The following is a 55,961-nucleotide window of genomic DNA, read 5'->3' on the forward strand; positions in this document are numbered from 1 at the left end:
TTTATGAATATAAACAGCCCTTCGATGAACCCAAGGGCTGTTTGGAGATCCTTTCGTATCGTTCCATCAGAACACTTACGTTTCTTTGCTATAGCACGTAGCGAGATACCAATAACAAAGTGAGCAATAATCAGCTCATATTCTTCCGGCTTATATTTCTTCAGGCGTGCAACACAGCCATCAATCATTATCCCTTCATCGTCATCACATTGCAGGCGCGATTTCTTACCGTGCGGCAGTAGACCTTTAAAACCAGCAGCGATTGGTTGCCAGTCAACTCCACTGCTATCAGCTGCAGCCCAGGCTCCCCAGCGGTCCATTACCTCGTACATGTCACGCATTTTCCTCTCCAATTTTTTCGATAATTATCATTCCGGTTTCGCCCCATAGTTTTGATGTCCGGGCGTCCCAAATGTGGGAATCATCCTCAAACAAGGCGTCCAGCAGAGATTTTTTTAAGTTGTCCAGATCGGGCTTTTGCTGATGGGGTTGGCCGTCCATCGCTGCGCGCTTCTTCTTGCTCCAGCTCGTCGGCATCGGCAAAACGAAAGTGATATGGGCACCGCTCTCCGGTACCTTAATTCCATGAAGGCGAGCTTCATCGCAAAACATGCGATAGCGCATCACCGGCGGCCGCTGTTTCCATTTATCGCGGCGAGTCATGCGGGGTTTTCCGACTGGGGTGATGATGTATTTAGGCATAGAACACCCCCAGCTCTAACTGGACCTGCTCCAGCAGCTGCAACTCGGTACCGAAGTTTTCCTCCCATTGCTTACGGCCAGCATGAATCGCCACACCATAACCGCCGTTGCGATGGTGCATATGGCATAGGGGAATTGATTTTCGATGGTCAGCGCGCTGGCTTGCGCCCTGCCCGGTTCGGATGTGGTGGATTTCCGCAGGCGTTTCGCCCAAGTTCTGATTTCTGCACACGATGCAGCTCAGTGCGGCCACACGCGAAAGATGGAGGCTGTCTGCTTTCTTCATGCCGGACCACCAGCATAAGCAGAAACACCGCACATAGACGGGCGGTGAGAGTTGTTTAGGGTAATGCTCTGCGCCATTTTGATTCCTCATGTTGGCGCAGTAATCAGTGGGTGTTCAGCCCGTTTGATTATTATAAATCAACACTTACGGCTTGAGAACCTTAAGAGCTTCTGGAAGGGAGTTTAAGATTATTATCCGATCTTCATCATCCAGAACCTGGGCTGAAAGCCCTCCTTCTTTCTGGCGAATCAGTGTGCGCAATGCCTTGCTGGTCACCAAGTAATCTGTTATTTCACCATCAGTAAGGCATAAAACAAGTATTCCGTCTTTGGTTAGACCGGCAGCAAATTCGTTCAATTTCATGGGCACATCCCTAAAAATGGATTTCCCCTTGCGGGGGCGGTCCTTTTCTCCCTGTGAACTGATTTCATTGAGGTTTCGCTAACCAGATGTCTAATAGGTTAGAAAGATCAATTAACTGTAATTGGCCTGTCTAACCGATCTGCTTTCAATACACAGGAATCAGATCAGAGTTTTTAAATCACAGGCCGCCTGTCAGTATCGGTCACATGATTTAGGAGGTGCGTTACCACGCCCATTACGGTCGCATCGTCCAGCGCTTCGCCCTCGATAGCCTCTCCATCCTGAGTGATCAGTGCCTTCCCCTGGACGTTTGCGAAGTCCAGACTGCCGCAGAACGAAATCAGGACGGTATCACCCACTTCCGGCTTTCTGGCGACGTTTATGATCGCGTACCCGGCTGATGTTTCGATGGTTCGGCAGTTGCCGTCATAGCCGCAAAGGCTGGTGATAGTGAGCGTCTGTTTTGCGTAGTCTGCTGCTGGTGATGGAAAACCCATGATAACCACCCCTGTCAATTAACTGTATATTTATACAGTAACGCCATACAGAAAAATGATCAATGGATTAAGAGCACGAAATGTTAAAGGATATTTGGCATTAGGCATAAAAAAACCCGCCGAAGCGGGTTTAAGAGTTAGTGCTTAGTGCGCACTGGAAAGGACCAGCATTTGTAACCATAGGCATGAGCATCAAGAATCTTACGTTCAGAATCAGGAGTCCCTGCCTTTGCACGAGCTTTACGGAAACGGCATTTTACCCAGCGAAAACCGGCTGGTAACGGTTTGGTAGCGATGTCTTTTAAAGCCATACATAAACCTCGCCTCAGGGGAGCACCTCCCTAAAACTTGATTAAAATATGGGGATCCGCTACTGTACTGTTGTATACGCAGTACTGATTGCGGGTGCTCCAACATCCCCAATCCGGGCCCTTCCTCTCCAAAGGATGGGCCCAAATTTTTTTTATGAACGCACATACGCTTTTAATACCGAAAGAATACGCTCAGCATCTTCCGCAGTGAGATCAGTTGGTAAGCCTTGGACAGTAATCATCGTTCCTGTCTCCGGGCGAACTACAATCGGCAAATTGAAGGCTTGCACCTTCTCTCTCTTGCCCAGTTTAATCTTCTCCGCATTCTGATCCGCAGTATCAAATCCGTCTTGGCTTCCGTCAGTATCTGACTGGTTTACAATAGTACCCACTCGCACATACTCCTCGAACTTGTTTACGGCGCTTTTAAATCGGCTTTGATAGCTTTGAATGGAAGATTCACCAGGCTTCGTGGACTGGGTTGCAATATACTTCGCGATCAAGTCTTCAACGTCTAGATCTCGTACATCATCATCACTGTGAATTTTGATAACAGAGAGCAATAACAACGCTGAATTCTTCAGGTTACGTGCAGTTGCTTCATTGATGAGTCCCAATGAAGGCAGTTCGTACAGGAAATCGAAGAAAGCTTGAGTTGAATAATTGTTAGCCATGGCTGAATCTCTGATTACTTCAATACTGTTAGTTTAGAATCAAAGGATTCATCGATCAATTCTTTTTTCATCGATCGATGAATCCAATTGACAAGCCCCCTAGTCACAACCACAAAAAAGATCAATCAAATTTTGTCACAAACCACAACATAATCACGATAAATCAATAGAATCAATCACTTACACAGATCATAGATGTAGGGAAAGATTTTAGCATCATTGTTTTAATCTGTATTAAACAACAGTGATAAATGTATCGTCATTCTAGCTCTATCAGGAGTTATCCAGTCAGGGATTGTTGCTTGTTCATATCGACCTGGATAATCATCCATTGGGTTCGCGCTTTCATTGAATTAAGAATGATGTGTGCCCTTTCTGCGGTGAAAGCCTTACTTAAGGTTGCATAGCCACTCTATGCTGGGAAAAGCGGCTAAGGTCAAAGTCGATAATTGCACGTTGGTCACGGAAAATACCGCAGCGACCATAGCGGATAAGCTCTCCACGTTGCACGGCGATCCGGATGTACTTCTCTGCCGTGGTTCGGTGCAAGTTAAATATCGCGACGACGTCCTTAGTCGTGATATGGCCCTGCTCTTTCACCAGTTCGATAATCCGGTTAATCATCACCGTGCGCTCTTCATGAGTTTTTGGTCGTGGCATCGTTGATTCCTCCCATAAGCTCTTTCCATTTTTCCTGAAGCAACTGCCGGGCCGCTGCCTCACCATCAGGCGGGAACGAAAATCCCGCTCGGATGTCAGGGCAACCGTTCGAACAGCGGACCTCTGCTGAACCCCAGTTCATTCCCCGGCTGCGAACCCTCAGTGAAGGGGTCATGCCGCATTGAGGACATTTCGGTAAATTATTCATTCCCCAGCCCCTCCAGCAGATGCTTATGGCGGCGCAGCTCCCGAACAGCCCCCTGCAGACGCTGCAGGTTTGACAGCTTCGCTTTTGTTCGGCGGATTTCACCAGAGATATAACGGGATGACGTAATAATCAGGTCATCCGGACGGGAAGCAAATGCCGGGATGGTCTCAATAATTTCTGCAGTTGTTTTTTCTGGCTGCGCAGCTTCAACTGTAGCGCCTGCGGCCTCACCGGCTCCAGGCAGAGACCATGTCACGCCCTTCCCCTTCCCATTTTTGATAACCACGCCCTGGCGCTCAAAAGACAGCATTACTGAGACCATGCCGCGGGCATTACGATTTACAGCTGCAGCCAGCGCCGCGGTGGTCATAGCTCCGCTCTTTCCAAGCAACTGGCGGATAGCCACAGTATCAACCGGTGCTGGTTCATCACCTTTCAGGCGCGGAGCCTGATGTGCTGGCACCGCTGCCTGCGGTTTGGTCGGCTGCTTGGCCTGCTCTTTCACGGTACCGAGAGACCATGCCCCATCATAGAAATCACATAAACCCTGTTCTTTCTGCTCGCGCAGCATGTTCAGCGCTTCAACGGGCTCGATTTCCAGACGGGCAGCAACCTCGCGATATGTCGCTTTTTTCATGGCTTTCAGTGCATCAAGTACGGTTTCCATAAATATTCTCCTGATAAAATTCAGTTAGATCAGACCCTGAAGCCCGCTTTTGCCGCGGCCTCAATGTCGTTTTTGTAATATTCATCGTCAAAGGAACTGCGCATCACTCCGCTGTGAGCGACAGGTGCCAGTTTCAGTACCAAGTCATCCCATTTTTCACGCAACTTCGCCGGGCTTAGCACGTTTCGGCACCAGAACGGGTCGCTATGGACTCGCTTGAACATGTCGCAAATCTGGCGGTGTGTGCGCCCGTCGATAGTGCGCATCAACCGGATCTCGTTTGCCCATGCGTTCCAGTTTGGTTCTCTGGGGCGAGAAACTTCACCATCGGTTTCGGCTGCTTGTTCATACAGAGTTCGGATTTTGGAAAATATCCAGCTTGCGCATTGATGATCTTCTGGTGTGCCCCATTTTTTCGCGGCCGGTCTTTTTTTGGCTGAATCTTCGCCGTCTGGAAATTCGCCAGAATTTTCGGACGAAGAGATCTGTTTTAATGATGGATCTGTAGTTACTGACGGATCGTGTCCAGATTCTGAACCCTGAGAACCCTGTTTATTCGCGTTTTCTGAACGTTCGGGATTTGAACGTTCAGAACCTGAATGTTCAGAATCTGAATCATCAGGGTTGGCTAACCCCTTGTTTAATTGATGTCCAGATTTTGAACGTTCAGAATCTGAACTCTGAAAATATGCTGCCGCCTTGCGTAATTTTTCAGCATTCAGCGTGTATAAATTAGTGCCGCTGCGCTGGCCGTTTCGACGTTCGGTACGGGTTAACCATCCGTCTGCCTCAAGCTGGGTTATCGCAGTTATCACAGTACTTCGCCCGGCCCCAAGCTGGCGGGAAATGGTGGCAACAGACGGCCAGCACACACCCTCATCCGAGCTAAAATCGGCCAGGCGAGCCATAACCAGCAGTTTTATGCCCTTGACACCTTGTGCGGCACAACCGTCCCACACCCAGGAAGATAATTTCACGCTCACGACTTCACCTCAGTGAACTTAATTTCAAACTCTCGGCGCCCTGTTTCACTGACGCCGGTGTGCCCCTCCCGGCGATATGACACGCGGAGCTGGGATGCACGTAAAACAGTCACCATGCGCCCGCGTTCGTCGAGGTATCGCTTCCCTGGAATGATTTCACCGCGGCGATCCACTGGCTCCTGAGCGGGTCGGTTATTCATCGCGTTTTTCATGCGCTCTGCCAGTGCGCTCGCTAATTCCTGAGAAGTACGCATAGTTGCCTCCAGAACGTTATGCAGCCCGATGGCTGTTCATGATTTGAACCTTTACGCCCACCAGCTGCGCCAGCGCGTCTATCGCTTCCAGGGTTTCTCGCCTGATTACCGGTTGCGGTTTGCCGGTAAAGACCGCGTTGGTGGCTTCGATACACTCTTTGTTAACCCTGGCAGCCCGGTAGAGCATGCAGTCTTTCTGCTCCAGTTCGTTATCAATGGCGGTGCGGATGGCATAACTCAGGGCTTCCGCCTGTTTCAGGTAGTTAGGCGTATCGTTGCGGAATGCACGCTGGATAATCTGCTTGTTGTTGTGCAGTCGGCGCGCGTACTCGTCTGAGTCCGTCACGTTATCCAGTGGCTGAAGCAGACCGCCAAAGTGATGCGGGGTTATCAGCTGTGTAACCGTCTTCCAGCCCTTTTCCTGTGCCCATGACTCCAGCTCACATGCCAGTTTTTTGATTTCCATCAGTCAGTATCCTCCTGAGCTGTTGTGTTATTTTTTGGCTTGTAATCAGGCCAAATTTCAGCCCAATCGCTTGGCCGCATGTCAGAACGAGAAACCTTTCCATCGGTAAAGGTTTCGATAACGATGCATCGACTTGGCGAAATAGCAGCTCGCCCCGTTGCAAGTTGGGAGAGGTAAGATTTCGATATCCCAAGATGTTGCTCCAGCGCCTTGCGGATCTTTGGCCCACCGGCTTTCAAAAAGTCATTGAGTTGCATAATTGCTCCTATGTGTCGAGTTGTAAGTTTATAAACCACTAAACATTAATGTCAAGTTTTTGCTTGTTTAGAAATTACTAATCAAAATGACTGCATGGACACAAAAGAAATCAGGCGTAAGCGCCTAGCGGCATGGTTTTCCAGCAGAACCCTGCCGGAGAAAGAGAAGAGCTACCTTTCACAGCTGATCAACGGCAAAGCGTCGTTCGGCGAGAGAGCTGCGCGCCGTATTGAACGAGATTACGGCATGGCTCCTGGTTATCTTGATGAAGAACCTATGGGTGAAGATATAAGATCCCCTCGCCCATTTGACGCGCGCCATGAAGAATTACTAGACCTTTTCGACAGCCTTGCTGAATGGGAAAAAGAGCAGCACATGGTAAACCTCAGGGCCCAAGTTAACTCCATAGACAATGAGCTCAAGGCAAGGCTGAAAGGCAAGAGCAAACAAGAAATCCTTCAGATGCTCAAAGACCTCGAAATAGACTAACTCCCCTATAAAGACCGCCTGTTGCGGTCTTTTTTTTCTGCAAATTCAACCACATCTAATTTTTCACACCTTTTTGTTTACTATTGACTTTACATTTTGGTTTATTTGTTTATAAACTTAGACTAACAAAACACGCAGTAATTAGTAAACGTTCCGCCTACCCGGCGATAAGGGTAAACAAAGCGAACAGGTAGGATGTCCACGAAGTAGCCGCCCGGGGCATATGAAGACCGGGATGATTCGCCAGTATGAGTTGAGGAAAGTAACTGGATAAGAATGTGGAAGAACTTTTTGAAAAGATTGCACGCCTGGAGATGGCAGCCAAGCGAGGGTTGCAGATCAACGAAGAGAATAAGCCTCATTCAACACAAGGCCAGGTCATCTCCGTCGAATACTGCAATACGACGTTAAAGCACTGTGCTCTTTTTCATCGATGGATTAACGAGTGCCTCGGATCATGAGAATAGATTGCTGTTCAGACAAGCCGTAACCCTGAACAAATACCTCAATCTCTTCTTCTTCGGTCTCGTTCATGAAAGTTTCGCCACCGAGGCTATGGAAATCACCGGATATGACGTGCCCCTTCTCGATGTCATACCCACCGAGCAGCTCAGCGACTGTGAATTCTCCGATTTGGTCACGGATAACGATGTAACCAATGCGGTGCTCATGATGTACGACGACTCCGCGCATGCAAGTTTCCTTCTGGCTGTGTGAGAGCAACCAGAATACCACCGAGCCTGAAGTGGTGAAAAGACAGGCGCACAATTGGAAGCGCATTCCACCCTTTCACTAATGGGGATTGGTTTGTTAGCTGGCGGAGTGTGCTTCCAGTTGTGGGCAATCGAAATTGTAGATGGCTGTTAATAACCTTAATAGGGGATTCATTATGACAGACTTTAATCGTCAACCATCACGACAACAGGCAGTCCGCCTTAACTGGTTTGAAATAAAACTTCGAAAACTTTGTTATTTGCTTGCTCAAAAAGCCAACCCTGAACTCTGAAGGTTAATAGCGTCGATAAAACGCAATAACCTGACTGTCATTTAATTATACACTATTAAAAACCATGCCTTAAACGGCAGGGATTTTCACACCTTAAATTAAGGATCATAAAATGAAAGCAACTATTACCACCGTAGAATTGAGCCTGGCAATCGTAAATAAAAATCTTGCCACCTTTAATGTTAACGGTGTTATTTCAGGCGTGGTTCATTTGCCATCCTCTGGCCCTGTTACCGTTGTGATTGATGGTGGCTACGTACTCGGAGAGTTCGGTTGCCCTGCCTGCGCTGTTAAACACATTAGTTTGCTGTCTGTGAAATTCGCAGAAGCGCAGAACTCCTGTGGCATGTCCTATTACGACCATAAGCGCCAACAACTTAATTGATATGGATGAGATCAATTGTCATTGCGCTGTTTGCTGTCACGACTATAAAAAATCGGAAATGCACGAAAGGAAAACAGAAATATATCTCTTTAAGCGCACGATTTATTTATGTGAGCAATGCAATGAAAAAAGAGAAAAACGTGACGCTTTAAGAAAGGTAAAACGCGGCATCCGCAAGCCATTTCATTAAACATCTTTTTTCAAATATTAAGCGAGGTCATTATGTCTGTTGAGTTAAAAGTATTTGGTGGTGCTTATTTCCCAAAAGATAAAGCATTAAAAAAACACCCAGATTTAAAACCGCTTGCAACCGCAGTTAATGCGGCAACAAAAGCCATCGCTGAAGCCGTAATTTTCGGCAAGCTGGCGGCTGAGCACCCTGAACATATTGATGATTATTTTAAAGTGAAAATCTGGGAGCACCGTGATGGTTTGCCGTGCCCTGAGCTTGATGTTTTCTCACCTGAATTTTTCGATACCGTGGCAATCTGGAATGTTAACGCTGGCGAACCAGCTGCGGCGCCACAGCCTGAATCTGAAGAAAAGACGGAATGGGACGACAACAAGGCACAGGAAGAAATTAAAATCGTTGCGCAGCTCGACCAGGCATCCCGAGCAGCTTGTCTAGCACTGTTCGGCCCGGTCCCTGGAATCACTTCAGCGCAGTACGGCCAGATCGTAGATCTGAAGAATGATGATGAACCCAGCTTTGCCCGCGAGCTGGCCGAAGCACTATCCAAAGAAACACGATCGCTGGCCCTGGCACCGGAACGGCAGGAGCAATTACTCGCCTGGGTACGTGAGAACACAAAAGAATCTGCACAGTGGCCGGACATTAAAAAGCAGATCACTAAATGGATCGATACGCCGATTGATAAGCGACCTCAGCCTATTATCACTAACACCGAAGAAAACCGCACGGACACTGACTCCACTCTGGGCGGAGGAAACAAGACAGACCGCAGCCCAGATCTGGCACACAACCTGTCTACGCTCAAGATAGAGGTTGCTGTTGCGATTCTGGGCATGTACGACGAGATCGACATTTACGGCATCCCGAATAGATTATTTATTCCGGCGAAAGCCATGGCGGAAGCAGAACAGGACCCCCGCTTTACTGCATGGTGGAAAAAACTGCGTGGCACCCCCGGTATTCTGGATTATTCCCGGGCAGCCATCATCGCCTTAATTAAATCGGCTCCGGAAAAACTCTGGATAGATCCTGTCGCGCTGCGCCAGTACATCAATCGCGAGTTGGTTGAATTTAACCACGCGCACCCAGATCAGAAAACGGTTGATGCAGCTTGCCGCCCAAAATCCCGCGCCACCCCTGAGGGAAACGAAAATGATGAAGCCAAATCGCCTGTACCTGGCGAAACTCAGCCACCAGCAGTTTGCCCTGCCAAAGCTGCGCAGCTCGACAAAGAACTCAATGAGGCATTCGCTCAGAGCTCCGCGCCAGTACAGCAGCCCATCGACCAGCCGAAGGTGGAGAACCTTGGCGGAGGCGTCTTCTCTGTCGATGCACTGATAAATGTCTCCCCCTCAAATGAAGTCGAAAAACAGGAAGTACCACCAGCGCCAGGCGAACGCGAAATTTCAATTCTGCATGCACTCAATGACCTGATTTCTGGCCGCACCGACATCTTGGGGAAAGAAGAGGCAGAGGGAGTGGTTGCATGCACCGGCCAGCTCGTTTCCGATGTTATCCCGCTACTGATGGAAGATATCACCGCCACAGAATTTTGCTTGTCCCCTGATTTCACCGACGAGGAGATCCACGACGTGGCCACCACCATGCTGGATAGCTGGTCTGACGATATAAGCGTTCGTCAGAAAATCGCTCTTGATGCGATCGTGGAATACCGCCGACCGGAACCACCAAAATCTGTCGTGCTCGATTCACTGGCAGTTACTGCAAAGCCAAAAGCAGAGCCCGAACCAGCACCTGAAACAAACGCTCCGCTTTCTGCTGTTACCTACCTGCAGCAGCTGATCATTGCAGCACTGCAGGGCTTATGTTCCAACCCGGCATATTGCAATCAATATGAGGAATTACCGGCTATGGCCGCCGGGCTTGCACACAGCGTTATCAACCATCAGGAAGGCTCCTGTGCGTCTGATTAACCGTAGCAAGGGAGACAGCATCGGCGGGCCCGCATGTGCCGCCGCGCTCAAATGCCATTTTGAGAAATACGGCGAGCATGGTCGAAGCGACAAACAGACTTTTTACACCATCAAGATCCAAGGGAGAAAAATTACGGTCGAGGTTGTTAACAGGCCACGCAGCTATATGGCCACGGCAATGACCAGGGCCAGACCTTTGCAATGCCTCCCCGGGCTTGGTCGGTGATTTTTGACAATCAATATACTATCTGCCGCTGCGGTATCGTGGCGGCGTCATGGAGTTAAGCATGGCGCAAATCATTTTCGATGAAGAGTGGATGGTGGCGGGAAAGCTAACTGAAAAAACGGGGCTTGATGACAGGCAAATAAAAGCTTATCGCCTCGGATGCTGGATTGAAGGGGTTCATTTTAAGCGAGTACCCGCAGTACCCGGTGGAGAAAGCAAACGCGCTTTGGTCTGGTACAACTTTCCGCTGATTAATAGATTTATCCAGGAAGCATGATGAACTTTCCAACCGGCGTTGAACTTCACAACGGAAAAATCAGGATCACATTTACATATCGCGGCATTCGCTGCCGCGAAGTTCTGCGTGGCTGGGTGATTAACAGCAGTAACATCAAGAAGGCGGGAAACCTCCGCGCAGTCATCGTAAGTGAGATCCAATTCGGCCAGTTCGATTACGCGGCGCGCTTCCCTGAATCAAAGGCTCTTAAAAAATTCTCATCAACTAAACGAATCGGCACGTTCAACGATCTATGTGAATTTTTTATAGATACTAAGGCTCTGGAGGTCTCAGAGGCTACATTGCATTCCATTGTCTCTGTGGTTAATACCCTTAAGCGTGTCGTGGGCGAAAACACTCGCCTGGTTGATATTCAGCACGCTGATGTTCTGAATTACCGCAAAGAGCTGCTGACCGGGGAGGTTGTGAATCCTTCGATGCCCAATCGGAGCAAAAAAGGTCGCGCGCCTTCAACAGTCAATAAACAGATGGCTGTTTTCTCAGAAATGCTGAAGCTTGCGAACAGAAGCCAGTTTATATTACACGCTCCTTATGAGGGAGTATCGAGGCTCAAGCTATCAAAGGCAGATCCTGATCCGCTTTTACTTCATGAGTATCATGCGTTAATTGCTCTCCTCCCTCGTAAGTGGGTTTTAATCATTATTGTGTCTGTCCATACAGGAATGAGACCGGGTGAGGTATGTGCTCTGGCATGGGAGGATATTGACCTGAAGAAAGGCGAAATTCACGTATCCAGAAGCCTGACGAATAAAGGGTTGTTTGTGCCGCCCAAAACTGATGCCGGGATAAGAACGATCACCCTACTGAAACCAGCCCTTGATGCGTTGAAAGAGCAGTATGAAATCACCGGCAATAGTCCCAGGCAGCAAATCATCTTCCATCATAGGGAGCTTGGCAAAACCGAAACGCAAAATCTACGTTTCGTTTTTTCTCCTGAGAGGTGTACGTCGGGCAAGAACCGGTATTTTTCCAAAAACTCGATTTCGTATGGGTGGAAACGGGGCACTAAACTTTCCGGTATACGTGAAAGAAATCCATACCAGTCGCGACACACCTACGCCTGCTGGACGCTTATGGCCGGTGCTAACCCTTCCTTTATCGCCAGCCAGATGGGTCATGAAGATGCACGTATGGTGTACGAGGTTTACTCGAAGTGGATTGGAGATATGAACCAGGATCAGGTCAATATGCTAAATAATCAGATGCCGACTGCAATGCCCCCAAGACGCCCCCAAGGCATTGGTAGCATTAAAAAAGTCATTTAATTTCATGATGCTGGTTTTAAACTACATAATCAGCGTTAAACTATTCATACTATTTATTCCGGGAGAAAAGATGATGCGCGTACTGGTTGTTGAGGATAACGCATTGCTACGCCACCACCTGAAGGTTCAGCTTCAGGAGATGGGACATCAGGTGGACGATGCTGAAGATGCAAAAGAAGCCGATTATTATCTCAATGAACACCTGCCGGACATCGCCATTGTCGATTTAGGCCTGCCTGATGAAGACGGCCTGTCGTTAATTCGTCGCTGGCGCAGCCATGACGTTTCCCTGCCGGTTCTGGTTCTCACCGCCCGCGAAGGCTGGCAGGACAAAGTTGAAGTGCTCAGCGCCGGTGCCGATGATTACGTCACCAAACCGTTCCATATTGAAGAAGTGGCGGCGCGCATGCAGGCGCTGTTACGCCGCAACAGCGGGCTGGCTTCACAGGTTATCTCCATTCCACCTTTCCAGGTGGATCTCTCCCGGCGCGAGCTCTCAATTAACGATGAAGTGATCAAGCTCACCGCGTTCGAATACACCATTATGGAAACGCTGATCCGTAACAGCGGCAAGGTAGTGAGCAAAGACTCCTTAATGCTCCAGCTCTACCCTGACGCTGAGCTGCGCGAGAGTCACACCATTGACGTGCTGATGGGCCGTTTGCGTAAGAAAATCCAGGCGCAGTATCCGCAGGACGTGATTACGACCGTCCGCGGCCAGGGCTACCTGTTCGAATTACGCTAAATGAGACGGATTTTGCGCCACATTCTGCCCCTCTCGCTGCGGGTTCGTTTTTTACTGGCAACGGCCGCGGTGGTGCTGGTGCTGTCGCTCTCCTACGGTCTGGTCGCCCTGGTGGGCTACAGCGTCAGCTTTGATAAAACGACCTTTCGACTATTACGCGGCGAAAGTAACCTGTTTTATACCCTGGCCAAATGGGAAGACAACCACATCACCGTTGATATGCCGGAGAATCTGGATCAACAGAGCCCCACTTTAGCCCTGATTTACAACGAAAAGGGAAAGTTGCTTTGGTCACAGCGCGATATCCCGTGGCTGGCGAAAAGCATTCGTCCGGAGTGGCTTAAAACCAACGGGTTTCATGAGATAGAAGCCGATCTCAACACCACCAGCACGCTGATCCGCGAAGATCGCTCGATGCAGCAAAAGCTCAATGAAATCCGTGCTGACGATGCCGAGACGGAAATGACGCACTCGGTGGCGATCAATATCTACCCGGCGACCATGAACATGCCGCAGTTGACCATTGTGGTGATCGACACCATTCCGGTTGAGCTAAAACGTTCCTATAAGGTCTGGGGCTGGTTCGTTTATGTTCTGGCCGCAAACCTGCTGCTGGTGATCCCGCTGCTTTGGTTGGCAGCCTGGTGGAGCTTGCGCCCTATTGAGTCCCTGGCGCGAGAGGTGCGCGAGCTGGAGGAACACCATCGTGAAAAGCTCAATCCGGAAACCACCCGTGAGCTGACCAGCCTGGTGCGTAACCTCAATCGCCTGCTGAAAAGCGAGCGTGAACGCTATGATAAGTACCGTACGACCCTGACCGACCTCACCCACAGCCTGAAAACGCCGCTGGCCGTGATGCAAAGCACCCTGCGTTCCATGCGCAGCTCAAGGCTGAGCGTCGACGATGCCGAGCCGGTGATGCTGGAGCAGATCAGCCGAATCTCGCAGCAAATTGGCTACTATCTGCATCGCGCCAGCATGCGTTCCGGCAGCGCGCTCCTGAGCCGCGAGCTGCACCCGGTGGCTCCGCTGCTGGACAATCTCACGTCCGCCCTCAACAAGGTTTATCAGCGTAAAGGGGTGAACATTAGCCTCGATATTTCGCCTGAGATTAGCTTTGTCGGTGAAAAAAATGACTTTATGGAAGTGATGGGCAACCTGCTGGATAACGCCTGCAAATACTGCCTGGAGTTTGTGGAAGTGTCGGCGCGCCAGACGGATAACGAGTTACACGTTATCGTTGAGGATGATGGCCCGGGGATCCCGCTCAATAAACGTGATGTGGTGTTCGATCGCGGTCAGCGAGCGGATACGCTGCGCCCCGGTCAGGGCGTGGGTCTAGCCGTCGCCCGCGAGATTGTCGACCAGTACGACGGAAAAATCGAAACCAGCGAAAGCTTGCTCGGCGGGGCCAGAATGGAAGTGATTTTTGGTCGTCAGCAGCCCACATCGGACGATAGTTAACCCGTTATGTGAAAAATGCGAGGATCTCGCAGCCGGGGGGCTGAGCTTCCGTTATAATCCGAGTCAGTAAGAGCCTGCGGAATAAAAAAATATGGATTATCACTTAACACTTAACTGGCCCGAATTTATTGAACGTTACTGGCAAAAGCGCCCGGTGGTTCTGAAACGCGGGTTCAGCAACTTTGTCGACCCTATCTCACCTGACGAGCTGGCCGGTCTGGCCATGGAAAACGAAGTCGACAGCCGCCTGGTCAGCCACCAGGACGGGAAATGGCAGGTCAGCCACGGTCCTTTCGAAAGTTACGATCATCTCGGCGAAAGCAACTGGTCACTGCTGGTGCAGGCGGTCAACCACTGGCACGAGCCGACTGCCGCGCTAATGCGCCCGTTCCGCGCCCTGCCGGACTGGCGCATGGACGATCTGATGATCTCCTTCTCCGTACCTGGCGGCGGCGTGGGTCCGCATCTGGACCAGTACGACGTGTTTATCATTCAGGGTACGGGACGCCGCCGCTGGCGCGTGGGCGAAAAAGTGCCGATGAAACAGCACTGCCCGCACCCGGATCTGCTTCAGGTTGATCCGTTCGAAGGCATTATCGACGAAGAGCTGGAGCCGGGCGATATCCTCTACATTCCGCCAGGCTTCCCTCACGAAGGTTACTCCCTCGAGAACTCGCTGAACTACTCCGTTGGATTCCGCGCGCCGAGCGGCCGCGAGATGATCAGCGGCTTTGCCGACTACGTCCTGCAGCGCGAGCTGGGCAGCTATCGCTACAGCGATCCGGACGTGCCCGCGCGCGAGCATCCGGCAGACATCATGCCGGTAGAGCTGGATAAGCTGCGCGGCATGATGCTGGATCTGATCAACGAGCCGGAGCACTTTAAACAATGGTTTGGCGAGTTTATCAGCCAGTCCCGCCACGAGCTGGACGTTGCACCGCCGGAGCCGCCGTATCAGGCAGACGAGATTTATGATGCGCTGCAGCAGGGTGACAAGCTGGTTCGTCTGGGCGGATTGCGCGTGCTGCGCATTGGTGAAGAGGTCTTCGTCAACGGTGAGAAGCTCGACTCCCCGCATCGCCCGGCGCTGGAAGCCATTGCAAGCCATCTGGTGTTGACTGCCGACACCTTTGGCGATGCGCTGGAAGATCCGTCCTTCCTCGCGATGCTGGCCGCGCTGGTCAACAGCGGGTACTGGTTCTTTGAGGACTGAGTTGCTTTAATGCCCGGTGGCGCTTCGCCACCGGGCTTTTGCTTACCGCTTCGCGGTTAACTCCGCTATCCGCACAATCACCTTCACCGCTTTTTCCATTCCTTCCAGCGTCACGAACTCATGCTTGCCGTGGTAGTTGTAGCCACCGGTAAACAGGTTCGGGCACGGCAGCCCCATAAACGACAGCTGCGAGCCGTCAGTGCCGCCGCGAATCGGTTTTAAGACCGGTTCAATATCGCAGTCGCGCATCGCCTGCTGGGCGATATCCAGAATGTGCGGATGGGCCATCACCTTGTCGCGCATATTGTAATAGCTGTCTTCAATGATCAGCTCAATATAGCAGTCAGGATGCAATCCCTTCCCAACCTTCTTGGCGATCTCCATCATTTTGCGCTTGCGCGCCTCAAAGGCTTTACGGTCAAAATCGCGGATGATGTAGTGCATCTGCGCGCTGTCCACGGTGCCTTTGATGCTGGTGAGGTGATAAAAGCCCTCATACCCCTCGGTCTGTTCAGGGCTCTCTTCCGCCGGGACTTCCGCATGAATACGCGACGCCAGCGACAGCGCGTTCACCATCACCCCTTTGGCAGAGCCTGGGTGAACGTTGTTTCCGACAATTTTTATGGTCACCGAGGCGGCGTTGAAGTTTTCATACTCCAGCTCGCCCACGCCGCCGCCGTCGACGGTGTACGCCCACTGCGCGTTAAAAGCTTCCACGTCGAAGTGCTTCGCGCCCTTACCCACCTCTTCGTCCGGGGTAAAGGCCACGCGGATGTCCCCGTGCGGGATGTTTTTACCTTTCAGGACCGCCAGCGCCGTCATGATTTCCGCGATGCCCGCCTTGTCATCCGCCCCCAGCAGCGTTTTGCCGTCGGTGGTGATCAGCGTCTGGCCGAGCAGCTGGTGCAGCACCGGGAACATCACCGGAGAGAGCACTTCGTCACCAATACCCAGCGCAATATCGCCGCCGCGGTAGTTTTCCACGATCTGCGGGTTCACGTGTTTGCCGCTAAAATCCGGAGAGGTGTCGACATGGGAGATAAAGCCAATCGCCGGAATATCACCCGGCACATTCGCCGGCAGCGTTCCCATCACAGTGCCTTTTTCGCTTAACGTAACGTTGACCAGCCCCATGGCCTCAAGCTGCTCTTTAAGCAGGTTTAACAACTTCCACTGGCCTTCGGTGCTTGGCACCTGGCGGACACCCGGCTTAGATTGGGTATCCAGCGAAACATACTGTAAAAAACGCTCAAGTAATTTATCCATGCAGTCACCCTCACTTTTTGTGACAACATTATCAGTAAGCATCAAAACGCAAATATTGCGTCAGGTCACTTTTATCCCGCAAACGAGAACTTTTTACGTTTATATCTTTATGCGTTAATAAATGTAGCTTATGAATCAGTGACAAGGATTGGCGATTACGGGGGATTGCCGTAGAATGTCCGCCCTCATTACGAGTCACCAAGGTGGTTACACACAAACCCCGCTTCAGTCTGCTGCCTGAGGCGTCTATATGGGACAGCGCAAAAATTGAATACACAATCCCGTTCTCGTTCACCGCTGGTGCAACTGGAACGAATTCGTAAAAGCTTTGATGGCAAAGACGTCATTTCAGACCTCAACCTGACCATCAATGATGGTGAGTTTCTTACGCTGCTTGGCCCCTCCGGCTGCGGCAAAACCACCGTACTGCGCCTTATCGCCGGGCTGGAAAGCGTTGATAATGGCCGCATCCATCTTGAGAACCAGGACATCACCCAAGTTCCTGCCGAAGATCGCCACGTCAATACCGTTTTTCAGAGCTACGCTCTGTTCCCGCACATGACCGTGTTTGAGAACGTGGCGTTTGGCCTGCGGATGCAAAAAACCCCGGCTAATGAGATCGAACCGCGCGTCACCGAAGCTCTGCGCATGGTACAGCTGGAAGCGTTTGCCCAGCGAAAGCCCCACCAGCTCTCCGGCGGTCAGCAGCAGCGTGTGGCCATTGCCCGCGCGGTCGTCAATAAACCACGCCTGCTTCTGCTGGATGAATCCCTCTCCGCGCTGGACTACAAGCTGCGCAAGCAGATGCAGAACGAGCTGAAGGCGCTACAGCGCAAGCTCGGTATCACGTTCGTGTTTGTCACCCACGATCAGGAAGAGGCGCTGACCATGTCTGACCGCATCGTGGTGATGCGCGACGGCAAAATCGAGCAGGACGGTACGCCGCGTGAAATTTACGAAGAGCCGAAAAACCTGTTTGTCGCCAGCTTTATTGGCGAGATCAATATCTTCAACGCCACGGTTCTTGAGCGTCTGGATGCGCAGCGCGTTCGCGCGAACGTCGAGGGACGCGACTGCATTATCACCGTGAACTTTGCCGTCGAGAAAGACCAAAAACTCAACGTCCTGCTGCGCCCGGAAGATCTCCGCGTTGATGAGATCCACGACGCGGCCGACGTCGAAGGTCTGATCGGTTACGTTCGCGAACGTAACTATAAAGGGATGACCCTCGAGTCCGTGGTTGAACTGGAGAACGGCAAAATGGTGATGGTCAGCGAATTCTTTAACGAGGACGACCCTGACTTTGACCACTCTCTTGACCAGAAAATGGTTATCAACTGGGTAGAAAGCTGGGAGGTTGTGCTGGCTGATGAAGAACACAAGTAAGTTCCAGAAGGTGGTGATTGCCACAATCGTCGGTTGGCTTGTGCTATTTGTCTTTTTACCCAACCTGATGATCGTTGCCACCAGCTTCCTGACCCGCGACGATGCAAACTTCGTTTCGCTGGTCTTTACGCTGGATAATTACGCGCGCCTGCTCGATCCGCTCTATTTTGACGTGCTGCTGCACTCGCTCAATATGGCGCTGATTGCCACCGTGGCCTGCCTGCTGCTGGGGTACCCTTTCGCATGGTTCCTGGCGGGACTGCCGCAAAAGGTGCGCCCGCTGCTGCTGTTTCTGCTGATTGTGCCGTTCTGGACCAACTCGCTGATTCGCATCTACGGGCTGAAAATCTTCCTCAGCACCAAAGGCTACCTCAATGAATTTCTGCTGTGGCTGGGGGTGATTGATACGCCGATCCGCATTATGTTCACCCCGAGCGCGGTGATCGTTGGCCTGGTCTATATCCTGCTGCCGTTTATGGTGATGCCGCTCTACTCCAGCATTGAGAAGCTGGATAAACCGCTGCTGGAAGCGGCAAAAGACCTGGGAGCTAGCAAGCTGCAGACCTTTATCCGGATTATCATTCCGCTGACCATGCCCGGCATTATCGCGGGCTGTCTGCTGGTGATGCTGCCTGCGATGGGCCTGTTCTACGTGTCGGACCTGATGGGCGGGGCGAAAAACCTGCTGATCGGTAACGTGATCAAGAGCCAGTTCCTCAACATCCGCGACTGGCCGTTCGGCTCCGCGACCAGCATTACGCTCACGGTGGTGATGGGCCTGATGCTGCTGGTCTACTGGCGCGCTTCGCGTCTGCTGAATAAAAAGGTGGAGCTCGAATGATCGGTCGACTGCTTCGCGGCGGTTTTATGACCGCCATTTACGCTTACCTTTATATCCCGATTATCATTTTGATCGTGAACTCGTTTAACAGCTCGCGCTTCGGGATTAACTGGCAGGGCTTTACCACCAGCTGGTACAGCCTGCTGATGAACAACGACAGCCTGCTGCAGGCAGCCCAGCACTCGTTGACGATGGCGATCGTCTCCGCCACCTTCGCCACGCTGATTGGCTCCCTCACCGCCGTGGCGCTGTACCGCTACCGCTTTCGCGGCAAGCCGTTCGTCAGCGGCATGCTGTTTGTGGTGATGATGTCGCCGGACATCGTGATGGCGATTTCGCTGCTGGTGCTGTTTATGCTGCTGGGCGTACAGCTTGGCTTCTGGTCGCTGCTGTTTTCCCATATCACCTTCTGCCTGCCGTTTGTGGTGGTGACCGTCTATGCCCGCCTGAAAGGGTTCGACGTGCGCATGCTGGAGGCAGCGAAAGATCTGGGTGCCAGCGAGATGACCATCCTGCGCAAAATCATCCTGCCGCTGGCGATGCCTGCCGTGGCGGCCGGGTGGCTGCTCAGCTTTACCCTGTCGATGGATGACGTCGTGGTCTCCTCATTCGTGACCGGGCCGAGCTACGAAATTCTGCCGTTGAAGATCTATTCGATGGTGAAAGTCGGCGTCTCACCGGAGGTGAACGCGCTGGCGACCATTCTGCTGGTGTTTTCGCTGGTTCTGGTGATCGCCAGCCAGGTTATTGCTCGTGATAAAACAAAACCTCAGGGGACAATGAAATGAAAAAAATGCTCGCCGCTGCGGCGCTGGTGCTTGGCATGGGTGCCGCACACGCTGATGACAGCAAAACGCTCTACTTCTACAACTGGACCGAATACGTGCCGCCGGGCCTGCTGGAGCAGTTCACCAAAGAGACGGGCATCAAGGTTATCTACTCGACCTACGAGTCGAATGAAACTATGTACGCCAAGCTGAAAACCTATAAAGACGGCGCGTACGATCTGGTCGTTCCCTCCACCTACTTTGTCGACAAAATGCGCAAAGAGGGGATGATCCAGAAGATCGACAAAACGAAGCTAACCCATTTTTCAAACCTCGATCCGGAGATGCTCAACAAGCCGTTCGACCCGAATAACGACTACTCCATTCCGTACATCTGGGGCGCAACGGCAATTGGCGTGAACAGCGAGGCCATCGATCCGAAAACGGTCACCGGCTGGGCCGATCTGTGGAAACCGGAATACAAAGGCAGCCTGCTGTTAACCGACGATGCGCGCGAAGTGTTCCAGATCGCGCTGCGTAAACTTGGCTATTCCGGTAACACCACCGATCCGAAAGAGATCGAAGCGGCCTACAACGAGCTGAAAAAGCTGATGCCTAACGTGGCGGCATTCAACTCTGATAATCCGGCAAACCCGTATATGGAAGGCGAAGTGAACCTGGGAATGGTATGGAACGGCTCTGCGTATGTTGCCCGCCAGGCCGGGACGCCGCTGGAAGTGGTCTGGCCGAAGGAAGGCGGCATCTTCTGGATGGACAGCCTCGCGATCCCGGCCAACGCGAAGAACGTGGACGGCGCGCTGAAGCTGATTAATTTCCTGCTGCGTCCGGACGTGGCGAAACAGGTTGCCGAGACGATTGGCTACCCGACGCCAAACCTGGCCGCCCGCAAGCTGCTGAAGCCTGACGTGGCTAACGATAAGTCACTCTATCCGGATGCCGAAACCATCAGCAAAGGTGAATGGCAGAACGATGTAGGCGACGCGAGCCGCCTTTACGAAGAGTATTATCAGAAGTTAAAAGCAGGTCGTTAATGCAATGCGTAACGGGCGACGCAACGTCGCCCGTTACGCTTACAGCCCCTTCAGAAGCTTATCCACAAACGCTGGCACCACCTCGCTCGCCAGGCCGTATTGCTTCTCTTCAAACTCGCTGCCCACCTGGCTCGGCTCCAGATTGAGCTCTACCGTATGCGCCCCGTGCAGTCGCGCTTCGTGAACAAACCCCGCCGCCGGGTAAACGTGTCCTGATGTGCCAATAGCGATAAACACGTCCGCCATTGACAGCGCGCTGTAGATCTCATCCATCCCCAGCGGCATTTCGCCAAACCAGACCACGTGCGGACGCAGGCGCGACGGGAACTGGCAGCAGTGGCACTTATCCTCTGGCAGCACGTCCTCTTTCCAGTCCAGCACCTGGCCGCTCCAGGCGCAGCGAACCTTGAGCAGCTCACCGTGCATGTGGATGATGTTCTTGTTACCGGCCCGCTCGTGCAGGTTATCGATATTCTGCGTCACCAGCAGAAAACGATCCCCGAGCGCCTCTTCCAGCTTCGCCAGCGCCATATGCGCCGCGTTCGGCGCAATCTCAGGCTGCTGAAGCTGCCGACGGCGAGCGTTGTAAAACGCCTGCACGAGATCCGGATCGCGGGCAAAGCCTTCCGGCGTCGCCACGTCCTCGACGCGGTGCTCTTCCCACAGCCCGTCCGCTGCACGGAAGGTTTGAATTCCTGACTCGGCGGAGATCCCCGCGCCGGTCAGCACCACCACTCTGGGTTTATCCATCGCTTCTGGCATGATTCTGTCTCTGAAAAAGATCCGCTGGCGCAAGCGCTCTCGTAAGCGGCGTTTGTTTTTGCGAAAACGGCTGAGTCGACCCTGGCGACGCGACAGCATAAAGACCTCGTAAACTAATCGGTAAGATGAAGGAATGCGGCTCCGCGCATGCCTCCTGCGTCCCCGTGTCGCGCGCGTTCAATACGCGGCACGCGGGCGACCGGCAATAAATGTCGGGGCAGACGCCCGGACAACCGTTCCGTAATCGCAGTAAAGTTTGACAGCCCTCCCCCGATCACCAGCAGATCCGGGTCGACGATGGTGAGAATATTTCCCAGACACACCGCCAGCAGATCCAGATAGCGCTCGACGTGCTCACGCGCCTGCGCATCCCCCTGCTCCCACAGGGTAATGATTTGAGGGGCCTCAAGTTTCTGATGATAGAAGTGTTCGTAAAGCCATGCAAACCCGCGTCCTGAGAGATAGTTCTCGATACAGCCGTGCTGACCACAGCCGCAGCGGGTGAGCGGGAAATCACGCCCCACCACATCCAGCGCATCCACTGGAAGGCGGATATGGCCAAACTCCCCGGTGATGTAGCTGCGCCCGGTAATCGGCTTGCCGTTGATCACTAGCCCCCCGCCGACGCCGGTACCGAGGATCAGCCCCATCACCAGCGGATATTGTCGGAATTCATCATCCCAGGCTTCAGAGAGGGCAAAGCAGTTGGCATCGTTATCTAAACGCACGTCGCGTTCAAGGAGGGCCGAGAGGTCGGCGCGGAGCGGTTTACCGCTGGCGGCCGGCACGTTGGCGGCGTACAGCGTGCCGTCATCGGTTTCCGGCATCCCAGGAATGCCGATGCCGACGCTGCCCTTTACGCCGAAGCGTTCATCCGCCTGCGCCACCAGCGCGGCAATGGCGGTTAAAAATTCATCGTAGCTTTCGCGCGGCGTGGGAACGCGGGTTTCCCACTGCAGTTTGAGATCTTTATCAAACACGCCGAGAGCAATCTTGGTGCCGCCAATATCAAATCCATAATACATAGTGCATTCCTCTTTCTGACATAGCGGCCTCAGGACCGCTACACCATGACGTAATTACTGGCCACTTAATACCCTCGCCGGATCAATTCGGCTTGCGCGACGCGCCGGATACCAGCTTGCCAGCAGACTCAGTAAAAGTGCTGTAACCAGCACGTAAAAAACGTCCAGCCAGTGCAGTTCAGACGGCAGGAAGTCAATAAAATAGATGTCACCGGACAGGAACTGATGGCCGATAAGCTTTTCAATCCCGTTGATGATCGGCGTCAGCTGCAGGGAAACCACCACGCCAATCACCACGCCGCACAGGCTGCCGAACAGCCCTGCCAGCAAACCGTACCAGACGAAGATGGCGCGAATAAGACCGTCTTTTGCCCCGAGGGTACGCAGCACGGCGATGTCGCCGCTCTTGTCCTTAACCGCCATTACCAGCGTCGAGACGATATTAAAGCACGCTACGCCAATCACCAGCACCATCGCCAGATACATGATCGCACGGATCATCTGGATATCACGGTACATATACCCGTAAGTGCCGATCCAGCTTTTGATATAGACGTAGTTATTGGTGACGCTGCCGGCATCACGCACCAGCTTGTTGGCGTTAAAGACGTCGTTCACCTTAATGGCAATGCCCTTCACGCTGTCGCCCATGTCGAGATACTGGCGCGCATCTTCCAGCGGCACCATCGCAAAGCTATGGTCAAGCTGGCCGCTCAGCTGGAGAATACCGGTGACGTGCAGGCGCACGCGCTTGGGCTGCTGTAATTTGTGGTCGGCGCTGGCGTTCGGGATCATGATTGACACCCAGTCGCCCTGCTTCACCTTCAGGGCATCGGCAACGCCTTTACCCATGATGATCTGCTGCTCGCCGGCCTTAAAGTTAGCCCACGCGCCGTTCTGGACATATTTCGGCAGCGCGCTGAGCCGCTCTTCCTGCGCCGGGTTGACCCCTTTTACCTGAATGGCGCGCAGGTTTACCCCGCTCTCCACCAGCCCGGTAAAGCTAATGTAAGGTGCAGCCGCCGCAATGCCGGGCACTTTTTCAACTTTGGCGAGCGCATCGCTCCAGTTGGTCCACGGCTGGTTAACCGGCTCGATCTCCCCGTGCGGCACCACCGCCAGAATGCGGTTATTGAGCTCGCGCTCAAAGCCGTTCATGGCGCTTAAGCCGACAATCAGGACAGCCACGCCCAGCGCAATACCGATGGTGGAGATCACGGAGATCAGCGACACCATGCCGCCGCGACGGCGGCCGCGGCTAAAGCGTAACCCGATGAGTAACGATAACGGTGACGCCATTACTCTGCCCCCATCAGGGTCAGTTCCGCATTCAGATGGCCGTCGCGCATCTCAAGCTGGCGACCCATGCGTTTTGCCAGCTGCAGGTCGTGGGTCACCACCAGAAACGCGGTACCCTGAGAAGCGTTCAGCTCGCCGAGAAGCTGGAAGATACTGTCCGCATTGCGCGCGTCCAGGTTACCGGTCGGTTCATCCGCCAGCACCAGGCGCGGATTATTGACCAGCGCGCGGGCAATCGCCACGCGCTGGCGCTCGCCGCCGGACAGCTCCGACGGGCGGTGATTGCCACGGTGGCCCAGCCCTACCGCTTTCAGCATATCGCTGGCGCGGGCGTTAATTTCTGCCGGTTTCTTTTTGCCAATCAGCAGCGGCATCGCCACGTTTTCCAGCGCCGTGAAGTCCGGCAGCAGGTGGTGGAACTGGTAGATAAAGCCCAGCTCGCGGTTACGCAACTCGGCCTTCGCCGCAGAGGACATTTTGCTCATCGGCTGGCCGGAGAAGATCACGTCGCCGTTGGTTGGCGTGTCCAGCCCGCCCAGCAGGTGCAGCAGCGTACTTTTGCCGGAGCCGGAGCTGCCGACAATCGCCATCATCTCGCCCTCGCCCACGCTAAAGCTCACATTGTGCAGCACGTCGGTCTGCACAGTGCCTTCCTGATAGCGTTTGGACAGGTTGTCGCATTGCAACAGGATCTTATTCATAACGTAAAGCCTCAGCGGGTTGAGTGGCGGCAGCGCGCCAGGAAGGATAAAGCGTAGAAAGCAGCGCAATGGCCATCGCGGCCAGCGCAATACCGACCACCTGCAGCGGCTCAATAGCCACCGGCAGCGCCGCGCCGTCAAGCAGCGCGCCGATGATCGGCATCAAGTTGTTAAGCTGGCTGGCAAGCAGTGCCCCGAGCACGGCGCCCAGCAGCGCGCCGATAATGCCGGCACTGGCCCCCTGCACCATAAAGACCGCCATGATCTGGCGCGGCGTCAGCCCCTGGGTTTGCAGGATGGCAACCTCGCCCTGCTTCTCCATCACCATCAGGCCCAGCGAGGTGATAATGTTAAACGCAGCCACGGCAACGATCAGGCTCAGCAGCAGCCCCATCATGTTTTTTTCCATGCGCACGGCCTGGAACAGCTCGCCTTTACGCTCGCGCCAGTCCTGCCATTTGGTGCCGTCCGGCAGTTTTTGCTGGCTGAGGGTATCGACCTTCAGCGGCTGATCGAGCCACAGGCGCCAGCCGGTGATATTCCCCGCCGGGTAACGCATCAGGCGTGAAGCATCCTGAATGTTCACCAGCATCTGATAGCCGTCAACTTCGCTGTTGGCGGCAAAGGTACCAATTACGTTAAACAGGCGCTGGCTCGGCAGGCGCCCCATCGGCGTAAACTGGCTGGCCGACGGCACCATCACGCGCAGCTGGTCGCCACGGTTGACGCCAAGCTGCCCGGCAAGCTGTTCACCGAGGATCACGTTGTATTTTCCGGCTTCCAGATCGGTTTGCTTCACGTTAACCAGGAACGGCGTCAGCGGGTCTTTTTGCGCCGGGTCAATTCCCAGCATCACGCCGACCGCCACGCTGCGGGCACTTTGCAGCACCACGTCGCCCGTCGTGAGCGGCGCAACGCGCGTGACGCCCTGTAGCTTCGCCGCGCTTTCCGGCAGCTGTTGCGGGTTAACGGAACCGTTGGTTGAGGAGAGAATGGCCTGCGGCATCAGCCCCAGGATATTGTTTTGCAGCTCGCGCTCGAAGCCGTTCATAACGGAAAGTACCGTCACCAGAGCCATCACGCCGAGCGTAATGCCAATAGTCGAAAGCCAGGAGACAAAGCGACCGAAGCGGTCCGCGGCGCGCCCACGCATGTAACGTAAGCCTATGAAGAGTGCGACAGGTTGATACATGAAGTCCGTCTGTTTGCTGATAGCAGACCCACGAGTATATAAGCGAATCCGTTAAGGGTAAATGACTGAAACCGTAAGCTTTGGTAATCATTTTTCCGATAAATTCAGATAAATCAGCGTGCTATTGACTGAATCCTCACCTCGCAGCCTCCACCTTTTCCGAAAAACCTCCTGATACAGACTGTTACCCGTTACATCCCGGCTTCGTTTAACAACAATTGCTCGTTCGTTTATGGCAATAAGGTAGTCGCGAACAATGAAGCAAAAAGCATTATGGATTAACCAGATAAAAGGGCTGTGTATTTGCCTTGTGGTTATCTACCATTCGGTCATCACCTTTTACCCGCATCTGAGCGGGCTGCAACACCCGCTCTCCGGGCTCCTCGCCAAATGCTGGGTCTATTTTAACCTCTATCTCGCCCCGTTCCGGATGCCGGTCTTCTTCTTTATCTCCGGCTATCTGATCCGTCGTTATATTGATGAGGTAGACTGGCGCACCAGCCTCGACAAGCGGATCTGGAGCATTGTCTGGGTTCTGGCGCTGTGGGGGATCCTGCAATGGCAGGCGCTGACCCACCTGAACGCCTGGCTGGCGCCCGATCGCGAGCTTGCCACCTCGTCGAACGCGGCCTACGCCGAGTCCCTGGCAGGATTTGTGCGGGGCATGCTCACCGCCAGCACCAGCCTGTGGTATCTGTATGCCCTGGTGGTCTACTTCACGCTGTGTAAACTGCTGAGCCGCTGGAAGCTGCCGGTACTCGGACTGCTTGCGCTGGCGAGCATCGCGATCAACTTCCTGCCGCTGCCGTGGTGGGGAATGAACAGCGTGGTACGCAACATGATCTACTACAGCCTGGGGGCGTGGTATGGCGTAGAGCTGATGGCGTGGATGAAAAGCTTCAACCTGCGCCGCACCTGGCTAGCTACTGGCGCTTTCGCGGCCGTCTCCGTCGTGCTGTGGTTTGCTAACGTTCCTCTCCTGCTTTCTCTGCTGTCGATTGTGTTGATCATGAAGCTGTTCTACAGCCTTGAGCAGCGCTATGCCGTGCATCCCAACAACCTGCTGAACGTGATTGGCTCAAACACCATTGCGATCTATACCACCCACCGCATCTTAATTGAGGCCTTCAGCCTGATCCTGATTGGCGAGATGAATGCAGCATACTGGCCGGTCTGGGCCGAGCTGTCCTTAATTCTGGTCTACCCGTTTGCCAGCCTGCTTATCTGTACCCTTGCCGGGCTCGGGATGCGTAAAATCTCCACCGCCCTGTTCGGGGACGTTTTCTTCTCTCCTCCGTCTACGCGGACCCTGTCACCTTCCACGCGTTAATGCCCTCTCCGCCCCCGTTTTGGGGGCGTTTAGCCCTGCCGTGCGGTTACGATTTGCTTATGTAAAACGATCGAGGATAATAAAGACATTGCGTATCAGTGATATGCCCCAATACTGTTGGTATATCCATAAGAGACTCTGACATAGCCATGCCTGAACACTATCGTTATTCCTTGCCCGTCAAAGCGGGCGACCAGCGCCAGCTGGGTGAACTCACGGGCGCGGCGTGCGCCACGCTGGTGGCAGAAATCGCTGAGCGGCACCCTGGCCCGGTGGTGCTGGTTGCCCCGGATATGCAAAACGCCCTGCGCCTGCACGACGAAATCCGCCAGTTCACCGATAGCCTGGTGTTCAGCCTGGCCGACTGGGAAACGCTGCCGTATGACAGCTTCTCTCCGCATCAGGAGATCATCTCCTCGCGCCTGTCGACCCTGTATCAACTCCCGACCATGCAGCGCGGCGTGCTGATTGTGCCGGTGAATACCCTGATGCAGCGCGTCTGCCCGCACAGCTATCTGCACGGTCACGCGCTGGTGATGAAAAAAGGCCAGCGCCTGTCTCGCGACACCCTGCGCGACCAGCTTGACGGTGCCGGATATCGCCATGTCGATCAGGTTATGGAACACGGGGAATATGCGACCCGCGGTGCGCTGCTCGACCTTTACCCGATGGGCAGCGACCAGCCGTATCGTCTGGATTTCTTTGATGATGAAATCGACAGCCTGCGCGTGTTCGATGCCGACACCCAGCGCACGCTGGAAGAGGTGGAATCCATCAATTTACTGCCTGCCCACGAGTTCCCGACGGACAAAACCGCCATCGAGCTGTTCCGCAGCCAGTGGCGCGACAGGTTCGACGTGAAGCGTGATGCAGAACATATCTATCAGCAGGTCAGCAAGGGTACGCTCCCGGCCGGGATCGAATACTGGCAGCCGCTGTTCTTCAGCGAGCCGCTGCCTCCCCTGTTCAGCTACTTCCCGGCGAATACCCTGATTGTGAACACCGGCGATATCGACGCCAGCGCCAGCCGCTTTGAAAGCGAAACCCGCGCGCGCTTCGAAAACCGGGGCGTTGACCCGATGCGTCCGCTCCTGCCGCCGGAATCGCTGTGGCTGCGCACCGACGAGCTCAACGCCGAGCTGAAGCGCTGGCCGCGCATGCAGCTGAAAACCGATTCGCTTGCCGATAAGGCCGCCAACACCAACCTCGCCTTCCGCACGCTGCCGGACCTGGCCGTTCAGGCGCAGCAGAAATCGCCGCTGGACAATCTGCGCAAGTTTCTGGAGTCCTTTACCGGCCCGGTGGTCTTCTCCGTTGAGAGTGAAGGCCGCCGCGAGGCGCTCGGTGAGCTGCTGGGACGCATTAAGGTGGCGCCGAAGCGCATCCTGCGCCTGAGCGAAGCGACCGGAAACGGTCGTTACCTGATGATTGGCGCCGCCGAGCACGGGTTCATTGACACGCTCAACAACCTGGCGCTGATTTGCGAAAGCGACCTGCTGGGCGAGCGCGTCGCGCGCCGCCGTCAGGACAGCCGTCGGACCATCAACCCGGACACGCTGATCCGCAACCTGGCCGAGCTGCACCCGGGCCAGCCGATTGTTCACCTGGAGCACGGCGTTGGCCGCTATCAGGGGATGACCACGCTGGAAGCGGGCGGCATTAAAGGTGAGTACCTGATGCTGACCTACGCCAATGACGCCAAACTCTATGTACCGGTCTCGTCGCTGCACCTGATTAGCCGCTATGCGGGCGGCGCGGAGGAGAACGCGCCGCTGCACAAGCTGGGCGGCGACGCCTGGGCGCGCGCGCGCCAGAAGGCCGCGGAAAAAGTGCGCGACGTGGCGGCCGAGCTGCTGGACATCTACGCCCAGCGCGCGGCCAAAGAGGGCTTCGCCTTTAAGCACGACAAAGAACAGTACCAGCTGTTCTGCGACAGCTTCCCGTTTGAAACCACGCCGGATCAGGCCCAGGCCATTAACGCCGTGCTGAGCGACATGTGCCAGCCGCTGGCGATGGACCGCTTAGTCTGCGGCGACGTCGGCTTCGGCAAAACCGAAGTGGCGATGCGAGCCGCCTTCCTGGCGGTGGAAAACAACAAGCAGGTGGCGGTGCTGGTGCCGACCACCCTGCTCGCCCAGCAGCACTTCGACAACTTCCGCGACCGCTTCGCCAACTGGCCGGTGCGCATCGAGATGCTGTCGCGTTTTCGCAGCACCAAAGAGCAGACGCAGATCCTGGAGCAGGCAAGCGAAGGCAAAATTGACATTCTGATCGGTACCCACAAGCTGCTGCAAAACGACGTGAAGTGGAAAGATCTGGGGCTGCTGATCGTCGACGAAGAGCACCGCTTCGGGGTGCGTCATAAAGAGCGCATCAAGGCGATGCGCGCGGACGTCGACATTCTGACCCTGACCGCCACGCCTATCCCGCGCACGCTGAACATGGCGATGAGCGGCATGCGCGATCTGTCGATTATCGCCACGCCGCCGGCGCGCCGTCTGGCGGTAAAAACCTTCGTCCGCGAGTACGACAATCTGGTGGTGCGCGAGGCGATCCTGCGTGAGGTGCTGCGCGGCGGCCAGGTGTATTATCTGTATAACGACGTTGAAAATATCCAGAAAGCCGCCGACAGGCTGGCGGAACTGGTACCGGAAGCGCGTGTTGCCATCGGCCACGGACAGATGCGCGAGCGCGAGCTGGAGCGGGTGATGAACGACTTCCACCACCAGCGCTTTAACGTGCTGGTGTGTACCACCATCATCGAAACCGGGATCGACATTCCGACCGCGAACACGATTATCATCGAACGTGCGGATCACTTTGGCCTGGCCCAGCTTCACCAGCTGCGCGGCCGCGTCGGGCGTTCGCACCATCAGGCCTACGCCTGGCTGCTGACGCCGCATCCGAAAGCGATGACCACCGACGCGCAAAAGCGCCTGGAAGCCATCGCCTCGCTGGAAGACCTTGGCGCAGGCTTCGCGCTGGCCACGCACGATCTGGAGATCCGCGGTGCGGGTGAGCTGCTGGGTGAGGACCAGAGCGGCTCCATGGAGACCATCGGCTTCTCGCTCTATATGGAGCTGCTGGAAAACGCGGTTGACGCCCTGAAGGCCGGACGCGAGCCGTCTCTGGAAGATTTGACCAGCCAGCAGACCGAGGTTGAACTCCGTATGCCTTCCCTGCTGCCGGACGATTTCATTCCGGATGTGAATACCCGCCTGTCGTTCTACAAGCGCATCGCCAGCGCGAAGAATGAGAACGAGCTGGAAGAGATCAAAGTGGAGCTGATCGACCGCTTCGGCCTGTTGCCAGATGCGGCGCGTAACCTGCTGGATATCGCGCGCCTGCGCCAGCAGGCGCAGAAGCTGGGCATTCGCAAGCTTGAAGGCAACGAAAAAGGCGGCATGATTGAATTTGCCGAGAAGAACCACGTCAACCCGATGTGGCTGATCGGCCTGCTGCAAAAACAGCCGCAGCATTTCCGTCTTGATGGCCCGACGCGTCTGAAATTTACCCAGGAGCTGACGGAGCGTAAAACCCGCATGGACTGGGTGCGTAACTTTATGCGTCAGCTGGAAGAGAACGCCGTCGCGTAACTCGCCCTTCCCCCCCCCCGTTAGCGCATTGCTGCCGGGGGGGACAATTTACAAACTCTTTGCACTTCACCCGATCTTCCCGACACACCCATTCGCCATAATTATCATTAACTCTTTATAAAACAATAACCTTATCATTTGCATGGATTATGGTGATGATGACCTCTTCGCGTTTTACCCGCTGGATAACCCTGTTTGCGCTGGCAGCCACCGTCGCGGTTGCGCTTCCTGCGCGGGCAAACACCTGGCCCCTTCCCCCGCCCGGCAGCAAGGTGGTGGGCGAAAACCGCTTTCATGTGGTTGAAAACAATGGTGGCTCACTGGAAGCGATAGCCAAAAAATATAACGTCGGTTTTCTGGCCCTGCTGCAGGCGAACCCCGGCGTCGACCCGTACGTCCCGCGCGCGGGCAGCGTACTGACCATCCCGTTACAGACCATCCTGCCGGACGCTCCGCGCGAGGGGATCGTGATTAACCTGGCGGAGCTGCGTCTGTACTATTACCCGCCGGGTAAAAATGAGGTCACCGTCTATCCTATCGGTATTGGTCAGCTGGGCGGCGATACGCTGACGCCAACGATGGTCACCACCGTCTCGGATAAACGCGCCAACCCAACCTGGACGCCGACGGCCAACATTCGCGCCCGCTATAAGGCCCAGGGCATCGAACTTCCTGCCGTGGTTCCGGCAGGCCCGGATAACCCGATGGGTCATCACGCGATCCGCCTTGCCGCATACGGCGGCGTTTACCTGCTGCACGGCACAAACGCGGATTTTGGCATCGGCATGCGCGTCAGCTCCGGCTGTATTCGTCTGCGCGATGACGATATCAAAACGCTGTTTAACGTGGTTACGCCGGGAACGAAGGTGAATATTATCAACACGCCGATTAAAGTCTCTGAAGAGCCAGGCGGCGTGCGGCTGGTTGAGATTCACCAGCCGCTATCGAAAAATATCGGCGACGATCCGCAGACGTTACCCATTAACCTGAATGCCGCGATGGTGAGCTTCAAAACGAATGCGAACACCGATAGCCTGGTGATGGAGCGCGCGATGGAAGCGCGATCAGGCATGCCGACCGATGTCACCCGGCATCACGATGTCGTCCAGCAGTCCATGTAAGACGGAAAGTAAAACGCCCTGCTTAGCAGGGCGTTTTTTTTGCAGTGGCATAAATGAGGGTTTATGCCCGGCTTATTTGTAGATAACAGCGGTGCCGTGCAGGGTGTTAGGACCGGTCACGGAGGTGATGCGGTAAGATTTTGCACCCATTGCTTCCGCTTTTTGTGCCAGCTGATCTTCCAGTGAGCTCAGGTTAGTCCCGGCAGACGCAGAGATCGTCCCGACTTTATGCTGATCGGCTGGAGTGGATTGTACCTGTACAGCAGCGAAGCTTGCGAAAGAGAGTGAACTCAGAACAGCAGCAGCGATGAGGGTTTTTACGTTTTTCATAATATTTACCTTTGGCAGATGAATTTTTAGGTCGTTAGCTATTTAGTTAACGATCGATAGGTAAATCATAAGTGTGATCCAGCTCACGCGTCAACACATTTTTATAACGAGCATTAATTAAATTTTAAAGTCGTTATTTTTCATACATATATGATTAATTTATTTTTAAGCATTCTGCACTGGTGGTGGGTTGCGTTTATTTTTATAATGGTCATTCAACAAACCAACAGAGGACCAACGGCAAATGACAACCGACGTCACGAGTTGTGCGAAGAAAAGCCGTGGCCGACCAAAAGTGTTTGACAGGGATGCAGCGCTTGATAAGGCCATGACTCTCTTCTGGCAACATGGGTATGAAGCGACCTCGCTTTCCGATCTGGTAGAAGCTACCGGAGCCAAAGCGCCGACGCTTTATGCTGAATTTACCAATAAAGAGGGGCTGTTCAGGGCGGTGCTGGACAGGTACATTTCGCGCTTTGCAGCGAAACACGAAGCCCAGCTATTTTGTGAAGAGAAAAGCGTGGAACAGGCGCTACGGGATTATTTCACCGCCGTTGCCACCTGTTTCACCAGTAAAGAGACGCCCGCGGGCTGCTTTATGATTAACACCTCTGCCACCCTGGCGGCAGCATCGAAAGAGATCGCCAATACGGTGAAATCGCGTCATGCGATGCAGGAGGAGACGCTCAGCGCATTTCTGGCTCAGCGCCAGCAGCGCGGTGAAATTCCCGCGCACTGCCAGCCTCAGATGCTGGCGCAGTACCTGAGCTGTATTTTGCAGGGAATGTCGATCAGCGCCCGTGAAGGGGCGACGCTCGAAAAACTGCAGAACATTTCCGACACTACGCTGCGCCTGTGGCCAGAACTGCTCAAAATCTGACGCAAAAAAAAGCTCCTCAGCCTGAGCGCTTGAGGAGCTAAGTTCAGAGAACATCTTTTTTACGCTTTGTTATTCAGTACCAGCTGGCCATTTCCGTCCAGTGGAATTTGGGTGCCCGGGTCTTTATCCATACGGATTTTGCCCTGCTGATCGCCAATCTTGTAGGTCACGTCATAACCCAGCATTTTTTCCGACTTGTCATAGACGGTTTTACAGCGCTGCTGGGTCGTGGTGTAGGTATCATTATCCTGCATCGCGCCCTGCACCTGGTTACCGGCATAGCCGCCACCCAGCGCGCCGACTACGGTCGCGACATCTTTACCCCGGCCACCGCCAAACTGGTGACCAATCACCCCACCCGCTACCGCACCGAGAACAGAGCCGGCAATACGGTTTTCATCCTGTACCGGACGACGGTGGGTTACGGAGACGTTACGGCACTCCTGACGAGGGGTTTTTACGGTTTCTTTAATAGGCGTTGCGGAAACCACCTGCGCATACTGCGGGCCGCGATCTAAAACGTTGAGACTGGCAACAGCAGCCACACCTAACGCAGCTGCGACGCCGATCCCTATACCCGCCAACATTGATTTATTCACGGGACTTCCTCCTTTGTTGCTATTGGTAACAATTCTGCAATGGAGGCGCGGCTTCGCCAATAAGACAAAGGATCAAAAAGCGGGCATCGGGGAGAGATATATCGTGTTTAGGAGAACTCTTAAGCACCTAATCCACGACGAGCAGCATGATATGCTAAAAAATCCCTCCGGAGGGCCCGGAGGGAGTGAAAGATTAGTGCAGCTTCAGACGTGGACGAATGACGCGGTTAATTCTGCCCACCAGCATCATCAGGCCCGTTTTAAAGTAGCCGTGCAGCGCGATCTGGTGCATACGGTAAAGGGAGATATACACAAAGCGTGCAATGCGCCCTTCCACCATCATCGAGCCGCGCATCAGGTTACCCATCAGGCTACCGACGGTAGAGAAGTTTGACAGCGATACCAGCGAACCATGGTCTTTATAGACATACGCCTTCATTGGCTTGCCTTTGTACTGCGCCAGGATGTTGTGCAGCACCAGGCTTGCCATCTGGTGAGCGGCCTGAGCGCGCGGCGGTACGAAGCCCCCTTCAGGACGCGCGCAGGAGGCACAGTCACCAATAGCGAAGATTTCAGGGTCACGCGTGGTTTGCAGCGTTGGCTCCGTTACCAGCTGGTTAATGCGGTTCGTCTCCAGACCGCCGATATCTTTCATAAAGTCAGGCGCTTTGATACCTGCCGCCCAGACCATCAGATCCGCTTTAATGTACTCGCCGTCTTTGGTGTGCAGACCACCTTCGTCAGCGCTGGTCACCATGGTCTGCGTCAGTACGCGCACGCCCAGTTTAGTCAGTTCATTGTGCGCTGCGCCGGAAATGCGCGGAGGCAGCGCAGGCAGAATGCGGTCACCCGCTTCAACCAGCGTCACGTTCAGCGCTTCGTTGGTTAACCCTTTGTAGCCGTAGCTGTGCAGCTGTTTCACCGCATTGTGCAGCTCCGCGGACAGCTCAACGCCCGTCGCGCCGCCGCCGACAATGGCAATGTTAACCTTGCCATTCGCACCCAGATTGCTGGTGTACTTCAGGAACAGGTTCAGCATTTCCTGATGGAAACGACGCGCCTGGTGTGGGTTATCGAGGAAGATACAGTGCTCTTTCACGCCCGGCGTGTTGAAATCGTTAGAGGTGCTGCCCAGCGCCATTACCAGCGTGTCATACGCCAGCTTGCGCTCGGGGACCAGCAGCTCGCCTTTTTCATCACGCAGCTCGGCCAGGGTAATGGTTTTGCTTTCACGGTTGATGTCCACCACCGAGCCCAGCTGGAACTGGAAATGATGGTTGCGCGCGTGCGCGAGATAGCTCAGCGCGTCCACGCCCTCATCCAGTGAGCCGGTCGCCACTTCGTGCAGCAGCGGCTTCCACAGGTGGCTGTGGTTACGATCCACCAGCGTGATTTTGGCTTTTTTACCGCGCCCCAGCTTCTTGCCCAACTGTGTGGCCAGCTCCAGCCCGCCGGCACCACCGCCTACAATCACTATCTTTTTCAATGGCGTAGTCAACGTGACCCCCTCAAATTATTAACCAATTGTTAATTAAAAGTTATAAAAATAACCCTTAATTAACAACAGGTTACAGCACTGAAACCATTCAGGTGCATTGAGAATATCACGTCAGGCGCATTGGTCATACCAAAATTGATATGCATCAAGTTTTGATGGCTTAAAAGTAGACAATTCTGGACAAAAAGAAACCCGGTGCGCGTTCACGACCGGGTTCCTGAAGTGGCTGGCTGCGGTTTAGCCCAGCGTTTTAAAGGCCTTGATGCGCTGGAGATGCGGGGAGATGTTCTTAAACTTGTGGGTTTGCTCTTCGTCCCAGACGATCTCGTAATAGTGATGCAGCAGCTCTGCGGCCCGGTGGCTGTTGAGGGCCTCATCATTACGCGAGAGGATCGCCAGACAGCGATCGCGGTTTTTCTCACGGAAGTTGCTCACGCACTTGGTCGCAATATCGACATACTCTTCCGGGCGATCAATTTTGCCTTCCATGTTCTCATTCGGGAAAAGGTTAGGATTGAAGACCACCTGGCGGATGTCGCACAGGAAGCCAATCCGCTCCGCCCAGTAGCCGCCCAGCCCCACGCCGCAAATCAACGGGCGATCGTCGACGTTAAGCTGCAGCATCTTGTCTACCTCTTTGAGCAGATGCTGCATATCATGCTTCGGATGGCGCGTACTGTAGCTAATCAGCCGTACATCGGGATCGATAAACTGCAGCTGCAGCACCTTCTCATGATTACCAGGACTGTTTGAGTCAAAACCGTGTAAATAGATGATCATCGTCTTCTCACCACGCTACGCCTTCCGGGAGGGTTTACAGGCTGGCTTTATGTGCCTGCCAGCGCTCATTCAGGTCTTCAAGCCGGGCGTTGACCGACTTCCAGCGCGCCGAATCCATCAGCTCCTGACGGCTAAATGAACCTTTATGATACAAATGCGTAACACGCTCTGCATTGATCGGTGACAGGTTATCCAACACGCTAACGGCACCTTTACGATTATTGCAGACCAGGATCATATCGCAACCTGCGTCCAGCGAGGCCTGGCCGCGTTCCGCGTAGCTGCCCATAATTGCCGCCCCTTCCATCGACAAATCGTCGGAGAAAATGACGCCGTTGAAGCCCAGCTCCTGGCGCAGAACGGTTTTCAGCCAGTGCGGGGAGCCGCTGGCAGGACGCGGATCGACGTCGCTGTAAATCACGTGCGCGGGCATAATGGCGTCCAGCTTGTTATCGGTGATAAGCGAGCGGAACACCGACATATCTTTGGCGCGAATTTCCGCTTCCGGACGCGGGTCGCGCGGCGTCTCTTTATGGGAATCCGCCGTCACCGCCCCGTGGCCCGGGAAGTGTTTCCCGGTGGTTTTCATTCCCGCCTCGTGCATCCCGTCGATAAACCGGGTCGCCATTGCCAGCGCAATACGCGGATCTTCATGGTATGAGCGCTCGCCAATCGCGGCGCTGATGTGGCCCACGTCCAGTACCGGAGCAAAGCTGATATCGATATCCATGGCGATCATTTCGCTGGCCATCAGCCAGCCGGCTTCCTGCGCCAGTATCCCACCCTCTTCCGTGCCGAGCAGCGCGGCAAAAGACTGGGCTGCCGGCAGGCGGGTAAAACCGTCGCGAAAACGCTGCACGCGGCCCCCCTCCTGATCGACGGCCACCACCAGATGATTGCGCGACGCGGCGCGGATCTGGCGCACCAGTTCCCGCAGCTGCGCCGGATCGTGATAGTTGCGGGTAAACAGGATCAGGCCGCCCACCAGCGGATGGGCCAGAATTTCACGCTCCTCCGCATCCAGCTCAAACCCTTCTACATCCAACATGACTGGACCCACACTCACCTCTCTTATCCTTTAGTTTGTAACTGGCGCCAGGCATCGTCTGCCAGCGCAATAAATTGTTTATCTCTGGACTGCTGCAAACGCATCTCAAACCAGCCCGCCATCAGCATGATGACCCAGGGCCGCCAGCGCCTCACCTGGCGGGCCAGCGCATCGGCGTCAACGTGCGCCACTCTGGCATACTCTCTGATGAGTTTCTGCCGCGCGGCTTCACTGTCCGTCCAGACCGCGGCCAGCTCCAGCGCCACATCGCCGTCTCCGGCATATTCCCAGTCGATAAGCCTGGCTCCCTGTGGCGTATGCACGATGTTCCCGGCGTGCACATCCATATGTAACGGCGAGAGCCGAATCGGTTGCGGCTCGCCCGCTTTACGCAGCCGTTTGAGATGCGCAAGCCACAGCGGGGTACGTCTTGCTGGAGAGGCTTGTTGCCAGTAGTTTTCCAGCAGCGGAAGTAAGGCGATTCGCCACCCCAGACGCTGTTGCTGGTGCAGATGATACAGCATCGCCGCAAGCGCTGGGGTGTCCGGCAGCGCGCTTTTCACCTCCCCCTCCAGATAGTCAACGGCCATCCAGCCCTGTTTGAAAAAAAGGGGTTCAGGCACGAGATCCGCTGGAAGACGTTTGAGAGCGCGAAACTGACGGCGAAACTGGAAAGCCGGGGCGAAGGGATCGTGGTTCTGCCGCAAGACCAGACGGTGCGCGCCCTGCGCTATAATGCAACTCGCGCCGCTAAGCCCGGAGTGGGCCTGCGGCGCGATAAGGCGGTACTGTGGAAAATAACGCGTCAGAATCTCTTCACGCGCGGTGTCATTGTTGCGTAACCGCACCTTTACCTGACCAGATAATTTCGCCTGTCTGAACCAGCATCAGCTGCATCTGCAGGGCTGGGGTATTCACGTTACCGGTCGCGTTAGAGTACAGCACATACTGGGCGCCAACGTTGCGGGCAATGCCAATCGCCTTGCTGCGGGTGCCGAGGCTATCCTGCGGCGACAGCCCCAGCTGCTGTTTGGCTAACGCGAGCTGCTGAGCAGAGACCAGCGTAAACTTACCGTTGTTTGCCAGCGCGTTGCGCAGCGTTTCTGTCGCTTCGCCCGCGTTCAGCGAACCGTTGGTACGGTTATTCACGCTATCGACCAGCAGTACGCTGCCTGCCGTCACTCCCTGAGCCTGCAGCATTTTACCGACCATCGGCTGCATCGCACCGTTCCAGTCGTAATGGCGCACGCGCGGCGCAGGCTGTGACGTCTGGTCCTGATGCTCTATCGGGCCAGGCTGTGCCGGAATAGACGGTACAGACGGCACGGTTGGCTGGGTCTGCGTTGGTGGTGTCGGCTGCTCGGTACCCGGCTTTGCCTCTTCCACAGGTGCTGGCTGTTCTGTACGGGTCACACACCCTGCGAGGAACAGCGCGAATGCGGTCACGAGCGCATAACGGCTCATATTTTTAATCAAGGTTCACCCCTTAGAGATAAAGATAAAGTCTCACCTTATGCGCACCCAGATAGCTGGCGCTGTCATAGAGCGTTACCGACGACCTTGCCGGAAGAGTGACGCTGCGCGGCGCCTCCAGCGGGTGCATCTCAAGACCTCTTACGTCATACCAGAAGAAACGGTAGTGGACCGTCACCGGTTCATTTCTTTCGTTAAAGAGCGTAGAGGAGGCAGAAGATTTAATTTCACTGATGGTCAGCGCGGGCTGTTGCGCCGTGATGCCCGCAGCCAGCACGGAGGATTCCATTACCAGCGTCTGTTCATCGCTGACGGGGATCGCCGGACGCGTGCTGCACCCCACAATCATCATCGTCATTACCAGCGCTGCAATACGCCCTTTAAACATGTTACAGACCTTTGTGAGCCAGCATCGGTCCCAGCGGACGTCCACCCAGCAGATGCATGTGAATATGATAAACTTCCTGGCCGCCATGACGATTACAGTTCATGATCAGACGATAGCCGTCTTCCGCTATACCTTCCTGCTCGGCAATTTTCGCAGCCACCGTCAGCATACGACCTAACGCCACTTCGTGCTCGGTTTTTACGTCGTTTACGGTCGGAATCAGAATATTGGGAATGATAAGGATGTGTGTCGGTGCCTGAGGGGAAATGTCCCGGAAAGCCGTTACCAGTTCATCCTGATAGACGATATCCGACGGGATTTCGCGGCGAATAATTTTACTGAAAATCGTTTCTTCAGCCATGACCTTTTCCTTTTTTGTTAGGTGCGTCCGCTGTTAACACACTCGCTGGAGGACTGTGTGACACAATTCAAGAGTATGAGGGAGTTTCTCCTGTCCTTTCAACCTCCTCCCCCGAATTCTTTGCTGAATATTCATCAGCTGACTGAAGAGTGACCGCTCGCGCGCCTAAACGGGCTGAAACATTATTTCAGTTTCGCATGACACATCTGTTTACAGCATTAATAGCAATGCGTATATTTCGCATTTGCATTTTCATGCGCATTTTTAACATAGAAAACGACTTCAGACCGTGTCTGCGGGACTGATGCAGCTCACATTCACCGTTCATTAAGGGTTTGATAATGTCTTTCAATCATCACACCAGGGATGGGCAACGTCGGCCTGTCGCAACGCCTTCGTTGCTGGCAGCCTGTATTGCCATGGCATTGATGCCAGCCGTGAGTTTTGCCGCCGCCACAGGCGAAGATACCGTTGTGGTTGAGGGCGGTTTCGATAGCGCCCCGGATGCAGCCAGCGGGCAGGATCGGGATTACAGCGTAAAGACCACCACCACGGGGACCAAACTACTCCTCGTGCCACGCGATATCCCACAGTCCGTTAGCGTCATTAGCCAACAGCGCATGGCGGATCAAAACCTGCAGTCTATCGGCCAGGTGTTAACCAACACGACTGGCGTAACGGCGCAGGTGCAGGACAGCGACCGTACCGTATTTTACTCGCGCGGATTTTTCGTCAGTAACTACGCCTTTGACGACCTGCCAACCTCCATCAGCGAGGTGTGGAACTTCGGCGACACCGCCGCCGATACCGCGATTTACGACCGTATCGAAGTGGTTCGCGGCGCGACCGGGCTGATGTCCGGCACCGGCAACCCGGCGGCGTACGTCAATATGGTGCGTAAGCATGCGGACAGCAATGAATTCAAAGGCAATGTCTCGGCCAGCTACGGCAGCTGGGATAAGCAGCGCTACGTGCTGGATCTCCAGGCACCGCTGGTAGAGTCCGGGAAGGTACGGGGACGCCTGATTACGGGCTATCAGGATAACGACAGCTTCGTGGACAACTACCACTACCGGAAGAAATTCCTCTACGGCGTGGTGGATGCGGACGTCACCGACAGCACCACCCTCTCTGTGGGCTATGAATATCAGGAAAGCCACACCGCCGATCCGACCTGGGGCGGATTGCCGACCTGGTACAGCGACGGCAGTAAAACCGACTACAATCGCAGCCAGACCGTCGCGCCTGACTGGGCCTACTCGGACAAGGACAGCACCCGCATCTTCGCTAACCTGACCCAGCGTTTCGACAACGGCTGGGAAGCACACGTCAACGGCATGCACGCGGAGACCAACTTCGACAGCAAGCTGATGTATATGTCCGGCTATCCTGATAAAGAGACCGGGGCGGGCATGGTGGGCTACGGCGGCTGGAACAGAGGTGAACGCAAACAGGATGCGGTTGATGCCTTCCTGCGCGGCGGCTTCGATCTTTTTGACCGCCAGCATGAGATGATGTTTGGCGGCAGCTTCAGCCGACAGCGCAACCACTATGACAACAGAATGCCGGATGCCCTGTACGGCATGGTGGACGTGGGGAATTTCAAAAACTGGAACGGAAATATCGCCGATCCGCAGTGGACGCCGTGGAAGCTCTACAGCCAGGACGACATTCGCCAGTCCTCAGCGTATACCTCCGCCCGCTTCTCGCTGGCCGACCCGCTGCACCTGATCCTCGGGGCGCGCTACACCAACTACAACATTCGCTATAACCCGGCGGGCTCCCCTGACACCCGGCTGGAAAGCACCAAAGATGACGTAACGCCTTACGCGGGCCTGGTCTACGATATCAACGAAGACTGGTCGACCTACGTCAGCTATACCTCCATCTTCCAGCCGCAGGACAAGCGTGACGCCAGCGGACGCTATCTCGATCCAACCACGGGCAAAAGCTACGAAGCCGGCGTAAAGGCAGACTGGTTCAATACCCGTCTGACCACCTCGCTGGCGATTTTCCGCATTGAACAGGATAACGTGGCGAGCAACACTTATACCTACATGCCGAGCGGTGAGTCGATTTATGAATCGCTGGACGGCGTGGTCAGCAAAGGGATTGAGTTCGAGCTAAACGGCGCCCTGACCGATAACTGGCAGCTGACGTTCGGCGCGACCCGCTACATTGCAGAAGATAAGAACGGCAACGCTGTCAGTTCCGATCAGCCGCGCACGACGATGAAGCTGTTTACCCGTTATCAACTGCCAATGCTGCCGGCGCTGACGGTGGGCGGTGGCGTAAACTGGCAGAACAAAGTGTGGACGGATGTGGACGGCGGCCCGGCGGGACAATCCCGCGCAGAGCAAGGCAGCTACGGGCTGGTTAACCTGTTCAGCCGCTATCAGGTCACCAAAGATTTTGCTGTTCAGGCGAACGTTAACAACCTGTTCGACAAAGAGTATTACGATTACGTCGGCTCTTACGTGGTTTATGGCGCGCCGCTGAACGTCTCGGTGAGCGCGAGCTACGACTTCTGAGTGTTGGCACGACAAACCACAGCAATAAAAAAGGCAGCCATTCGGCTGCCTTAGTCTCCCCAGGTCACAGCTTAGCTGTTGCGGATGTACTCATCCATTTCGGTTTTCAGGTTATCGGATTTGGTACCGAAGATTGCCTGAACGCCCGAACCTGCAACAACCACGCCCGCTGCACCCAGTTTTTTCAGACCCGGCTGGTCCACTTTCGCAACGTCGGCAACGCTCACACGCAGACGAGTGATGCACGCGTCCAGGTTAGTGATGTTCTCTTTACCGCCGAACGCAGCAACCAGTGCCGGAGCCATTTCGCTTGTCGCGCCTGCTTTGCTGTCTTCAGTTGCATCTTCACGACCCGGAGTTTTCAGGTCCAGTGCTTTGATCAGCACGCGGAAGATGGTGTAGTAAACAACGGCGTAGCACGCACCCACGATTGGGAACAGCCACAGCTTGCTGCTGTTACCGGACAGAACGATGAAGTCGATCAGACCGTGAGAGAAGGACGTACCGTCACGCATACCCAGCAGGATACAGATTGGGAACGCCAGGCCAGCCAGTACAGCGTGGATGATGTACAGGATCGGCGCAACGAACATGAAGGAGAACTCGATCGGCTCGGTGATACCGGTCAGGAACGAGGTCAGCGCTGCGGAGATCATGATACCGCCCACTTTTGCACGGTTTTCTGGCTTAGCAGAGTGCCAGATTGCAATCGCAGCAGCCGGCAGACCGTACATTTTGAACAGGAAGCCACCAGACAGTTTACCTGCAGTTGGGTCACCCGCCATATAACGTGGGATATCGCCGTGGAACACCTGGCCTGCTGCGTTGGTGAATTCACCAATCTGCATCTGGAATGGAACGTTCCAGATGTGGTGCAGACCGAATGGTACCAGGCAACGCTCGATGAAGCCGTAGATACCGAACGCGACAACCGGGTTCTGGTAAGCAGCCCACTGAGAGAAGGTCTGGATAGCGGAACCGATTGGTGGCCAGATGAAGGACAGGATCACGCCAGTGAAAATCGCGGCCAGACCAGAGATGATCGGAACAAAACGCTTGCCCGCGAAGAAGCCCAGATACTCAGGCAGCTTGATGCGATAGAAGCGGTTGAACATATACGCTGCAATCGCACCGGAGATGATCCCGCCCAGAACACCGGTATCTGCCAGGTGTTTCGCGGCAATCTCTTCTGCCGGTAAATGCAGAACCAGCGGCGCAACCACGGCCATGGTTTTCACCATGATGCCGTAAGCAACCACTGCAGCCAGCGCAGAAACGCCGTCGTTATTGGTGAAGCCCAGCGCCACACCGATAGCGAAGATCAGAGGCATGTTAGCAAAGACGGAACCGCCTGCTTCAGCCATCACATGGGAAACTACGGCTGGCAGCCAGCTGAAGTTAGCAGAACCGACACCCAGCAGGATACCTGCGATAGGCAGTACGGATACTGGCAGCATCAGCGATTTACCGACCTTTTGCAGGTTAGCAAATGCATTCTTAAACATAATTGAGAGTGCTCCTGAGTATTTGTGCTTTTTTTACGCTTTCACGCATTGGCCCGGGGGGAGTACCGTGCCGTGGACAGGACATCTAAGCGCCCTTTATTTATTACACAGAGTAAAATAATTCCCTCTGAGTTTGTTTGACGGCTATCACGTTTCAGCTTAAGACGGTCGAAAAACTTTCAGTAATTTACAAAAATCATGTCTGGATGTTTCTAAGAACGCCGTCACCGCCCCAAATGAGGCGGTGAACTTTACTCGTTTTACTTATTAATTACGAGCCTAAAAAAAACAGGCTTATCAGACGGATTGCAGGCGGGCGGGGTCGATATGGAACAGCGCAGAGAAGTTTTGCGTCGTGACGCGGGCCAGTTCTTCGATACTGACGCCTTTAAGCACGGCCATGTACTCCGCAACGTCTCGCGTCATGGCCGGCTGGTTCTCTTTACCGCGATGCGGTACCGGCGCCAGATACGGAGAGTCTGTTTCCACCAGAATGCGATCGAGCGGGACATAGCGCGCAGCATCACGGAGCTGCTCAGCGTTACGGAACGTCACGATCCCGGAAAACGAAATATAAAACCCCAAATCAAGCAGTTCACCCGCCGTTTCTCTGTCTTCTGTGAAACAGTGTAGTACGCCACCGCAATCCGTCACGTTTTCTTCCCGGAGGATCGCCAGCGTGTCGGCGCGCGCATCGCGGGTATGCACGATGACCGGTTTATTCAGTTCGCGGCCGATGCGGATATGGTTGCGGAAAGACGCCTGCTGGCGCGCTTTCGTTTCCGGCGTGTAAAAATAGTCCAGCCCGGTTTCACCCATCGCCACGACGCCCTCTTCTGCTGCCAGTCGGCGCAGCTCTTCTACGTCATACTCTTCATCCTGGTTCAGCGGATGAACGCCGCAGGAGAACACCACGTTATCGCGAACGCCCACCAGCTCACGCATTGAGCGATACCCCGGCAGCGTCGTCGCCACCGCAAGACAAAATTTCACATCGCGGGCAGCGGCTTTCGCCAGCACGTCATCCACGTCGTTGTGCAGGGATTGATAATCCAGGCCATCAAGATGGCAGTGTGAGTCGACTAAAAACATAATGTCTCTCTCAGAGATGGGAAACAGGCGGCGTAACGCCTGGTTGCAGGTAGTGTTCAATACGCAGTAACTGGTCCGTCAGCAAAAGCTCGCGATTAAGACCCGTCACGGTTAAAAGCTGTTCGCGGCTCTCGCAAATATCATGAAGGATAGCGTGCAGAGACGCGCCTGTAAGGCGGCTCGCCAGCATGTTGACCAGGGGCCACGCGTCCGGGTTAGTCAGCAGCGTAGCCCCTTGCTGGATTTTTAGCGCATCGAGCAATAAGGCGGCCAGCCAGTGCAGACGCTCAACGGCTCGTTCGCTATTCAGCGCAGGCAGTAAACCCAGCCAGTCCTGGGTGTTAAGTGAAGCCTCAACGGCCCGGCAGAGCGTTTCTCGCTGCGACCAGACGTCAGGCTGCAGTAATGCCAGCGCCGCCGCGGGTGCGCCGCTGCTGAGGCGCAGCGCAGACAGCGCACTTTCCTGTGACGTTGTCACCTCGCGTTCCAGCCAGCTCAACGCCCACGATTCCTGGGGCACCGCGAGATGATGAAGACGGCAACGGCTCCGCAGCGTCGCCAGCAATCGACCCGGATCCCGGCATGAGAGGAAGAACCACGTCTTTTCCGGCGGCTCTTCCAGGGTTTTAAGCAGCGCGTTCGCCGCCGCCTCGGTAAGCAGCGCAGCGTCGTTGAGCCAGACGACTTTGGCCCCGCCCAGTCGCGCATGTTCATACAGTTTCTCGCTGACTTCACGAACGGCATCAATACCGAGCGCGCTTTTGCCCTTCTCAGGCTCAAGCGTGTAGTAGTCAGGATGCGTGCCCGCCTGCATCAGCTGGCAGCCGCGGCATTTACCGCAGCTTTTATGCCCTTCCGGCTGCTGGCACATCAGGAAACGAGTGATGGCGTAGATCAACGCATCATCCCCCATTCCCGGCAGCGCCTGTATCAGTAACGCATGATGCCCCCGACCGGCCTGATAGCTGGCGATCAGCTGTTCAAAGTGCGGGCGCAGCCATGGATACCATTTCATGCCTGCTGCTCCTGTAGCCACTGCGTAACGGTCTGTTGAATGTCGCGCGTGACGTCGTCCAGAGATTGCGTGGCATCAATGGTACGAATTGCGCTGTCCTGTGCGGCCAGTTCAAGATAGCGCGCGCGCGTGCGGTTAAAGAAATCGAAAGACTCTTGCTCAATGCGGTCCAGTTCACCGCGCGCGCGCGCGCGCCTGAGGCCCACTTCCGGGGTCACGTCCAGATAGAGGGTCAGGTCCGGGCGAAAATCCCCCAGCACGGCATCGCGAAGGGTTGCCAGCATCGCCTGGTCAATACCGCGTCCCCCGCCCTGATAGGCCTGAGTCGACAGATCGTGACGGTCGCCGATCACCCACTTGCCTTCGGCCAGCGCAGGTTTAATCACGGTCTCAACCAGCTGCACGCGGGCCGCGTAGAACATCAGTACTTCGGCTTTGTCAGTGATAACTTCATCGCCAACGGATTTAATGTCCAGCACCAGGCTGCGCAGTTTCTCCGCCAGCTGCGTACCGCCCGGCTCGCGAGTAAACACCATGTCAGCGACGCCAAGCGATTTCAGCGTATCCACCACCACGTTGCGGGCGGTGGTTTTACCCGCCCCTTCGAGTCCCTCAATGACAATGTATTTACTGCGCATTTTTTTCCTTAAGTGCCTTCAGATAGTCCTGAACAGAGCGATTGTGGCTGGCAAGGTTGGTGTTAAAGGTATGCCCGCCTTTTCCGTCAGCCACAAAATAGAGATACGGTGTTTTGGCCGGGTGCGCGGCGGCTTTGAGCGAAGCCTCGCTCGGCGTGGCTATCGGGCCCGGCGGTAAGCCGTTAATCACGTAGGTATTATACGCCGTTGGCGTTTCCAGATCTTTTCTGGAGATCTTGCCGGCATAGCTCTCGCCCATGCCGTAGATGACGGTCGGGTCGGTTTGCAGACGCATGCCGATGCGCAGGCGGTTGATAAATACCGACGCGACCCGGTCGCGCTCGGCCGCCACGGCCGTCTCTTTCTCGATGATCGAGGCCATTGTCACAAACTGGTTTTGATCTTGATAAGGCAGCCCGTCCATGCGCCCTTCCCAGGCGGAATCAACTGCTTCGACCATCTTTTTGTGTGCGCGTTTAAGAATCGCCACATCGGTCGTGCCCGCCGTATACATCCAGGTGTCTGGCCAGAACCAGCCTTCCACCCACTCAGGATGTTCAAATTTCAGCACCTCGGCGACCGTCTCATAGCGGTCATCTTTGAGCGTGTGCTTAATGTAAGGCGCATCACGCAATTGTTTGAGGTAATCGCTCAGGCGCATCCCTTCGACAAAACGCAGCGGGAACTGTGCCTCTTTACCGCTTTCCAGCAGTTGCAGCATCTCTCTGACGGTCATGCCGGGCGTAAAGCGATAGGTACCAGCCTTGAAGTGAGACAGTTCAGGCTCGATACGCAATAACCACTGGAACACGCGTGGACGGTTGATGATTTTATCCCCGTATAGCTGCTCGCCGAGCGCCATCCGCCCGGTACCTGCTTTCAGGGTAAAAATCGTCTCGTCTTTAATCAGGATTTTACTGTCCGCCAGCTGGCGAACTTTCCATACTCCCGCTCCGCCGGCGATACCCAGCGCAACGATCAGGAGAAGGACAAAGCGCAACATTTTCTTCATGACTATCTGATTTGCTCACATATCGGGGCTAAAAACGTAAACAGCTCGCGCGAAGACCAGCGTTGTTGACCATACGCCCGGACGGGTATAACAGGCATCAGCGCATTGCAGATGACAACTTCATCGGCGGACAGCAGCGCCTCTTCCTTCGCGTTTACTTCGACAACGCGAAAGCCTGCATGTGCCAGCTGCTGCAAACAAAACTGACGCATGATGCCGTTAACCCCAGCCTGCTCCAGCGAAGGGGTGAATATCTCACGGCCCTTCCGCCAGAATAAATTAGCCGCACAGCATTCCGTAATGAACCCTTCGCTGTCAAGGACTAGCGCCTCATCGGCGCCCGTCTGTTCAAGATGAGTACGAATAAGCACCTGTTCAAGGCGATTAAGATGTTTTATTCCGGCGAGCATTGGGTTTCGCCCCAGCCGTACCGGGCTCAGCGTCAGCGTCACCCCCTCCTCACGCCAGCGCGCATAGAGAGCAGGATACGCTGAAACAGAAAGAATACGCGTGGGATGCTGACAGGCGGCACCGCTGTACCCTCGCCCGCCGCTGCCGCGGCTGAGAATAACTTTTAATACGCCGTTTGTATTACCTGACGCCAGACGACGCATCTCGCGCTCGAGAATGTCCCACTGCATGAAGGGAATCAGCAATTTCTCGCAGGCTTTTTGTAAACGACGGATGTGGGCGTCAAGCAGGCACACCTCACCGTCAAGAATACGCGCAGTGGTGAAACAGCCGTCGCCAAACTGGATTGCCCTGTCGCTTGCCGGCAGCGTTTCTTGCTCAAGGCCATTAATGAGAAACATGGTGTCTCCTTATGCGTGGAGGCTCAGTCTGGCAGGATGTTAAAAGCCGGACAAGGGGATTTTCCCTAATAAAAAAGGCCCGGCAAGCGGACCTTTTTTTATAGCTTTCGGGCTGTCAGGCTCAGACCTTTTTGAAGATCAGAGAACCATTCGTGCCGCCAAAGCCGAAGGAGTTACACAGGGTGTACTCCATACCGCTAACCTGGCGCGCTTCGTGCGGAACGAAGTCCAGATCGCAACCTTCATCCGGGTTATCCAGGTTGATGGTTGGCGGTACAGCCTGATCGCGCAGCGCAAGGATGGAGTAGATTGACTCTACTGCACCCGCCGCACCCAGCAGGTGACCGGTCATGGATTTCGTGGAACTGACCATAACGCGGCTGGCAGCCTCGCCGAAGATAGACTTAACCGCCTGCGCTTCAGCTTTATCGCCTGCAGGCGTAGAAGTGCCGTGCGCGTTAACGTAGCCAATCTGTGCCGGGGTAATACCCGCATCACGGATCGCGTTTTCCATCGCCAGCGCAGCACCTGCGCCGTTCTCCGGTGGAGACGTCATGTGATACGCATCGCTGCTCATACCGAAGCCAACGACTTCAGCATAAATTTTTGCGCCACGTTTTTTCGCATGTTCGTACTCTTCCAGCACGAGCATACCTGCGCCGTCACCCAGCACGAAACCATCGCGGTCTTTATCCCACGGACGGCTCGCCGCCTGAGGGTTATCGTTACGGGTAGAGAGCGCACGCGCCGCGCCGAAGCCACCGACACCCAGTGGGGTACTGGCTTTTTCAGCACCGCCCGCAACCATAGCATCTGCATCGCCGTACGCAATAATACGCGCGGCCTGGCCGATGTTATGTACGCCAGACGTACACGCGGTAGCGATAGAAATGCTTGGCCCACGCAGGCCGAACATAATGGTCAGGTGACCTGCCACCATGTTAACAATCGTGGACGGAACGAAGAACGGGCTGATCTTACGCGGTCCGCCATTCATCAGCGATGTATGGTTTTCCTCGATCAGGCCAAGACCGCCAATCCCGGAGCCGATAGCGGCGCCGATACGGGTTGCGTTCTCTTCCGTAATCTCAAGGCCAGAATCCTGCATGGCCTGAACGCCAGCGACAATTCCATATTGAATGAAGGCATCCATCTTGCGCTGTTCTTTGCGCGAGATGATCTCTTCACAGTTAAAATCCTTTACTAAGCCAGCAAATTTCGTTGCATAGGCGCTAGTATCGAAATGGTCGATTAGGCTGATGCCGCTCTGACCGGCAAGGAGAGCTTTCCAGGTGGACTCTACGGTATTGCCGACAGGAGACAACATGCCAAGTCCGGTCACAACTACACGACGCTTAGACACGTTTGTCCTCCAGGGAGGGATAAAAAAAGAGATTCGTGGGACTAAAAAAGATAAAACTCAGGCGGTCGAATGACCGCCTGGAGATGTTCACTTACGCCTGGTGGCCGTTGATGTAATCAATGGCAGCCTGAACGGTGGTGATTTTCTCAGCTTCTTCGTCCGGAATCTCAGTATCAAACTCTTCTTCCAGAGCCATTACCAGCTCAACGGTGTCAAGAGAATCTGCGCCCAGGTCTTCAACGAAGGAAGCGGAGTTCACAACTTCTTCCTGCTTAACGCCCAGCTGTTCGCCGATAATTTTCTTAACGCGTTCTTCGATAGTGCTCATACTCTTAAATTTCCTATCAAAACTCGCTTTCGCGATGGTTTTCGTAGTGTATAAAATGTTGAAAAATTTGCAACTAAATCCCGGCAGGTCTTACCACGATTTTACGTTATTTTGAGGCCATTTGCCCTAATAACGCAAATATTTTCGATCGTGATTAAACCATGTACATCCCGCCGTTGACGTGGAGGGTCTCACCAGTGATGTAACCCGCTTCGTCAGAGGCTAAAAATGCAACCGCGCTGGCGATTTCTTTAGGGTCGCCTAGACGACCCGCCGGAACTGCCGCCAGCGTACCCGCACGCTGATCATCAGTCAGCGCACGCGTCATGTCCGTTTCAATAAAGCCCGGAGCAACAACGTTTACAGTAATTCCGCGGGACGCGACTTCACGCGCCAGCGACTTACTGAAACCGATCAGACCTGCTTTCGCCGCAGCGTAGTTAGCCTGACCAGCATTTCCCATGGTACCAACCACAGAACCAACAGTGATAATACGACCATGACGCTTTTTCATCATAGCGCGCATTACCGCTTTTGACAGACGGAATACAGATGACAGGTTGGTTTCGATAATATCGTTCCACTCATCATCTTTCATTCGCATCAGAAGGTTGTCGCGAGTGATCCCGGCATTATTGACCAGAATATCCACTTCACCAAACTCTGCGCGAATATTTTCCAGAACAGATTCGATAGATGCAGGTTCGGTCACATTCAGTACCAGACCTTTACCGTTCGCACCCAGATACTCGCTGATGGCCTGAGCGCCATTCTCGCTGGTTGCTGTACCAATCACCTTCGCGCCGCGCGCGACCAGTGTTTCAGCAATTGCACGCCCGATACCGCGGCTTGCGCCTGTAACCAGGGCAATTTTTCCTTCAAAACTCATGGTATTCCTCTTTTATTGCGAGAGTGCCGCTGACATCGCTTCCGGCTCGTTAATCGCCGAGGCAGTCAGGGTGTCAACAATACGTTTCGTCAGACCGGTGAGGACTTTACCAGGACCGACTTCATACAGGTGCTCAACGCCCTGAGCAGCCATAAACTCAACGGTTTTGGTCCACTGTACCGGGCTGTAGAGCTGGCGAACCAGTGCGTCACGAATCGCTTCCGGCGCGGTTTCGCATTTCACATCGACGTTGTTCACAACGGAAATCGTCGGTGCGTTAAAGGTAATTTTTTCCAGCTCAGCCGCCAGTTTCTCGGCAGCGGGCTTCATCAGCGCGCAGTGAGATGGTACGCTGACCGGCAGCGGCAGTGCACGTTTGGCGCCCGCGGCTTTACAGGCTGCACCGGCACGCTCAACCGCTTCTTTATGACCAGCAATAACGACCTGGCCCGGCGAGTTGAAGTTAACCGGAGAAACCACCTGCCCTTCAGCAGATTCTTCACACGCTTTGGCAATCGCGGCATCATCCAGACCAATAATGGCAGACATGCCACCCGTTCCTTCTGGCACCGCTTCCTGCATGAATTTACCGCGCAGTTCTACCAGGCGCACCGCGTCAGCAAACGCAATCACACCGGCGCACACCAGCGCAGAGTATTCACCCAGGCTATGGCCCGCGAGCAGCGCTGGCGCTTTACCGCCCTGCTGCTGCCATACGCGCCACAGCGCAACTGACGCAGTCAGCAGCGCTGGCTGAGTCTGCCAGGTTTTGTTCAGCTCTTCGGCCGGACCCTGTTGGGTCAGCGCCCACAGATCATAACCCAGCGCATCAGAAGCTTCACGAAAAGTCTCTTCAATGACCGGGTAGTTTGCTGCCATTTCAGACAACATCCCAACGGTTTGAGAACCCTGGCCCGGGAACACAAAAGCAAATTGCGTCATTTTTTATTCCTTATCCTAGAAACGAACCAGCGCGGAACCCCAGGTGAACCCGCCACCGAAGGCTTCAAGCAAGACCAGCTGGCCCCGTTTGATTCGTCCATCGCGTACCGCTTCATCAAATGCGCACGGTACCGACGCCGCAGAGGTGTTGCCGTGACGATCCAGCGTCACCACAACGTTATCCATCGACATGCCCAGCTTTTTAGCCGTCGCGCTGATGATACGCAGGTTTGCCTGATGCGGCACCAGCCAGTCGAGCGCGGTGCGTTCAAGGTTGTTCGCTTCCAGCGTCTCATCGACGATATGCGCAAGCTCGGTCACCGCCACCTTGAACACCTCGTTACCCGCCATGGTCAGGTAGATGGAGCTGTCCGGATTAACGCGATCGGCGTTAGGCAGCGTTAACAGCTCGCCGTAACGGCCATCGGCATGCAGATGCGTGGAGATGATACCCGGCTCTTCGGACTGCCCCAGCAGCACCGCACCGGCACCATCACCGAAAATAATGATCGTTCCGCGATCGGTTGGATCGCAGGTACGCGCCAGCACGTCAGCACCGATGACCAGCGCATATTTGACGGAGCCAGATTTAACATACTGATCGGCAATGCTCAGCGCGTAGGTGAAACCTGCGCACGCGGCGGCAACGTCAAACGCCGGGCAGCCTTTAATACCGAGCATGTTCTGCACCTGGCACGCCGCGCTTGGGAAAGCATGCGTGGCAGACGTCGTGGCAACCACGATCAAGCCAATCTCTTCTTTATCGATACCCGCCATTTCGATAGCGCGCTGTGCGGCTTCGTAACCCATGGTGGACACGGTTTCGTCTGGCGCGGCGATACGACGTTCGCGGATACCTGTGCGCGTGACAATCCACTCGTCAGACGTATCTACCATTTTTTCCAGATCGGCGTTGGTACGCACTTGTTTTGGCAGGTAGCTGCCGGTACCTAAAATCTTCGTATACATGTACGCTCAGTCACTTTTAGCTAATACAGATTCCAGGCGAGCGGCAATCCGCTGAGGGACTTGTCGCTGCACCGCCTGCACTGCCTGTTCAATGGCGACAGAAAATGCTCGCTGATTGGCGGCGCCATGACTCTTAATCACGATGCCGCGCAATCCTAACAGACAGGCGCCATTATACTGGTCGGGGTTGAGGTGACTGAATCGCCGCGTCAGGCTCTTTTGTAACCAACGCTTCAATAAAATCAACCACCAGGCGCTTTTTTTGCCTTCTCCCTGAGATTTCAGCAGAGAAAGGAACATGCGCACGACCCCTTCCATGGTCTTCAACGTTACGTTTCCGGTGAAGCCATCGCACACCAGAACATCCGTTTTTCCCGTCAGCAACTCATTGGCTTCGAGATAACCAATATAGTTGATGGAGGGAACCTGTTTGAGCATTTCAGCAGCTTCGCGAATGCTGTCCAGGCCTTTGGTCTCTTCTTCACCAATATTCAATAACGCAACGCGGGGATTGTTAATCCCGACCACGTCTTCTGCCAGCACCGACCCCATCACGGCGAACTGAGCCAGCATGGTACTATCACAATCCACGTTAGCGCCCAAATCGAGCACCACCGTTTTCCCCTTCTGCTGATGCGGTAACACCGTCACCAGCGCCGGGCGCTCAATGCCCTCAATCGGCTTGAGCAGTAATTTCGACAGCCCCATCAGCGCACCGGTATTGCCGGCGCTGACGCAAGCCTGCGCTCGCCCTTCTTTTACCAGCTCCAGCGCGATGCGCATAGAGCTGCCGCGGCTATTGCGAATCGCCTGCGAGGGCCGGGCATCACTGGCAATAACTGACTGCGCAGGAATAATCTGCAGACGCGAACGTTGTTCAAAGTCAGCTTTTGCAAGTAATGGCGTGATTGTGTCGGGATTGCCGACTAAAAGAAGTGTGAGTTGCGAATTAGAATTCAGTGCCTGCAATGCTGCAGGCACTGTCACGGAAGGGCCGAAATCTCCCCCCATGACATCTAACGCCAGGGTTAGACGTGTCAAGGTATCGTCGCAGCCTGGTTCGGTAACTTCCCCGTTTGCACGGGGAAATCCTCACTAAGCCTAATCACGCTGACGCGTGATTACTTAGTGATAACCTTGCGGCCGCGGTAGAAACCGTCAGCGGTGATGTGGTGACGCAGGTGTTTCTCACCAGAAGTCTTGTCTACAGACAGGCTGGTAACTGCAGTCAGCGCGTCATGGGAACGACGCATGCCACGTTTGGAACGGGTTGGTTTATTCTGTTGTACGGCCATGGACCTTACTCCTCAATTACTTACGCTTTAAGCTGGCTAATACGGCAAATGGGTTTGGTTTTTGCGCTTCATCAGGCAGTTCCCCAAAGACCATGTCCGCCTCGGACACTTCACAGTGTTCAGAATCATGCACCGGAACTACTGGCAAGGAGAGGATGATTTCATCTTCAACCAGAGCCAGAAGATCGATTTCACCGAATTCGTTAACCTCAATCGGCTCATACGCTTCCGGGAGTGCTTCAGCCTGTTCGTCAGAACGAACCGGACTGAAACAATACGTTGTGTGAACATGCTGTACAAACGGTTTCCCGCAACGCTGACACTCGAGCGTTACCGTTACCTTTGCATCACCGGTTAAAACGGCGAGACGCTGGTTGTCGATAGCGAACGACATGGAGCATTCTACATCACTGTCCACACTGACTACAGATTCGGCAATACGCTCGGCCTGATCGGAAGTATAGATACCTTCGTAATCGAGGCGTTTTTGAGCCGTACGAACCGGATCAAGAGTCAGGGGTAATTTTACCTTTTGCATAGGGCGCGCATATTAACTTTGTAACGTCATAGAGTCAAAGAAAAAGGCAACCAGAGCTGCCTTTTGCCAATTATTCGCACACATTGCGGCCTGTAGTTTAAAATGGCTGGCATCGATACGCTATATCTGGTGATAAAAATATGCCAAATCTCGTACTTGCTTCCACTTCTCCCTACCGTCGAACGCTGCTGGAAAAGCTCGGGATCCCGTTTGAATGCGCCGCGCCGGACGTTGATGAGACGCCGCAGCCGGGCGAATCACCGCGTCATCTGGTGACGCGTCTCGCTAAGGAGAAGGCGCAATCGCTGGCCGCACGTTATCCTGCACATTTGATTATAGGCTCCGATCAGGTTTGCGTGCTGGATGGCGAAATCACCGGCAAGCCCCATACGGAAGAAAACGCCTGCCAGCAGCTTCTGCGCGCGCGCGGCAGTATCGTGACCTTTTACACCGGCCTGGCGCTCTATAACTCCGCCTCCGGCCATCTGCAAACCGAATGCGAGCCGTTCGACGTGCACTTCCGCCATTTAAGTGAGCAGGAAATTATGGATTACGTGCGCCGGGAACGTCCGCTGAACTGCGCAGGGAGCTTTAAGAGTGAAGGACTGGGGATTGCGTTGTTCGACAAGCTGGACGGTCGGGATCCGAATACGCTGGTGGGGCTGCCATTGATTGCGCTGTGCCAGATGTTAAGAAGAGAAGAATGTAATCCGCTGTCCATGTGACTTTCGCCCAGCGGCGCTTCACTTGCATGGGGCTACTAAACTGCGGCCTGATGCCCTCACCCCGGCCCTCTCCCACAGGGAGAGGGAGCAAACATTAAAAACGACAACCTCGTTGCCGTTTTACATTTACCTTAACCGCGCAAAACCTTCAGGCAGCGTTTCAACTGATCATCCAGCGGCGCTTCAATACGGATGATTTCACCGGTATTAGGATGGGTAAACTTCAGCGCGGCCGCATGCAGGAAAAGACGCGACAGCCCGGTGCCCGCCAGCTGTTTGTCAAATTCGCGGTCGCCGTAGCGGTCATCAAACGCAATCGGATGGCCCGCAAACTGCGTATGGACGCGGATCTGGTGAGTACGCCCCGTCACCGGGCTGCAGCGCACCAGCGTGGCAAACTCGTAGCGCTCTTCTACCTTAAAGCGCGTCTCAGACGGTTTTCCTTCCTGGCTCACGCGAACAATGCGCTCGCCGCTTTGCAGAATGTTCTTCAGCAGCGGCGCCTGCACCACCTTCATGTGGGACTGCCACTGACCGCGCACCAGCGCCAGATAATCTTTCTGCATGCCCTTCTCGCGCAGCTGCTCGTGCAGGGAACGCAGCGCAGAACGCTTTTTCGCTACCAGCAGCACGCCTGAGGTATCACGGTCCAGACGGTGCACCAGTTCGAGGAAACGGGCTTCCGGACGCAGCGCACGCAAACCTTCAATCACGCCGAAGCTCAGGCCGCTACCACCGTGGACCGCGGTACCCGATGGCTTATTCAGCACCAGAATATGATCGTCCTCATAAAGGATGACATCGCTCAGGGCCGCGACTTTTTGCAGCTTCGGCGAAACTACCTCTTCTTCACGTTCTGCCACGCGCACCGGTGGAATACGCACTTCATCGCCCGCTTCGAGCTTGTACTCAGGCTTCACGCGTTTTTTATTCACCCGCACCTCGCCCTTACGCAGGATGCGGTAAATCATACTCTTTGGCACGCCCTTCAACTGGGTGCGCAAGAAGTTATCGATACGTTGCCCCGCGTAGTCATCCGCGATAGCAACCATTTTTACGGCTGGA

Annotated in this window: 62 protein-coding genes (1 of these 62 running past the window's edge); 19 read left to right on the forward strand and 43 right to left on the reverse strand. The window is 54.6% G+C overall.

Annotation, left to right across the window (positions count from 1 at the left end):
* From UTO39_RS18520 to UTO39_RS18575, 12 genes are all read right to left on the reverse strand, one after another.
* The coding region (locus UTO39_RS18520; protein WP_320727773.1) for an antiterminator Q family protein at positions 1-341 on the reverse strand (341 nt) is incomplete at its 3' end.
* Positions 334-702, reverse strand: a complete 369-nt coding sequence (locus UTO39_RS18525; RefSeq protein WP_265637982.1) for a RusA family crossover junction endodeoxyribonuclease — start codon at positions 700-702, stop codon at positions 334-336. The genes UTO39_RS18520 and UTO39_RS18525, both read right to left, overlap by 8 nt.
* A complete protein-coding gene (locus UTO39_RS18530) occupies positions 695-988 on the reverse strand; it encodes a Ref family recombination enhancement nuclease (protein ID WP_320727774.1) in 294 nt (97 codons plus the stop codon). Before UTO39_RS18530 ends, UTO39_RS18525 begins: the two co-directional genes overlap by 8 nt.
* A gap of 144 nt (positions 989-1,132) precedes the next feature.
* Positions 1,133-1,351: a hypothetical protein gene (locus UTO39_RS18535; protein WP_320727775.1), complete on the reverse strand. Its 219-nt coding sequence runs from the start codon at positions 1,349-1,351 to the stop codon at positions 1,133-1,135.
* A 173-nt stretch (positions 1,352-1,524) separates the two neighbouring features.
* Positions 1,525-1,848 (reverse strand): hypothetical protein, encoded by a 324-nt coding sequence (locus UTO39_RS18540; RefSeq protein ID WP_320727776.1) that lies wholly within the window; start codon positions 1,846-1,848, stop codon positions 1,525-1,527.
* Between the two features lie 463 nt (positions 1,849-2,311).
* Positions 2,312-2,833 (reverse strand): hypothetical protein, encoded by a 522-nt coding sequence (locus UTO39_RS18545; RefSeq protein ID WP_265637974.1) that lies wholly within the window; start codon positions 2,831-2,833, stop codon positions 2,312-2,314.
* 393 nt (positions 2,834-3,226) lie between these two features.
* Positions 3,227-3,493 carry a DUF977 family protein gene (locus UTO39_RS18550; RefSeq protein ID WP_320727777.1) on the reverse strand — a complete coding sequence of 89 codons (267 nt, stop codon included), beginning with the start codon at positions 3,491-3,493 and terminating at the stop codon, positions 3,227-3,229.
* 200 nt (positions 3,494-3,693) lie between these two features.
* A complete protein-coding gene (locus UTO39_RS18555) occupies positions 3,694-4,368 on the reverse strand; it encodes a DUF1627 domain-containing protein (RefSeq protein ID WP_320727778.1) in 675 nt (224 codons plus the stop codon).
* Between the two features lie 29 nt (positions 4,369-4,397).
* The gene (locus UTO39_RS18560) at positions 4,398-5,351 is read right to left on the reverse strand and encodes a helix-turn-helix domain-containing protein (RefSeq protein ID WP_320727779.1); all 954 of its coding nucleotides are present in this window, start codon (positions 5,349-5,351) and stop codon (positions 4,398-4,400) included.
* Positions 5,348-5,605, reverse strand: a complete 258-nt coding sequence (locus UTO39_RS18565) for a DUF4222 domain-containing protein (RefSeq protein WP_320727780.1) — start codon at positions 5,603-5,605, stop codon at positions 5,348-5,350. Before UTO39_RS18565 ends, UTO39_RS18560 begins: the two co-directional genes overlap by 4 nt.
* A 16-nt stretch (positions 5,606-5,621) precedes the next feature.
* Positions 5,622-6,071 carry a hypothetical protein gene (locus UTO39_RS18570; RefSeq protein ID WP_320727781.1) on the reverse strand — a complete coding sequence of 150 codons (450 nt, stop codon included), beginning with the start codon at positions 6,069-6,071 and terminating at the stop codon, positions 5,622-5,624.
* A complete protein-coding gene (locus UTO39_RS18575) occupies positions 6,071-6,328 on the reverse strand; it encodes a YdaS family helix-turn-helix protein (RefSeq protein ID WP_023311189.1) in 258 nt (85 codons plus the stop codon). Before UTO39_RS18575 ends, UTO39_RS18570 begins: the two co-directional genes overlap by 1 nt.
* A gap of 94 nt (positions 6,329-6,422) precedes the next feature.
* On the opposite strand from UTO39_RS18575, the gene UTO39_RS18580 reads away from it, so the two are divergent.
* On the forward strand, positions 6,423-6,818 hold the full coding sequence (locus tag UTO39_RS18580) for a hypothetical protein (RefSeq protein WP_236903562.1): 396 nt from the start codon (positions 6,423-6,425) through the stop codon (positions 6,816-6,818).
* Positions 6,819-7,256: 438 nt separating this feature from the next.
* Here the strand turns inward: UTO39_RS18580 and UTO39_RS18585 are convergent, their stop codons facing one another.
* Complete coding sequence (locus UTO39_RS18585) at positions 7,257-7,511, reverse strand: hypothetical protein (protein WP_047744371.1); 255 nt, start codon at positions 7,509-7,511, stop codon at positions 7,257-7,259.
* 425 nt (positions 7,512-7,936) lie between these two features.
* Between UTO39_RS18585 and UTO39_RS18590 the strand changes: the two genes are divergently transcribed.
* The 8 genes from UTO39_RS18590 to UTO39_RS18625 all read left to right on the forward strand — a co-directional run bounded on the left by UTO39_RS18590 (position 7,937) and on the right by UTO39_RS18625 (position 15,547).
* Entirely contained in the window at positions 7,937-8,209 is a 273-nt protein-coding gene (locus tag UTO39_RS18590) for a hypothetical protein (RefSeq protein ID WP_320727782.1), read from the forward strand.
* Between the two features lie 222 nt (positions 8,210-8,431).
* Positions 8,432-10,336: an exodeoxyribonuclease VIII gene (locus tag UTO39_RS18595; RefSeq protein ID WP_320727783.1), complete on the forward strand. Its 1,905-nt coding sequence runs from the start codon at positions 8,432-8,434 to the stop codon at positions 10,334-10,336.
* Positions 10,257-10,562, forward strand: coding sequence for a DUF4060 family protein (locus tag UTO39_RS18600; RefSeq protein ID WP_407065111.1), 306 nt, complete (start codon positions 10,257-10,259; stop codon positions 10,560-10,562). Before UTO39_RS18595 ends, UTO39_RS18600 begins: the two co-directional genes overlap by 80 nt.
* A gap of 61 nt (positions 10,563-10,623) precedes the next feature.
* Positions 10,624-10,839: an excisionase family protein gene (gene xisR, locus UTO39_RS18605; RefSeq protein WP_010429804.1), complete on the forward strand. Its 216-nt coding sequence runs from the start codon at positions 10,624-10,626 to the stop codon at positions 10,837-10,839.
* Positions 10,839-12,125 carry a site-specific integrase gene (locus UTO39_RS18610; RefSeq protein ID WP_320727785.1) on the forward strand — a complete coding sequence of 429 codons (1,287 nt, stop codon included), beginning with the start codon at positions 10,839-10,841 and terminating at the stop codon, positions 12,123-12,125. The genes xisR and UTO39_RS18610 overlap by 1 nt, the downstream gene beginning before the upstream one ends.
* Before the next feature lie 73 nt (positions 12,126-12,198).
* Positions 12,199-12,870: a two-component system response regulator PhoP gene (gene phoP / locus UTO39_RS18615; RefSeq protein ID WP_025911763.1), complete on the forward strand. Its 672-nt coding sequence runs from the start codon at positions 12,199-12,201 to the stop codon at positions 12,868-12,870.
* The gene (gene phoQ / locus UTO39_RS18620) at positions 12,871-14,334 is read left to right on the forward strand and encodes a two-component system sensor histidine kinase PhoQ (RefSeq protein ID WP_320727786.1); all 1,464 of its coding nucleotides are present in this window, start codon (positions 12,871-12,873) and stop codon (positions 14,332-14,334) included. It begins immediately after the preceding gene.
* A 91-nt stretch (positions 14,335-14,425) separates the two neighbouring features.
* A complete protein-coding gene (locus UTO39_RS18625) occupies positions 14,426-15,547 on the forward strand; it encodes a cupin domain-containing protein (RefSeq protein ID WP_320727787.1) in 1,122 nt (373 codons plus the stop codon).
* A 42-nt stretch (positions 15,548-15,589) separates the two neighbouring features.
* Here the strand turns inward: UTO39_RS18625 and pepT are convergent, their stop codons facing one another.
* Positions 15,590-16,813, reverse strand: coding sequence for a peptidase T (pepT, locus tag UTO39_RS18630; RefSeq protein ID WP_061098549.1), 1,224 nt, complete (start codon positions 16,811-16,813; stop codon positions 15,590-15,592).
* 237 nt (positions 16,814-17,050) lie between these two features.
* Here pepT and potA point away from each other — a divergent pair, with 237 nt between their 5' ends.
* Genes potA through potD form a run of 4 tightly spaced genes read left to right on the forward strand, consistent with a single transcriptional unit; the run spans position 17,051 to position 20,859 of the window.
* Complete coding sequence (gene potA / locus UTO39_RS18635) at positions 17,051-18,199, forward strand: spermidine/putrescine ABC transporter ATP-binding protein PotA (protein ID WP_320727811.1); 1,149 nt, start codon at positions 17,051-17,053, stop codon at positions 18,197-18,199.
* Positions 18,183-19,040 carry a spermidine/putrescine ABC transporter permease PotB gene (gene potB, locus UTO39_RS18640; protein WP_266178290.1) on the forward strand — a complete coding sequence of 286 codons (858 nt, stop codon included), beginning with the start codon at positions 18,183-18,185 and terminating at the stop codon, positions 19,038-19,040. The genes potA and potB overlap by 17 nt, the downstream gene beginning before the upstream one ends.
* On the forward strand, positions 19,037-19,828 hold the full coding sequence (gene potC, locus UTO39_RS18645) for a spermidine/putrescine ABC transporter permease PotC (protein ID WP_061098552.1): 792 nt from the start codon (positions 19,037-19,039) through the stop codon (positions 19,826-19,828). The genes potB and potC overlap by 4 nt, the downstream gene beginning before the upstream one ends.
* Positions 19,825-20,859 carry a spermidine/putrescine ABC transporter substrate-binding protein PotD gene (gene potD, locus UTO39_RS18650; protein WP_266178291.1) on the forward strand — a complete coding sequence of 345 codons (1,035 nt, stop codon included), beginning with the start codon at positions 19,825-19,827 and terminating at the stop codon, positions 20,857-20,859. The genes potC and potD overlap by 4 nt, the downstream gene beginning before the upstream one ends.
* Before the next feature lie 39 nt (positions 20,860-20,898).
* Here the strand turns inward: potD and cobB are convergent, their stop codons facing one another.
* The 5 genes from cobB to lolC are packed head-to-tail and all read right to left on the reverse strand — an operon-like array spanning position 20,899 to position 25,838.
* The gene (gene cobB, locus UTO39_RS18655) at positions 20,899-21,720 is read right to left on the reverse strand and encodes a Sir2 family NAD+-dependent deacetylase (RefSeq protein WP_320727788.1); all 822 of its coding nucleotides are present in this window, start codon (positions 21,718-21,720) and stop codon (positions 20,899-20,901) included.
* 14 nt (positions 21,721-21,734) lie between these two features.
* Entirely contained in the window at positions 21,735-22,646 is a 912-nt protein-coding gene (nagK, locus tag UTO39_RS18660) for an N-acetylglucosamine kinase (protein ID WP_061098555.1), read from the reverse strand.
* 54 nt (positions 22,647-22,700) lie between these two features.
* Positions 22,701-23,945 (reverse strand): lipoprotein-releasing ABC transporter permease subunit LolE, encoded by a 1,245-nt coding sequence (gene lolE / locus UTO39_RS18665; protein ID WP_320727789.1) that lies wholly within the window; start codon positions 23,943-23,945, stop codon positions 22,701-22,703.
* Positions 23,945-24,646, reverse strand: a complete 702-nt coding sequence (lolD, locus tag UTO39_RS18670; RefSeq protein ID WP_008500772.1) for a lipoprotein-releasing ABC transporter ATP-binding protein LolD — start codon at positions 24,644-24,646, stop codon at positions 23,945-23,947. The genes lolE and lolD overlap by 1 nt, the downstream gene beginning before the upstream one ends.
* Entirely contained in the window at positions 24,639-25,838 is a 1,200-nt protein-coding gene (gene lolC / locus UTO39_RS18675; RefSeq protein WP_320727790.1) for a lipoprotein-releasing ABC transporter permease subunit LolC, read from the reverse strand. The genes lolD and lolC overlap by 8 nt, the downstream gene beginning before the upstream one ends.
* 256 nt (positions 25,839-26,094) lie before the next feature.
* Here lolC and UTO39_RS18680 point away from each other — a divergent pair, with 256 nt between their 5' ends.
* From UTO39_RS18680 to UTO39_RS18690, 3 genes are all read left to right on the forward strand, one after another.
* Positions 26,095-27,168 (forward strand): acyltransferase family protein, encoded by a 1,074-nt coding sequence (locus tag UTO39_RS18680; protein WP_320727791.1) that lies wholly within the window; start codon positions 26,095-26,097, stop codon positions 27,166-27,168.
* Positions 27,169-27,317: 149 nt separating this feature from the next.
* A complete protein-coding gene (mfd, locus tag UTO39_RS18685; RefSeq protein WP_320727792.1) occupies positions 27,318-30,764 on the forward strand; it encodes a transcription-repair coupling factor in 3,447 nt (1,148 codons plus the stop codon).
* A 155-nt stretch (positions 30,765-30,919) separates the two neighbouring features.
* Positions 30,920-31,885 carry a L,D-transpeptidase family protein gene (locus UTO39_RS18690; protein ID WP_266178296.1) on the forward strand — a complete coding sequence of 322 codons (966 nt, stop codon included), beginning with the start codon at positions 30,920-30,922 and terminating at the stop codon, positions 31,883-31,885.
* A 72-nt stretch (positions 31,886-31,957) separates the two neighbouring features.
* Here the strand turns inward: UTO39_RS18690 and bhsA are convergent, their stop codons facing one another.
* A complete protein-coding gene (gene bhsA / locus UTO39_RS18695) occupies positions 31,958-32,215 on the reverse strand; it encodes a multiple stress resistance protein BhsA (protein WP_045630104.1) in 258 nt (85 codons plus the stop codon).
* A 244-nt stretch (positions 32,216-32,459) separates the two neighbouring features.
* Between bhsA and comR the strand changes: the two genes are divergently transcribed.
* On the forward strand, positions 32,460-33,095 hold the full coding sequence (gene comR, locus UTO39_RS18700) for a TetR family copper-responsive transcriptional repressor ComR (RefSeq protein WP_061098561.1): 636 nt from the start codon (positions 32,460-32,462) through the stop codon (positions 33,093-33,095).
* Positions 33,096-33,154: 59 nt separating this feature from the next.
* Here comR and UTO39_RS18705 read toward each other — a convergent pair whose 3' ends face one another.
* The 8 genes from UTO39_RS18705 to hinT all read right to left on the reverse strand — a co-directional run bounded on the left by UTO39_RS18705 (position 33,155) and on the right by hinT (position 39,242).
* Positions 33,155-33,694, reverse strand: coding sequence for a glycine zipper 2TM domain-containing protein (locus UTO39_RS18705; protein ID WP_028012731.1), 540 nt, complete (start codon positions 33,692-33,694; stop codon positions 33,155-33,157).
* A 193-nt stretch (positions 33,695-33,887) separates the two neighbouring features.
* A complete protein-coding gene (locus UTO39_RS18710; protein ID WP_320727793.1) occupies positions 33,888-35,192 on the reverse strand; it encodes an NAD(P)/FAD-dependent oxidoreductase in 1,305 nt (434 codons plus the stop codon).
* Positions 35,193-35,429: 237 nt separating this feature from the next.
* The gene (ycfP, locus tag UTO39_RS18715; RefSeq protein WP_047650880.1) at positions 35,430-35,972 is read right to left on the reverse strand and encodes an alpha/beta hydrolase YcfP; all 543 of its coding nucleotides are present in this window, start codon (positions 35,970-35,972) and stop codon (positions 35,430-35,432) included.
* A gap of 34 nt (positions 35,973-36,006) precedes the next feature.
* Positions 36,007-37,032 carry a beta-N-acetylhexosaminidase gene (gene nagZ / locus UTO39_RS18720; RefSeq protein ID WP_061099685.1) on the reverse strand — a complete coding sequence of 342 codons (1,026 nt, stop codon included), beginning with the start codon at positions 37,030-37,032 and terminating at the stop codon, positions 36,007-36,009.
* Between the two features lie 11 nt (positions 37,033-37,043).
* Positions 37,044-37,868 carry a thiamine kinase gene (thiK, locus tag UTO39_RS18725; protein WP_320727794.1) on the reverse strand — a complete coding sequence of 275 codons (825 nt, stop codon included), beginning with the start codon at positions 37,866-37,868 and terminating at the stop codon, positions 37,044-37,046.
* Complete coding sequence (lpoB, locus tag UTO39_RS18730) at positions 37,849-38,493, reverse strand: penicillin-binding protein activator LpoB (protein ID WP_151413267.1); 645 nt, start codon at positions 38,491-38,493, stop codon at positions 37,849-37,851. The genes thiK and lpoB overlap by 20 nt, the downstream gene beginning before the upstream one ends.
* 13 nt (positions 38,494-38,506) lie before the next feature.
* On the reverse strand, positions 38,507-38,881 hold the full coding sequence (locus UTO39_RS18735; RefSeq protein ID WP_061098564.1) for a YcfL family protein: 375 nt from the start codon (positions 38,879-38,881) through the stop codon (positions 38,507-38,509).
* A 1-nt stretch (position 38,882) separates the two neighbouring features.
* Positions 38,883-39,242, reverse strand: a complete 360-nt coding sequence (gene hinT, locus UTO39_RS18740) for a purine nucleoside phosphoramidase (RefSeq protein WP_006809243.1) — start codon at positions 39,240-39,242, stop codon at positions 38,883-38,885.
* A gap of 341 nt (positions 39,243-39,583) precedes the next feature.
* Between hinT and fhuE the strand changes: the two genes are divergently transcribed.
* Complete coding sequence (gene fhuE / locus UTO39_RS18745) at positions 39,584-41,773, forward strand: ferric-rhodotorulic acid/ferric-coprogen receptor FhuE (RefSeq protein ID WP_320727795.1); 2,190 nt, start codon at positions 39,584-39,586, stop codon at positions 41,771-41,773.
* A gap of 71 nt (positions 41,774-41,844) precedes the next feature.
* On the opposite strand, the gene ptsG is transcribed toward fhuE, so the two are convergent.
* The 14 genes from ptsG to yceD all read right to left on the reverse strand — a co-directional run bounded on the left by ptsG (position 41,845) and on the right by yceD (position 54,171).
* The gene (ptsG, locus tag UTO39_RS18750) at positions 41,845-43,278 is read right to left on the reverse strand and encodes a PTS glucose transporter subunit IIBC (protein WP_028012724.1); all 1,434 of its coding nucleotides are present in this window, start codon (positions 43,276-43,278) and stop codon (positions 41,845-41,847) included.
* Between the two features lie 297 nt (positions 43,279-43,575).
* The gene (locus UTO39_RS18755; protein WP_320727796.1) at positions 43,576-44,370 is read right to left on the reverse strand and encodes a metal-dependent hydrolase; all 795 of its coding nucleotides are present in this window, start codon (positions 44,368-44,370) and stop codon (positions 43,576-43,578) included.
* A gap of 10 nt (positions 44,371-44,380) precedes the next feature.
* Positions 44,381-45,385 (reverse strand): DNA polymerase III subunit delta', encoded by a 1,005-nt coding sequence (gene holB, locus UTO39_RS18760; protein ID WP_320727797.1) that lies wholly within the window; start codon positions 45,383-45,385, stop codon positions 44,381-44,383.
* A complete protein-coding gene (gene tmk, locus UTO39_RS18765) occupies positions 45,382-46,023 on the reverse strand; it encodes a dTMP kinase (RefSeq protein ID WP_061098568.1) in 642 nt (213 codons plus the stop codon). Before tmk ends, holB begins: the two co-directional genes overlap by 4 nt.
* On the reverse strand, positions 46,013-47,035 hold the full coding sequence (gene yceG / locus UTO39_RS18770; RefSeq protein ID WP_041910512.1) for a cell division protein YceG: 1,023 nt from the start codon (positions 47,033-47,035) through the stop codon (positions 46,013-46,015). Before yceG ends, tmk begins: the two co-directional genes overlap by 11 nt.
* A gap of 2 nt (positions 47,036-47,037) precedes the next feature.
* Positions 47,038-47,847 (reverse strand): aminodeoxychorismate lyase, encoded by an 810-nt coding sequence (gene pabC, locus UTO39_RS18775; RefSeq protein ID WP_320727798.1) that lies wholly within the window; start codon positions 47,845-47,847, stop codon positions 47,038-47,040.
* A gap of 121 nt (positions 47,848-47,968) precedes the next feature.
* Entirely contained in the window at positions 47,969-49,210 is a 1,242-nt protein-coding gene (gene fabF / locus UTO39_RS18780; protein WP_045630098.1) for a beta-ketoacyl-ACP synthase II, read from the reverse strand.
* 91 nt (positions 49,211-49,301) lie between these two features.
* Positions 49,302-49,538: an acyl carrier protein gene (gene acpP / locus UTO39_RS18785; protein WP_003857954.1), complete on the reverse strand. Its 237-nt coding sequence runs from the start codon at positions 49,536-49,538 to the stop codon at positions 49,302-49,304.
* 154 nt (positions 49,539-49,692) lie between these two features.
* Positions 49,693-50,427, reverse strand: a complete 735-nt coding sequence (gene fabG, locus UTO39_RS18790) for a 3-oxoacyl-ACP reductase FabG (RefSeq protein WP_010429699.1) — start codon at positions 50,425-50,427, stop codon at positions 49,693-49,695.
* Positions 50,428-50,439: 12 nt separating this feature from the next.
* Positions 50,440-51,369: an ACP S-malonyltransferase gene (gene fabD, locus UTO39_RS18795; protein ID WP_061098571.1), complete on the reverse strand. Its 930-nt coding sequence runs from the start codon at positions 51,367-51,369 to the stop codon at positions 50,440-50,442.
* 15 nt (positions 51,370-51,384) lie between these two features.
* On the reverse strand, positions 51,385-52,338 hold the full coding sequence (locus UTO39_RS18800) for a beta-ketoacyl-ACP synthase III (RefSeq protein WP_041910515.1): 954 nt from the start codon (positions 52,336-52,338) through the stop codon (positions 51,385-51,387).
* Positions 52,339-52,344: 6 nt separating this feature from the next.
* Entirely contained in the window at positions 52,345-53,379 is a 1,035-nt protein-coding gene (gene plsX / locus UTO39_RS18805) for a phosphate acyltransferase PlsX (protein ID WP_061098573.1), read from the reverse strand.
* Positions 53,380-53,459: 80 nt separating this feature from the next.
* A complete protein-coding gene (gene rpmF / locus UTO39_RS18810) occupies positions 53,460-53,633 on the reverse strand; it encodes a 50S ribosomal protein L32 (protein ID WP_003857964.1) in 174 nt (57 codons plus the stop codon).
* A 16-nt stretch (positions 53,634-53,649) separates the two neighbouring features.
* Entirely contained in the window at positions 53,650-54,171 is a 522-nt protein-coding gene (yceD, locus tag UTO39_RS18815; protein ID WP_021240759.1) for a 23S rRNA accumulation protein YceD, read from the reverse strand.
* Positions 54,172-54,311: 140 nt separating this feature from the next.
* Between yceD and UTO39_RS18820 the strand changes: the two genes are divergently transcribed.
* Positions 54,312-54,896: a nucleoside triphosphate pyrophosphatase gene (locus UTO39_RS18820; protein WP_061098574.1), complete on the forward strand. Its 585-nt coding sequence runs from the start codon at positions 54,312-54,314 to the stop codon at positions 54,894-54,896.
* Between the two features lie 131 nt (positions 54,897-55,027).
* Here the strand turns inward: UTO39_RS18820 and rluC are convergent, their stop codons facing one another.
* Positions 55,028-55,961: the 3' portion of a 23S rRNA pseudouridine(955/2504/2580) synthase RluC gene (gene rluC / locus UTO39_RS18825; RefSeq protein ID WP_320727799.1), read on the reverse strand. Its footprint extends 14 nt past the window's final position; the window shows 934 of its 948 coding nt (coding positions 15-948); the start codon falls outside the window, past its right edge; the stop codon is at positions 55,028-55,030.

This window comes from Enterobacter sp. 118C5, from assembly GCF_034107645.1.
Lineage (GTDB): Bacteria > Pseudomonadota > Gammaproteobacteria > Enterobacterales > Enterobacteriaceae > Enterobacter > Enterobacter nematophilus.

What these genes read in the sequence shown, in the direction of transcription:
- nagK (WP_061098555.1), bottom strand. Translation starts at nt 22,646, where the DNA reads ATGTATTATGGATTTGATATTGGCGGCACCAAGATTGCTCTCGGCGTG.
- UTO39_RS18800 (WP_041910515.1), bottom strand. Translation starts at nt 52,338, where the DNA reads ATGTATACGAAGATTTTAGGTACCGGCAGCTACCTGCCAAAACAAGTG.
- UTO39_RS18585 (WP_047744371.1), bottom strand. Translation starts at nt 7,511, where the DNA reads ATGCGCGGAGTCGTCGTACATCATGAGCACCGCATTGGTTACATCGTT.
- fabG (WP_010429699.1), bottom strand. Translation starts at nt 50,427, where the DNA reads ATGAGTTTTGAAGGAAAAATTGCCCTGGTTACAGGCGCAAGCCGCGGT.
- fabD (WP_061098571.1), bottom strand. Translation starts at nt 51,369, where the DNA reads ATGACGCAATTTGCTTTTGTGTTCCCGGGCCAGGGTTCTCAAACCGTT.
- ycfP (WP_047650880.1), bottom strand. Translation starts at nt 35,972, where the DNA reads ATGATCATCTATTTACACGGTTTTGACTCAAACAGTCCTGGTAATCAT.
- lolE (WP_320727789.1), bottom strand. Translation starts at nt 23,945, where the DNA reads ATGGCGTCACCGTTATCGTTACTCATCGGGTTACGCTTTAGCCGCGGC.
- UTO39_RS18610 (WP_320727785.1), top strand. Translation starts at nt 10,839, where the DNA reads ATGAACTTTCCAACCGGCGTTGAACTTCACAACGGAAAAATCAGGATC.
- UTO39_RS18820 (WP_061098574.1), top strand. Translation starts at nt 54,312, where the DNA reads ATGCCAAATCTCGTACTTGCTTCCACTTCTCCCTACCGTCGAACGCTG.
- UTO39_RS18570 (WP_320727781.1), bottom strand. Translation starts at nt 6,071, where the DNA reads ATGGAAATCAAAAAACTGGCATGTGAGCTGGAGTCATGGGCACAGGAA.
- UTO39_RS18690 (WP_266178296.1), top strand. Translation starts at nt 30,920, where the DNA reads ATGATGACCTCTTCGCGTTTTACCCGCTGGATAACCCTGTTTGCGCTG.
- yceG (WP_041910512.1), bottom strand. Translation starts at nt 47,035, where the DNA reads ATGAAGAAAATGTTGCGCTTTGTCCTTCTCCTGATCGTTGCGCTGGGT.
- bhsA (WP_045630104.1), bottom strand. Translation starts at nt 32,215, where the DNA reads ATGAAAAACGTAAAAACCCTCATCGCTGCTGCTGTTCTGAGTTCACTC.
- UTO39_RS18550 (WP_320727777.1), bottom strand. Translation starts at nt 3,493, where the DNA reads ATGCCACGACCAAAAACTCATGAAGAGCGCACGGTGATGATTAACCGG.
- UTO39_RS18545 (WP_265637974.1), bottom strand. Translation starts at nt 2,833, where the DNA reads ATGGCTAACAATTATTCAACTCAAGCTTTCTTCGATTTCCTGTACGAA.
- pepT (WP_061098549.1), bottom strand. Translation starts at nt 16,813, where the DNA reads ATGGATAAATTACTTGAGCGTTTTTTACAGTATGTTTCGCTGGATACC.
- UTO39_RS18680 (WP_320727791.1), top strand. Translation starts at nt 26,095, where the DNA reads ATGAAGCAAAAAGCATTATGGATTAACCAGATAAAAGGGCTGTGTATT.
- ptsG (WP_028012724.1), bottom strand. Translation starts at nt 43,278, where the DNA reads ATGTTTAAGAATGCATTTGCTAACCTGCAAAAGGTCGGTAAATCGCTG.
- UTO39_RS18555 (WP_320727778.1), bottom strand. Translation starts at nt 4,368, where the DNA reads ATGGAAACCGTACTTGATGCACTGAAAGCCATGAAAAAAGCGACATAT.
- UTO39_RS18590 (WP_320727782.1), top strand. Translation starts at nt 7,937, where the DNA reads ATGAAAGCAACTATTACCACCGTAGAATTGAGCCTGGCAATCGTAAAT.
- UTO39_RS18530 (WP_320727774.1), bottom strand. Translation starts at nt 988, where the DNA reads ATGAAGAAAGCAGACAGCCTCCATCTTTCGCGTGTGGCCGCACTGAGC.
- UTO39_RS18755 (WP_320727796.1), bottom strand. Translation starts at nt 44,370, where the DNA reads ATGTTTTTAGTCGACTCACACTGCCATCTTGATGGCCTGGATTATCAA.
- tmk (WP_061098568.1), bottom strand. Translation starts at nt 46,023, where the DNA reads ATGCGCAGTAAATACATTGTCATTGAGGGACTCGAAGGGGCGGGTAAA.
- UTO39_RS18625 (WP_320727787.1), top strand. Translation starts at nt 14,426, where the DNA reads ATGGATTATCACTTAACACTTAACTGGCCCGAATTTATTGAACGTTAC.
- UTO39_RS18580 (WP_236903562.1), top strand. Translation starts at nt 6,423, where the DNA reads ATGGACACAAAAGAAATCAGGCGTAAGCGCCTAGCGGCATGGTTTTCC.
- comR (WP_061098561.1), top strand. Translation starts at nt 32,460, where the DNA reads ATGACAACCGACGTCACGAGTTGTGCGAAGAAAAGCCGTGGCCGACCA.
- UTO39_RS18525 (WP_265637982.1), bottom strand. Translation starts at nt 702, where the DNA reads ATGCCTAAATACATCATCACCCCAGTCGGAAAACCCCGCATGACTCGC.
- UTO39_RS18600 (WP_407065111.1), top strand. Translation starts at nt 10,257, where the DNA reads ATGAGGAATTACCGGCTATGGCCGCCGGGCTTGCACACAGCGTTATCA.
- UTO39_RS18565 (WP_320727780.1), bottom strand. Translation starts at nt 5,605, where the DNA reads ATGCGTACTTCTCAGGAATTAGCGAGCGCACTGGCAGAGCGCATGAAA.
- xisR (WP_010429804.1), top strand. Translation starts at nt 10,624, where the DNA reads ATGGCGCAAATCATTTTCGATGAAGAGTGGATGGTGGCGGGAAAGCTA.
- fhuE (WP_320727795.1), top strand. Translation starts at nt 39,584, where the DNA reads ATGTCTTTCAATCATCACACCAGGGATGGGCAACGTCGGCCTGTCGCA.
- potC (WP_061098552.1), top strand. Translation starts at nt 19,037, where the DNA reads ATGATCGGTCGACTGCTTCGCGGCGGTTTTATGACCGCCATTTACGCT.
- yceD (WP_021240759.1), bottom strand. Translation starts at nt 54,171, where the DNA reads ATGCAAAAGGTAAAATTACCCCTGACTCTTGATCCGGTTCGTACGGCT.
- potB (WP_266178290.1), top strand. Translation starts at nt 18,183, where the DNA reads ATGAAGAACACAAGTAAGTTCCAGAAGGTGGTGATTGCCACAATCGTC.
- mfd (WP_320727792.1), top strand. Translation starts at nt 27,318, where the DNA reads ATGCCTGAACACTATCGTTATTCCTTGCCCGTCAAAGCGGGCGACCAG.
- phoP (WP_025911763.1), top strand. Translation starts at nt 12,199, where the DNA reads ATGCGCGTACTGGTTGTTGAGGATAACGCATTGCTACGCCACCACCTG.
- UTO39_RS18735 (WP_061098564.1), bottom strand. Translation starts at nt 38,881, where the DNA reads ATGTTTAAAGGGCGTATTGCAGCGCTGGTAATGACGATGATGATTGTG.
- UTO39_RS18535 (WP_320727775.1), bottom strand. Translation starts at nt 1,351, where the DNA reads ATGAAATTGAACGAATTTGCTGCCGGTCTAACCAAAGACGGAATACTT.
- cobB (WP_320727788.1), bottom strand. Translation starts at nt 21,720, where the DNA reads ATGCTGTCGCGTCGCCAGGGTCGACTCAGCCGTTTTCGCAAAAACAAA.
- hinT (WP_006809243.1), bottom strand. Translation starts at nt 39,242, where the DNA reads ATGGCTGAAGAAACGATTTTCAGTAAAATTATTCGCCGCGAAATCCCG.
- acpP (WP_003857954.1), bottom strand. Translation starts at nt 49,538, where the DNA reads ATGAGCACTATCGAAGAACGCGTTAAGAAAATTATCGGCGAACAGCTG.
- holB (WP_320727797.1), bottom strand. Translation starts at nt 45,385, where the DNA reads ATGAAATGGTATCCATGGCTGCGCCCGCACTTTGAACAGCTGATCGCC.
- lolC (WP_320727790.1), bottom strand. Translation starts at nt 25,838, where the DNA reads ATGTATCAACCTGTCGCACTCTTCATAGGCTTACGTTACATGCGTGGG.
- UTO39_RS18540 (WP_320727776.1), bottom strand. Translation starts at nt 1,848, where the DNA reads ATGGGTTTTCCATCACCAGCAGCAGACTACGCAAAACAGACGCTCACT.
- UTO39_RS18595 (WP_320727783.1), top strand. Translation starts at nt 8,432, where the DNA reads ATGTCTGTTGAGTTAAAAGTATTTGGTGGTGCTTATTTCCCAAAAGAT.
- rpmF (WP_003857964.1), bottom strand. Translation starts at nt 53,633, where the DNA reads ATGGCCGTACAACAGAATAAACCAACCCGTTCCAAACGTGGCATGCGT.
- potD (WP_266178291.1), top strand. Translation starts at nt 19,825, where the DNA reads ATGAAAAAAATGCTCGCCGCTGCGGCGCTGGTGCTTGGCATGGGTGCC.
- lolD (WP_008500772.1), bottom strand. Translation starts at nt 24,646, where the DNA reads ATGAATAAGATCCTGTTGCAATGCGACAACCTGTCCAAACGCTATCAG.
- phoQ (WP_320727786.1), top strand. Translation starts at nt 12,871, where the DNA reads ATGAGACGGATTTTGCGCCACATTCTGCCCCTCTCGCTGCGGGTTCGT.
- pabC (WP_320727798.1), bottom strand. Translation starts at nt 47,847, where the DNA reads ATGTTTCTCATTAATGGCCTTGAGCAAGAAACGCTGCCGGCAAGCGAC.
- UTO39_RS18575 (WP_023311189.1), bottom strand. Translation starts at nt 6,328, where the DNA reads ATGCAACTCAATGACTTTTTGAAAGCCGGTGGGCCAAAGATCCGCAAG.